This window comes from Pseudomonas sp. (assembly GCF_048265905.1).
In the GTDB taxonomy this organism is placed as follows: Bacteria; Pseudomonadota; Gammaproteobacteria; order Pseudomonadales; family Pseudomonadaceae; genus Aquipseudomonas.
The window spans coordinates 53,919-110,886 of sequence record NZ_JBLXAP010000006.1 but is presented as its reverse complement, the minus strand read 5'-3'; the positions used below and the strand labels follow the sequence as shown (position 1 = coordinate 110,886).

At 55.1% G+C, this 56,968-nt stretch carries 54 protein-coding genes (2 of these 54 only partly in view); 24 read left to right on the top strand and 30 right to left on the bottom strand.

The genetic code is table 11. The features are described from left to right. The 5 genes from leuS to ACN0UH_RS10575 all read left to right on the top strand — a co-directional run. Positions 1-560, top strand: partial view of a leucine--tRNA ligase gene (leuS, locus tag ACN0UH_RS10595; protein ID WP_417662001.1) — the final stretch only. 2,047 nt of this gene lie to the left of the window's left edge; the window shows 560 of its 2,607 coding nt (coding positions 2,048-2,607); its start codon lies beyond the left edge, outside the window; its stop codon occupies positions 558-560. Positions 561-617: 57 nt separating this feature from the next. Next, positions 618-1,226 carry an LPS assembly lipoprotein LptE gene (lptE, locus tag ACN0UH_RS10590; RefSeq protein ID WP_417662000.1) on the top strand — a complete coding sequence of 203 codons (609 nt, stop codon included), beginning with the start codon at positions 618-620 and terminating at the stop codon, positions 1,224-1,226. A 194-nt stretch (positions 1,227-1,420) separates the two neighbouring features. Further along, a complete protein-coding gene (gene holA, locus ACN0UH_RS10585; protein ID WP_417661999.1) occupies positions 1,421-2,458 on the top strand; it encodes a DNA polymerase III subunit delta in 1,038 nt (345 codons plus the stop codon). A 68-nt stretch (positions 2,459-2,526) separates the two neighbouring features. Beyond that, positions 2,527-2,685 (top strand): alternative ribosome rescue factor ArfA, encoded by a 159-nt coding sequence (arfA, locus tag ACN0UH_RS10580; protein ID WP_010487252.1) that lies wholly within the window; start codon positions 2,527-2,529, stop codon positions 2,683-2,685. Positions 2,686-2,760: 75 nt separating this feature from the next. Next, positions 2,761-4,068, top strand: a complete 1,308-nt coding sequence (locus ACN0UH_RS10575; protein ID WP_417661998.1) for a lytic murein transglycosylase — start codon at positions 2,761-2,763, stop codon at positions 4,066-4,068. A 118-nt stretch (positions 4,069-4,186) separates the two neighbouring features. Here the strand turns inward: ACN0UH_RS10575 and lipA are convergent, their stop codons facing one another. The 12 genes from lipA to ACN0UH_RS10515 form a co-directional block, all read right to left on the bottom strand. Then, positions 4,187-5,158 (bottom strand): lipoyl synthase, encoded by a 972-nt coding sequence (lipA, locus tag ACN0UH_RS10570; RefSeq protein WP_339490156.1) that lies wholly within the window; start codon positions 5,156-5,158, stop codon positions 4,187-4,189. Further along, the gene (gene lipB, locus ACN0UH_RS10565) at positions 5,158-5,805 is read right to left on the bottom strand and encodes a lipoyl(octanoyl) transferase LipB (protein ID WP_417661997.1); all 648 of its coding nucleotides are present in this window, start codon (positions 5,803-5,805) and stop codon (positions 5,158-5,160) included. Before lipB ends, lipA begins: the two co-directional genes overlap by 1 nt. Next, positions 5,805-6,086: a DUF493 domain-containing protein gene (locus tag ACN0UH_RS10560; RefSeq protein ID WP_417661996.1), complete on the bottom strand. Its 282-nt coding sequence runs from the start codon at positions 6,084-6,086 to the stop codon at positions 5,805-5,807. The genes lipB and ACN0UH_RS10560 overlap by 1 nt, the downstream gene beginning before the upstream one ends. Before the next feature lie 121 nt (positions 6,087-6,207). Then, a complete protein-coding gene (locus ACN0UH_RS10555; RefSeq protein ID WP_417661995.1) occupies positions 6,208-7,368 on the bottom strand; it encodes a D-alanyl-D-alanine carboxypeptidase family protein in 1,161 nt (386 codons plus the stop codon). Positions 7,369-7,499: 131 nt separating this feature from the next. Next, on the bottom strand, positions 7,500-8,504 hold the full coding sequence (locus tag ACN0UH_RS10550; protein ID WP_417661994.1) for a septal ring lytic transglycosylase RlpA family protein: 1,005 nt from the start codon (positions 8,502-8,504) through the stop codon (positions 7,500-7,502). Then, positions 8,504-9,514 (bottom strand): lytic murein transglycosylase B, encoded by a 1,011-nt coding sequence (gene mltB, locus ACN0UH_RS10545; protein ID WP_417662131.1) that lies wholly within the window; start codon positions 9,512-9,514, stop codon positions 8,504-8,506. The genes ACN0UH_RS10550 and mltB overlap by 1 nt, the downstream gene beginning before the upstream one ends. A gap of 17 nt (positions 9,515-9,531) precedes the next feature. After that, on the bottom strand, positions 9,532-10,635 hold the full coding sequence (rodA, locus tag ACN0UH_RS10540) for a rod shape-determining protein RodA (RefSeq protein WP_417662130.1): 1,104 nt from the start codon (positions 10,633-10,635) through the stop codon (positions 9,532-9,534). 38 nt (positions 10,636-10,673) lie between these two features. Next, the gene (mrdA, locus tag ACN0UH_RS10535) at positions 10,674-12,563 is read right to left on the bottom strand and encodes a penicillin-binding protein 2 (protein ID WP_417661993.1); all 1,890 of its coding nucleotides are present in this window, start codon (positions 12,561-12,563) and stop codon (positions 10,674-10,676) included. 12 nt (positions 12,564-12,575) lie between these two features. Beyond that, positions 12,576-13,043 (bottom strand): 23S rRNA (pseudouridine(1915)-N(3))-methyltransferase RlmH, encoded by a 468-nt coding sequence (gene rlmH / locus ACN0UH_RS10530; RefSeq protein WP_087515608.1) that lies wholly within the window; start codon positions 13,041-13,043, stop codon positions 12,576-12,578. 12 nt (positions 13,044-13,055) lie between these two features. Then, on the bottom strand, positions 13,056-13,427 hold the full coding sequence (gene rsfS / locus ACN0UH_RS10525) for a ribosome silencing factor (RefSeq protein ID WP_417662129.1): 372 nt from the start codon (positions 13,425-13,427) through the stop codon (positions 13,056-13,058). 183 nt (positions 13,428-13,610) lie between these two features. Next, entirely contained in the window at positions 13,611-14,255 is a 645-nt protein-coding gene (nadD, locus tag ACN0UH_RS10520; protein WP_417661992.1) for a nicotinate-nucleotide adenylyltransferase, read from the bottom strand. Further along, entirely contained in the window at positions 14,248-15,516 is a 1,269-nt protein-coding gene (locus tag ACN0UH_RS10515; protein WP_417661991.1) for a glutamate-5-semialdehyde dehydrogenase, read from the bottom strand. The genes nadD and ACN0UH_RS10515 overlap by 8 nt, the downstream gene beginning before the upstream one ends. Positions 15,517-15,848: 332 nt before the next feature. Between ACN0UH_RS10515 and ACN0UH_RS10510 the strand changes: the two genes are divergently transcribed. Continuing rightward, complete coding sequence (locus tag ACN0UH_RS10510) at positions 15,849-17,144, top strand: alpha/beta fold hydrolase (RefSeq protein ID WP_417661990.1); 1,296 nt, start codon at positions 15,849-15,851, stop codon at positions 17,142-17,144. Here ACN0UH_RS10510 and ACN0UH_RS10505 read toward each other — a convergent pair. Then, positions 17,077-17,925, bottom strand: a complete 849-nt coding sequence (locus ACN0UH_RS10505; protein ID WP_417661989.1) for a class I SAM-dependent methyltransferase — start codon at positions 17,923-17,925, stop codon at positions 17,077-17,079. The two genes, ACN0UH_RS10510 and ACN0UH_RS10505, sit on opposite strands and share 68 nt — an antisense overlap. Positions 17,926-17,989: 64 nt before the next feature. On the opposite strand from ACN0UH_RS10505, the gene ACN0UH_RS10500 reads away from it, so the two are divergent. Continuing rightward, positions 17,990-18,706 (top strand): DNA-3-methyladenine glycosylase, encoded by a 717-nt coding sequence (locus ACN0UH_RS10500; RefSeq protein WP_417661988.1) that lies wholly within the window; start codon positions 17,990-17,992, stop codon positions 18,704-18,706. Continuing rightward, on the top strand, positions 18,703-20,019 hold the full coding sequence (locus tag ACN0UH_RS10495) for a bifunctional DedA family/phosphatase PAP2 family protein (RefSeq protein ID WP_417661987.1): 1,317 nt from the start codon (positions 18,703-18,705) through the stop codon (positions 20,017-20,019). The genes ACN0UH_RS10500 and ACN0UH_RS10495 overlap by 4 nt, the downstream gene beginning before the upstream one ends. Positions 20,020-20,072: 53 nt before the next feature. Here ACN0UH_RS10495 and ACN0UH_RS10490 read toward each other — a convergent pair whose 3' ends face one another. The 3 genes from ACN0UH_RS10490 to ACN0UH_RS10480 are packed head-to-tail and all read right to left on the bottom strand — an operon-like array spanning position 20,073 to position 21,749. Beyond that, the gene (locus ACN0UH_RS10490; protein WP_417661986.1) at positions 20,073-20,663 is read right to left on the bottom strand and encodes an LON peptidase substrate-binding domain-containing protein; all 591 of its coding nucleotides are present in this window, start codon (positions 20,661-20,663) and stop codon (positions 20,073-20,075) included. Between the two features lie 10 nt (positions 20,664-20,673). Further along, positions 20,674-21,390, bottom strand: a complete 717-nt coding sequence (locus tag ACN0UH_RS10485) for an LrgB family protein (RefSeq protein ID WP_417661985.1) — start codon at positions 21,388-21,390, stop codon at positions 20,674-20,676. Next, complete coding sequence (locus ACN0UH_RS10480) at positions 21,387-21,749, bottom strand: CidA/LrgA family protein (protein ID WP_417661984.1); 363 nt, start codon at positions 21,747-21,749, stop codon at positions 21,387-21,389. Before ACN0UH_RS10480 ends, ACN0UH_RS10485 begins: the two co-directional genes overlap by 4 nt. Before the next feature lie 230 nt (positions 21,750-21,979). On the opposite strand from ACN0UH_RS10480, the gene ACN0UH_RS10475 reads away from it, so the two are divergent. The 6 genes from ACN0UH_RS10475 to ACN0UH_RS10450 all read left to right on the top strand — a co-directional run bounded on the left by ACN0UH_RS10475 (position 21,980) and on the right by ACN0UH_RS10450 (position 26,378). Then, positions 21,980-22,435: a MaoC family dehydratase gene (locus ACN0UH_RS10475; protein ID WP_417661983.1), complete on the top strand. Its 456-nt coding sequence runs from the start codon at positions 21,980-21,982 to the stop codon at positions 22,433-22,435. Positions 22,436-22,569: 134 nt separating this feature from the next. After that, positions 22,570-24,276: a C13 family peptidase gene (locus ACN0UH_RS10470; RefSeq protein ID WP_417661982.1), complete on the top strand. Its 1,707-nt coding sequence runs from the start codon at positions 22,570-22,572 to the stop codon at positions 24,274-24,276. Positions 24,277-24,392: 116 nt separating this feature from the next. Further along, a complete protein-coding gene (locus ACN0UH_RS10465; protein ID WP_417661981.1) occupies positions 24,393-25,034 on the top strand; it encodes an oxidoreductase in 642 nt (213 codons plus the stop codon). Between the two features lie 17 nt (positions 25,035-25,051). Further along, positions 25,052-25,402 (top strand): DUF5629 family protein, encoded by a 351-nt coding sequence (locus tag ACN0UH_RS10460; protein WP_417661980.1) that lies wholly within the window; start codon positions 25,052-25,054, stop codon positions 25,400-25,402. Positions 25,403-25,421: 19 nt separating this feature from the next. Beyond that, positions 25,422-26,033: a class I SAM-dependent methyltransferase gene (locus ACN0UH_RS10455; protein ID WP_417661979.1), complete on the top strand. Its 612-nt coding sequence runs from the start codon at positions 25,422-25,424 to the stop codon at positions 26,031-26,033. A gap of 75 nt (positions 26,034-26,108) precedes the next feature. Beyond that, positions 26,109-26,378 (top strand): peptide methionine sulfoxide reductase, encoded by a 270-nt coding sequence (locus ACN0UH_RS10450; RefSeq protein ID WP_417661978.1) that lies wholly within the window; start codon positions 26,109-26,111, stop codon positions 26,376-26,378. On the opposite strand, the gene ACN0UH_RS10445 is transcribed toward ACN0UH_RS10450, so the two are convergent. Genes ACN0UH_RS10445 through mpl form a run of 3 tightly spaced genes read right to left on the bottom strand, consistent with a single transcriptional unit; the run spans position 26,375 to position 28,654 of the window. After that, the gene (locus ACN0UH_RS10445) at positions 26,375-26,674 is read right to left on the bottom strand and encodes a YceK/YidQ family lipoprotein (RefSeq protein ID WP_417661977.1); all 300 of its coding nucleotides are present in this window, start codon (positions 26,672-26,674) and stop codon (positions 26,375-26,377) included. The genes ACN0UH_RS10450 and ACN0UH_RS10445 overlap by 4 nt on opposite strands. Further along, the gene (gene ubiX / locus ACN0UH_RS10440; protein WP_417661976.1) at positions 26,667-27,299 is read right to left on the bottom strand and encodes a flavin prenyltransferase UbiX; all 633 of its coding nucleotides are present in this window, start codon (positions 27,297-27,299) and stop codon (positions 26,667-26,669) included. The genes ACN0UH_RS10445 and ubiX overlap by 8 nt, the downstream gene beginning before the upstream one ends. A gap of 2 nt (positions 27,300-27,301) precedes the next feature. Next, positions 27,302-28,654: a UDP-N-acetylmuramate:L-alanyl-gamma-D-glutamyl-meso-diaminopimelate ligase gene (gene mpl / locus ACN0UH_RS10435; protein ID WP_417661975.1), complete on the bottom strand. Its 1,353-nt coding sequence runs from the start codon at positions 28,652-28,654 to the stop codon at positions 27,302-27,304. 366 nt (positions 28,655-29,020) lie between these two features. Here mpl and ACN0UH_RS10430 point away from each other — a divergent pair, with 366 nt between their 5' ends. After that, positions 29,021-30,541 (top strand): aldehyde dehydrogenase family protein, encoded by a 1,521-nt coding sequence (locus ACN0UH_RS10430; protein WP_417661974.1) that lies wholly within the window; start codon positions 29,021-29,023, stop codon positions 30,539-30,541. Positions 30,542-30,787: 246 nt separating this feature from the next. Continuing rightward, a complete protein-coding gene (locus tag ACN0UH_RS10425) occupies positions 30,788-31,243 on the top strand; it encodes a GNAT family N-acetyltransferase (RefSeq protein ID WP_417661973.1) in 456 nt (151 codons plus the stop codon). A 64-nt stretch (positions 31,244-31,307) separates the two neighbouring features. Here ACN0UH_RS10425 and ACN0UH_RS10420 read toward each other — a convergent pair whose 3' ends face one another. Further along, entirely contained in the window at positions 31,308-32,906 is a 1,599-nt protein-coding gene (locus tag ACN0UH_RS10420) for a protein kinase (protein ID WP_417661972.1), read from the bottom strand. A 324-nt stretch (positions 32,907-33,230) separates the two neighbouring features. Between ACN0UH_RS10420 and ppa the strand changes: the two genes are divergently transcribed. Further along, on the top strand, positions 33,231-33,758 hold the full coding sequence (ppa, locus tag ACN0UH_RS10415) for an inorganic diphosphatase (RefSeq protein ID WP_087515588.1): 528 nt from the start codon (positions 33,231-33,233) through the stop codon (positions 33,756-33,758). Between the two features lie 87 nt (positions 33,759-33,845). On the opposite strand, the gene ACN0UH_RS10410 is transcribed toward ppa, so the two are convergent. Together ACN0UH_RS10410 and ACN0UH_RS10405 are read right to left on the bottom strand one after the other, a co-directional pair. Next, positions 33,846-36,179, bottom strand: a complete 2,334-nt coding sequence (locus ACN0UH_RS10410; protein ID WP_417661971.1) for a CHASE2 domain-containing protein — start codon at positions 36,177-36,179, stop codon at positions 33,846-33,848. 41 nt (positions 36,180-36,220) lie between these two features. Continuing rightward, the gene (locus ACN0UH_RS10405; protein WP_417661970.1) at positions 36,221-37,141 is read right to left on the bottom strand and encodes a FecR family protein; all 921 of its coding nucleotides are present in this window, start codon (positions 37,139-37,141) and stop codon (positions 36,221-36,223) included. Between the two features lie 1,403 nt (positions 37,142-38,544). Here ACN0UH_RS10405 and ACN0UH_RS10400 point away from each other — a divergent pair. Further along, positions 38,545-39,258: a response regulator transcription factor gene (locus ACN0UH_RS10400; protein WP_417661969.1), complete on the top strand. Its 714-nt coding sequence runs from the start codon at positions 38,545-38,547 to the stop codon at positions 39,256-39,258. Between the two features lie 243 nt (positions 39,259-39,501). Here ACN0UH_RS10400 and ACN0UH_RS10395 read toward each other — a convergent pair whose 3' ends face one another. Both ACN0UH_RS10395 and ACN0UH_RS10390 read right to left on the bottom strand, forming a co-directional pair. Further along, on the bottom strand, positions 39,502-40,290 hold the full coding sequence (locus ACN0UH_RS10395) for an aldolase (RefSeq protein WP_417661968.1): 789 nt from the start codon (positions 40,288-40,290) through the stop codon (positions 39,502-39,504). Continuing rightward, positions 40,287-41,012: a haloacid dehalogenase type II gene (locus ACN0UH_RS10390; protein WP_417661967.1), complete on the bottom strand. Its 726-nt coding sequence runs from the start codon at positions 41,010-41,012 to the stop codon at positions 40,287-40,289. The genes ACN0UH_RS10395 and ACN0UH_RS10390 overlap by 4 nt, the downstream gene beginning before the upstream one ends. A gap of 253 nt (positions 41,013-41,265) precedes the next feature. Here ACN0UH_RS10390 and ACN0UH_RS10385 point away from each other — a divergent pair, with 253 nt between their 5' ends. Beyond that, on the top strand, positions 41,266-42,120 hold the full coding sequence (locus tag ACN0UH_RS10385; protein WP_417661966.1) for a LysR substrate-binding domain-containing protein: 855 nt from the start codon (positions 41,266-41,268) through the stop codon (positions 42,118-42,120). Between the two features lie 49 nt (positions 42,121-42,169). Here ACN0UH_RS10385 and ACN0UH_RS10380 read toward each other — a convergent pair whose 3' ends face one another. Genes ACN0UH_RS10380 through kdpF form a run of 6 tightly spaced genes read right to left on the bottom strand, consistent with a single transcriptional unit; the run spans position 42,170 to position 50,004 of the window. After that, positions 42,170-42,862 (bottom strand): response regulator, encoded by a 693-nt coding sequence (locus tag ACN0UH_RS10380; RefSeq protein WP_417661965.1) that lies wholly within the window; start codon positions 42,860-42,862, stop codon positions 42,170-42,172. Then, entirely contained in the window at positions 42,859-45,513 is a 2,655-nt protein-coding gene (locus ACN0UH_RS10375) for a DUF4118 domain-containing protein (RefSeq protein WP_417661964.1), read from the bottom strand. Before ACN0UH_RS10375 ends, ACN0UH_RS10380 begins: the two co-directional genes overlap by 4 nt. Before the next feature lie 4 nt (positions 45,514-45,517). After that, the gene (gene kdpC / locus ACN0UH_RS10370; RefSeq protein ID WP_417661963.1) at positions 45,518-46,084 is read right to left on the bottom strand and encodes a potassium-transporting ATPase subunit KdpC; all 567 of its coding nucleotides are present in this window, start codon (positions 46,082-46,084) and stop codon (positions 45,518-45,520) included. A gap of 48 nt (positions 46,085-46,132) precedes the next feature. Next, positions 46,133-48,193 (bottom strand): potassium-transporting ATPase subunit KdpB, encoded by a 2,061-nt coding sequence (gene kdpB / locus ACN0UH_RS10365; RefSeq protein WP_417661962.1) that lies wholly within the window; start codon positions 48,191-48,193, stop codon positions 46,133-46,135. 12 nt (positions 48,194-48,205) lie between these two features. Beyond that, on the bottom strand, positions 48,206-49,906 hold the full coding sequence (kdpA, locus tag ACN0UH_RS10360; protein WP_417661961.1) for a potassium-transporting ATPase subunit KdpA: 1,701 nt from the start codon (positions 49,904-49,906) through the stop codon (positions 48,206-48,208). A gap of 8 nt (positions 49,907-49,914) precedes the next feature. Next, positions 49,915-50,004: a K(+)-transporting ATPase subunit F gene (kdpF, locus tag ACN0UH_RS10355; protein WP_138943099.1), complete on the bottom strand. Its 90-nt coding sequence runs from the start codon at positions 50,002-50,004 to the stop codon at positions 49,915-49,917. Positions 50,005-50,212: 208 nt separating this feature from the next. Here kdpF and ACN0UH_RS10350 point away from each other — a divergent pair, with 208 nt between their 5' ends. The 5 genes from ACN0UH_RS10350 to dxs form a co-directional block, all read left to right on the top strand. Next, on the top strand, positions 50,213-50,983 hold the full coding sequence (locus tag ACN0UH_RS10350; RefSeq protein ID WP_089360564.1) for a sulfite exporter TauE/SafE family protein: 771 nt from the start codon (positions 50,213-50,215) through the stop codon (positions 50,981-50,983). Positions 50,984-51,071: 88 nt separating this feature from the next. Continuing rightward, complete coding sequence (locus ACN0UH_RS10345; protein ID WP_087515576.1) at positions 51,072-51,314, top strand: exodeoxyribonuclease VII small subunit; 243 nt, start codon at positions 51,072-51,074, stop codon at positions 51,312-51,314. Further along, positions 51,311-52,198 (top strand): (2E,6E)-farnesyl diphosphate synthase, encoded by an 888-nt coding sequence (ispA, locus tag ACN0UH_RS10340; protein ID WP_417661960.1) that lies wholly within the window; start codon positions 51,311-51,313, stop codon positions 52,196-52,198. The genes ACN0UH_RS10345 and ispA overlap by 4 nt, the downstream gene beginning before the upstream one ends. 162 nt (positions 52,199-52,360) lie before the next feature. Beyond that, a complete protein-coding gene (locus ACN0UH_RS10335) occupies positions 52,361-55,645 on the top strand; it encodes a carboxyl transferase domain-containing protein (protein WP_417661959.1) in 3,285 nt (1,094 codons plus the stop codon). A gap of 137 nt (positions 55,646-55,782) precedes the next feature. Further along, positions 55,783-56,968 carry the 5' portion of a 1-deoxy-D-xylulose-5-phosphate synthase gene (gene dxs, locus ACN0UH_RS10330; protein ID WP_417661958.1) on the top strand. It continues 719 nt past the right edge of the window, so the window shows 1,186 of its 1,905 coding nt (coding positions 1-1,186); its start codon is at positions 55,783-55,785; the stop codon falls past the right edge of the window.

Here is a 56,968-nt window from a genome sequence, read left to right as displayed (position 1 = left end):
GCCTGGCTCAGGCACACGTCAATGCTGGCTTGCCAAGCGCCAAGCTACAGACTGAACTGAACGACGCACAGAAAGAAGTGCGCCGGGCTATTCACTTGGCAATCAAGCAAGCAAGCCAGGATATTGGCCAGCATCACAAGTTCAACACAGCAATTGCTGCCGTGATGACCTTGATGAACGTGCTTGAGAAAGCCGCACAAAGCACAGACCAGGATCGCGCGCTGCTGCAGGAAGGCTTGGAAACAGTGGTGCTGCTGCTGGCACCGATCACACCGCACATCAGCCACGAAATCTGGCAGCAACTGGGCCATGACGTCGCGGCGATCGACGCCAGTTGGCCACAGCTGGATGAGTCGGCACTGGTCCAGGACAACTTGACGCTGGTGATTCAGGTCAACGGCAAGCTGCGCGGACAAATTGAAATGCCTGCCAGCGCCAGCCGTGAAGATGTTGAAGCGGCTGCGCGGGTGAACGAAAACGTGCTGCGCTTCACCGAAGGCATGACCATCCGCAAAGTGATCGTAGTACCGGGTAAACTGGTCAACATCGTCGCTAACTGATTAGAACCCGGCGCCGTGCAATACACCGCGCCGGGACGCTCGCCAAGGGGATACAAGATGATTAAACGGAATCTGCTACTAATCGGCCTGGCCGCTCTACTCAGTGCCTGCGGTTTTCAGCTACGCGGCACTGGCGACGTGCAGTTCACCTTGACTGAACTCAACGTGATCGCACGCAACGCCTACGGTGAAACAGTCAAACAAGTGACCGAGACCTTAGAAAACAACAAGGTCAAGGTTCATGCGGGCGCTCCTTACACATTGGCCTTGGTCAATGAGCAAGAGACCCAACGCACAGCCAGCTACACCAGCTCTGCGCAAACCGCGGAAAACGAGCTGACCACCCGCCTCGACTACGAGATCCGCGGTGGTAGCAAGAACCTGCTGTTGCTGAAAAACCAACTTGAAGTGCGCAGCGTTCAAACCCGTGACGGCAACAACATCGTGGGTTCTGACGAAGAAATGGCTCAACTGCGCCAAGAAATGCGCCGCGACCTGATCAACCAGCTGATGCTACGCCTGCAGCTGATCTCCCCGGCACAGCTTGATGCATTGCTGCAAACCGCAGAAGCCAAGGCGCAGGCCGAAGCCGAAGCAGAAGAAGCCGCTCGCCAACGTCAGGAAGCTCAACCGCAGCAGTCGCCGATGGAAATACCGGCGCAGTAACGCGTGGGGTGGACGTCGCTTTTTCGTCCACCATCTGACCCAGTTAATGGTGCGACGTGAACATTTCACGTTCACCATTTGCGCCACAAACACGCAATAAACTGCTGCACTTTGGTGGACAGGCTTCGCCTTGTCACACCCTACGCCCGGCGGATCTGGCTTAATCCGCCACTTTCTAGAGGCTTCCGGCGCACATGAAACTCAACCCCGCACAACTTGGCAAACACCTTCAGGGCACTCTCGCAGCCGTTTACGTGGTGAGCGGTGATGAGCCACTGCTGTGCCAGGAAGCGTGCGATGCAATACGTGCCGCCACACGTGCTCAAGGTTTCAGTGAACGCCAAGTGTTTAATGCCGAGGCCAACTTCGACTGGGGCAGCCTGCTTCAGGCCAGCGCCAGCCTGTCGCTCTTTGCCGACAAGCGCCTGCTTGAGCTACGTATACCCGGCGGCAAACTAAGCGACAAAGGCGCCGCCCTGCTTGAATACCTGGCGCGCCCTGCTGAAGATACGGTCTTGCTGATAAGCCTGCCCAAGCTCGACGGCAGCACGCAAAAGAGCAAATGGGCCAAGGCCCTGATCGAAGGCCCCAACACTCAGTTTTTACAAATCTGGCCGGTTGACACCAATCAGCTTGGCCAATGGATTCGCCAGCGCATGGCTCAGTCCGGACTAACTGCAAGCCAGGAAGCCGTGGAAATGATTGCGGTGCGAGTCGAGGGCAACTTGCTCGCCGCTGCGCAAGAGATCGAAAAGCTCAAACTACTGGCCAAAGACAATCAGGTTGATGTCGACACGGTGCAGGCGGCTGTCGCCGACAGTGCCCGCTTTGATGTCTTTGGTCTGATTGATGCCGCGCTCAATGGTGAAGCCGCGCACGCGCTGCGCATGCTTGAAGGTCTGCGCGGGGAAGGTGTTGAGCCTCCGGTGATTCTCTGGGCTCTGGCCCGAGAGGTTCGCATGCTGGCAACCATCGCTCAGCAATACAGCCAAGGTATGCCGCTTGATAAAGCGTTCAGCTCTGCTCGACCACCGGTCTGGGATAAGCGCAGACCTCTGGTCAGCAAAGCGTTACAACGCCACTCAGCGCAGCGTTGGGGCAAGTTGCTTGAAGATGCACAAGCCATCGATGCACAAATTAAAGGCCAAGCGCCGGGCGATGCCTGGAGCAGTTTAAATATGCTGACCCTGAGCATGTGCGGCAAACGCCTTAGCATCAGCAACGCGGTATAATACTGCGCGAGGCCTCGCCTCTTTGATGCAGCTACAGCGCTGCATATCGAATCAAACGGGAGAACCACATGAGCAAATCCGGCCAAAAACGGCCCAATAAAGCTAAATCAATCGTTGCCCAACCGCTCTTTCGCAGCCAGCAACAAAAACCGCAAAAGGGTAAAGGTAGTTACCGCCGCCAAGCCTCCCAGCAAAACTGGGAGGCTTGTTCGTTTATGGCAGCATGAAAGCCCGGGGCCAGCAGTCTGCATAAAGGCTCATTCATGTTATGGTAGAGCCCTGCGAAACGTGCTGAGACCACCATGCCAAACCTGCTTTTCCGTGGCCTGAGCCACACCTCAATTACCCTCTCGCTTGTACTTCTAAGTGCCTGTTCCGAGGCACCTGCACAGTCAATGAGCGGGGCGCCTACAACAGCACCAACTACATCGCCATCTGTTACCGCCGTAGCCGCATCAGACTCTGCGCAAACACCACAGCCAGCGCTGAGCTTCGCCGAATGGCGTACGCTACTGCGCAGCGACGCAATTGCCGCCGGCATCAGTGACACCTTATTCGACCGTGCCTTCGCTGGCGTCACCCCCAACCCTGACGTTATACGTCTGGACGGCAGCCAGCCCGAATTTACCCGCCCTGTCTGGGAATACCTCGACGGCGCAGTTTCGCCTGCCCGCGTAACCCAAGGCAGACGTTTGATGGCACAAGAGCGGGCGGCGCTGGACCGGATTGAACAGCACTATGCGGTCAACCGTGAAACCTTGGTTGCTATCTGGGGCATGGAAAGCAACTTCGGCGGCAACATCGGCAGCTATAACGTCGTGCGTTCGCTGGCGACACTCGCTTATGAAGGCCGCCGCCAAGCCTTTTGGCGCAGCCAGCTATTGGCTGTGCTACAAATACTGCAGCACGGTGATACCGACCCCGAACACCTGGTCGGCTCATGGGCTGGCGCCATGGGGCAAACCCAGTTTATGCCAACCACCTACAACGACCACGCCGTGGACTTCGACGGCGATGGTCGCCGTGATGTCTGGCGCTCTTCCACCGATGCCCTTGCCTCTGCTGCACAGTACTTAAACGCATCGGGCTGGCAGATGGATCAGCCTTGGGGATTTGAAGTACGCCTGCCAGGCAGCTTCGACTACGCACTGGCCGACCCAGAAAACCGTCGCACGCTGAGCCAATGGCAAGAGCTAGGGCTTAAACCGGTCAATAGCACCGCCGCGCAGCTACCTGGCGATTCGCTGGCGACATTACTGCTGCCAGCTGGCCACAAAGGTCCGGCGTTTTTGCTGATGAATAACTTTCGCAGTATTTTGCGCTACAACAACTCCACCTCTTACGCCCTGGCCATCGGCCTGCTGAGCGACAGCCTACGTGGCGATGCAGGCGTTCAGGGCAAGTGGCCGGTTGGCGAGCGCCAGCTGGGCCGCCAAGAGCGGATAGAGTTGCAGCAATTACTGACGCAAAAGGGCTTCGAGCCCGGCAAGGCCGACGGCATCATTGGCGCCAATACACGCAAAGCCGTTCGCGCATTTCAGCAGCAACAACAGCAACCTGCGGACGGCTATCCGAGCGTTGAGTTACTGCAAGAATTACGCAGGTTCTGATAGTACCGAGCAAATCATAGTGAAAAAAAAGGCGACCTAAGGGTCGCCTTTTTCTTGCATGCAGCAATAGCTGTTTCAGCTGAGCGGCCAGATAGCCGCCCTGACGCTCCAAACCGTCTTAGGCCTTGGCAGCGTGCGCTTGTTGATCCGCATGGTAAGAAGAGCGCACCAGCGGGCCAGAGGCGACGTTTTTGAAGCCCATCTTCAGGCCTTCTTCGGCAAACCAGGCAAATACGTCTGGATGCACGAAACGCTGCACCGCCAAGTGGTTACGCGATGGCTGCAAGTATTGGCCCAGGGTCAACATGTCGACATCGTGCTCGCGCATGCGCTTCATCACTTCGATGACTTCTTCATCGGTCTCACCCAAACCCAGCATCAAGCCCGACTTGGTTGGCACGCCAGGTACCAGCTCCTTGAACTTTTGCAGCAGGTCCAATGACCACTCAAAGTCGGAGCCCGGACGAGCAGCCTTGTACAGACGCGGCACAGTCTCAAGGTTATGGTTGAATACGTCAGGCGGCTCATTGGCAGTAATCGCCAAGGCAACATCCATGCGTCCACGGTAATCAGGCACCAGTGTTTCCAACTGAACATTGGGCGACAGCTTGCGAATTTCACGCAGGCAATCAACAAAGTGCTGAGCCCCGCCGTCGCGCAGGTCATCCCGGTCAACCGAGGTGATCACCACGTACTTCAATTTCAAGTCCGCGATAGCCACGGCCAAATTGGTTGGTTCATCAGTATCCAGAGGCTTCGGACGACCATGACCAACGTCGCAGAACGGGCAGCGACGGGTGCAGATGTCACCCATGATCATAAAGGTTGCTGTACCACCGGAGAAACATTCACCCAGGTTTGGGCATGACGCCTCTTCACACACGCTGTGCAGCTTGTGCTTGCGTAGCAGTTGCTTGATGCGATCAACTTCAGGTGAAATCGGAATTCGGACACGAATCCAGTCAGGTTTTTTTGGCAGCTCATCAGTCGGGATAATCTTTACCGGGATGCGCGCCATTTTCTCTGCGCCACGCAGCTTAACGCCTACTTCAACCTTGGCCGGTTTGCCGGCTGTTTCCACAGTGCTCATCAGTCAATTCCGCCCGCAAGGGTCTTCTGTTCAGCGTAGTCGAGGTGTTTGACGAGCTGGTCACGCAGCCGGGCACTAACCTCGGAAAATTCTATTGGCGTATCAACTAGATCAGCCAGTTGAGTCATTGCCATTCCCGCATAGCCACATGGGTTAATGCGCTGGAAGGGTGACAAATCCATGTCGGTATTCAGGGCCAGCCCATGGAACGAGCGACCATTACGGATACGCAGGCCGAGCGAAGCAATTTTCGCATCCCCCACATACACGCCTGGGGCATCGCTCTTGGTGTACGCCGCAACGCCATAGCTGGCCAGCAAGGCCAACAGGCTTTGCTCAATGCGCGTGACTAAATCACGTACACCGAGTTTGGAGCGACGTACATCAAGCATGAGATACGCAATTAACTGGCCGGGGCCGTGGTAGGTCACCTGACCACCTCGATCCACCTGTACCACCGGGATATCCCCCGGAAATAGTACGTGTTCCGCTTTACCCGCCTGTCCTTGAGTAAACACCGGTGGGTGTTCCAGCAGCCAGATTTCGTCAGGGGTTTCAGGACCGCGACTGTCGGTAAATCGCTGCATGGCATGCCAGGTTGGCTCGTAAGCAACTCGGCCTAACTCGCGAAAGCCAATCAGGCTCATCACAGCACCATGTGGACGCGGCCAGTTGCTCGCAAATCAACATGGATGGCTTGCAACTGCTCGACACCGGTTGCGGTAATCAGCACTTGCACAGAAAGATAACGCCCATTGCTACTGTCACGGGTGACCAGAGTTCCAGCATCCAACTCAGGCGCATGGCGCTGAATAACCTCAATCACCAGATCAGCAAAGCCTTCGCCCGCATCGCCAATCACTTTGATTGGGTAGCGTTCGCAAGGAAACTCAATCTTTGGCGCTTTTACATCATCAGTATCAGTCATGGCATTAGCAGGCTTTTGGCCCGTCCATAAGTATTACGCCCCGGATAGGGGGCGTATTAGACTCCTCTAAATACCTAAATTGCAAACTAGGCAACGCCATTTAGAGGCGCCAAGCAAGTTATCAGTTAAACAAGCCGTAGAAGAACAGGCGAATGCTATCCCACACACGGCGGAAGAAACCACCCTCTTCAACCGGTTCAAGTGCAATCAGGTCGGCAGTGTGAACCACTTTATCGTCCAGTTTGACTTCAACTTTACCGACGACGTCACCTTGCTTGATCGGTGCAATCAACTGCGGCGCCATGGTCATGCTGGCTTGCAACTTGTCGACCTGGCCTCTTGGCAAGGTCAAGGTCAGGTCATCTGCCAAACCGGCTTTGACCTGATGATCAGCACCTTTCCACACGGCAGTTTGTGCAAGCTCCGCACCTTTCTTGTAGAAGGTGCGAGTTTCAAAGAAGCGGAAACCGTAAGTCAGCAGCTTTTGCGTTTCAGCAGCGCGGGCCTGCTCGCTATTGGTACCAAAAACAACGGCAATCAAACGCATACCGTCACGTACGGCCGATGCTACCAGGCAATAACCAGCCTCTTCGGTATGACCGGTTTTCAGGCCATCAACGGTCTTGTCGCGCCACAACAGTAGGTTACGGTTTGGCTGTTTGATATTGTTCCAGAGAAATTCTTTCTGCGAATAAATGGCGTAGTGAGCCGGGTCGACATAAATGATGTCACGAGCCAGCTTGGCCATGTCGTGCGCTGACGAGTAGTGGTCCGGGTTAGGCAGCCCAGTCGCATTCATGAAATGGCTGTTAGTCAGACCCAGCTCTTTCGCGGTGTTGTTCATCATGTCGGCAAATGCATCTTCGCTACCGGCGATGTGCTCGGCAACAGCGACGCTGGCGTCATTGCCTGACTGAATGATGATGCCGTGCAGCAGATCACTCAGCGATACCTGAGTATTGACCTGGACGAACATCCGCGAACCACCGGTGCGCCAGGCGTGCTCGCTGATGGTGACCATATCGTCTTCACTCACCTGGCCTTTCTTGATCTCCAGGGTGGCGATGTAGGCAGTCATCAGCTTGGTCAAACTTGCTGGGGGCAGACGCTGATCACCTTCATTCTCAACCAACACCTGGCCAGTCGCTGCATCCATCAAAACATAGGATTTAGCCGCCAACTGAGGTGGCGCAGGTGTAGCCATTTGCTGGGCCCATGCGGCTGGCGCAGCGAGTAGCAAAAGTGACAATGAAACGCGTTGCGCAAAGCTGGTGATATTCATCCGTCTCTCGAAGTAGCTGATGGTGGAACATGCCCGAATGGGCAAATTATGAATAGCTGTCGCAACTCAGAGCGGTTGCGACAACATGCTGCTTAGCTAATGGGCTGATTAAGTGACTGCGTTTAGCCAATTCAGTTCGCCCGGACCATTGTGGGCTTGCCTAAATTGGCCAGGCGAACACTTTCTTGCATTTGCTCAGCCTCGCCCTGATTGCTGATCGGACCGACTCGAACGCGGTGCAGAGTTCGTTGATTCTGCACCACTGAGCTGATGAACACCGGGGCAGTGACTGTCCCGCTCAACTTGTCCTTGAGAAGCTCCGCAGCGTCCGGATTGGCGAAGGCTCCCACTTGGAGATACAGGCCAGAGGCTGCGAGTGAAGCGTTTTTTTTTGAGTCAACTTGCACCGGCAATACGGGGGCGGCGTGCTGGCTCGCAGGCGGCACGTACTGCTCAACCGGCTCAGCCATGGCCTGCATCTGCGTTTTGGCGGGCGTCGCCGTCTTGGGTTGAGCTAGCACCATTGGCGCAGTCTTGCCCTGCTTTGCCCACCACTGTTGAGGGTCAATGCCTTCAACTTTGACACGCGCAGTACCTTTCTCGGCATAGCCAAGCTTTTTAGCGGCAGCAAATGACAGATCGATAATTCGATCGGAGTAGAACGGGCCACGGTCATTGACCCGCAAAATTGCGGTTTTGCCGTTTTCCAGATTGGTTACTTTGACATAACTCGGCAGCGGCAAGGTTTTATGCGCGGCGGTCATGCCATAAAGATCATAGGTTTCACCGTTGGCAGTCGCCTGGCCATGAAACTTGGTGCCATACCAAGACGCCAAGCCCGTAGCACGGTAGCTACTACCATCGGAGATAGGAAAATACTTAGTGCCCAGTACGGTGTACGGGCTGGCTTTGTAAGCACCGGTGTGAGGCGTCGGTACTGCATCGCGAATCAGCGAGACATCGACATCCCACCATGGCGCGCCATCACGATGCGGGCGAGCAAAGTCACTGGGACCGCTAATGCCGGCAGGCTGGGAAGCAACAGGTTTAACCACAGGCTGTTTATTAGACGAGCAGCTTGCCAACGCCAAGGTAATGGCGCCAAGCGTAACGAGTCTGAGTGGCAAGCTCGACATCAATGGGTTCCCCGCGCTTCGACTATCAATTCAGCCAGTTGTGTGACCGCCATCGCATACATGCTGCTGCGATTGTAACGTGTAATCACGTAAAAGTTGGGCAAGCCTAACCAATACTCGTCGCCATCAACACCCTTAAAACGAAAAGCCGTCACCGGCATTTCGCCATCGAGCTTATCGGTGATGCTCCAGCCTAGCTCATTTAACTGGTTAATATTTTTTACTGGCTCGAGACCTTCAGTCAAACCTTGATCAACTTTATCCCCAGAAACGCTAGCGCGGCTGACAACCGGCTCACCTGCCAACCAACCATGACGCTTGAAATAGCTAGCCACACTGCCGATGGCATCATCTGGATTGCTCCAGATATTGATGTGGCCATCTCCGTCGAAGTCCACCGCATAAGCACGGAAGCTGCTCGGCATAAATTGCGGCAGCCCCATAGCGCCAGCGTAAGAGCCCTTAAGGGTAATTGGATCAACCTGCTCCTCACGAGACAGCATCAGGAACTCACGCAATTCCTTGCGGAAAAATGGCGCACGTGGCGGGTAATCAAATGCCAGAGTCGACAATGCATCAAGCACTCGATAGCTGCCGGTATTGCCGCCGTAAAAGGTCTCAACGCCGATAATTGCGACAATATACTGAGCCGGAACACCGTATTCTTTTTCCGCACGCGCCAAAGCGGCTTCATGCTGACGCCAAAAATCCACGCCGCGAGCGATACGCGAGTCGGTAATAAAAATTGGACGGTAGTCTTTCCACTGCTTAACCCGCTCTGCCGGACGCGAAATAGCATCGATAATCGACTGTTTGCGCTCAACCTCACCAAACAAGTCGACTAACTGCTCATCGGCAAACCCGTAATCACGGGTCATTTCAGTGATAAACGAGGCAACTTCAGGTGATTCAGAATAATCACCTGCGCTGGCTTGCTGAACCCATCCGAGCGCAGTGGCAAGTCCTAACCAATGTGCTTGTCTTACGGCCCAGCCACGCAGATTTTGCATTGAATTCATAACCCCAATTAAACCTGAGCGATCCACTTACGGTGTGTGTGGATCGACATCAAAACTCCAAACCCTGACAACAACGTGATCAGCGAAGTTCCGCCATAGCTAATGAATGGCAAAGGAACCCCAACGACAGGCAGCAAACCGCTAACCATGCCGATATTGACGAACACGTAAACGAAAAACGTCATCGTTATTGACCCGGCCAAGAGCTTACCGAACAGCGTCTGCGCTTGCACGGTTATCACTAACCCACGACTGATCAACAACAAATAGACGAACAGCAATATACATACGCCAACCAAACCGAACTCTTCAGCCAGAACCGCGATGATAAAGTCCGTGTGGCTTTCCGGCAAAAAGTCCAAGTGCGACTGCGTGCCCAACAACCAGCCCTTACCCAACACGCCCCCAGAACCAATCGCTGCTTTCGACTGGATAATATTCCAGCCACTGCCGAGCGGATCTGTCTCAGGGCTAAGAAAGGTCAATACCCGTTGTTTTTGGTACTGATGCATGACAAAAAACCACATGCCAACTGCAACAGGAACCAATGCAGCCACAGCACCAATGATCCAGCGCCACTGCAAACCCGCCATAAACAGCACAAACGCACCAGAAGTGACCACCAACAACGATGTGCCCAAATCTGGCTGTATAAGGATAAGGCTCACGGGCACGCCAATCAGCGCCAGACTCACCACAATATGTTTCAGACGCGGCGGCAAGGCGCGTTTCGACAGATACCAGGCAATAGTCGCGGGCATGATGATCTTCATGAACTCCGACGGCTGAAAGCGAATGACCCCTGGAATATTGATCCAGCGTGTTGCGCCCATTGCGTTGTGACCCATGACATCGACCACCACCAACAGACCGACGCCAGCGACGTAGGCAAGTGGCACCCAGCGCGCCATAAAACGCGGCTCAAACTGGGCAATGATGATCATGCCGACCAGGCCAATACCAAATGAGCTGGCCTGTTTCATCAGAAGATCGACATCTTTGCCACTGGCTGAGTACAAGATAAACAAGCTGCCAGCAGCCAGGGTTAGCAGCAGCAACAACAAGATACCGTCAATATGCAAACGCTGGAGCAGGCTTGCCCTGCGGCGCAGCACATCTTCGCTGGACAGGGTACGGTCAAAGCTATTGCTCATTGGTCCTGCACCTGTTCTTTAACGGGAGGAGCGTACTCAGCCTTGAGCACGCCATTGTCATCGAGCAACCAAGCATCCATTACAGCTTTAAGCACTGGCGCCGCAACCCCGGAGCCCGACTCACCGTTCTCGACCATCACCGAGACTGCAATTTCAGGATCTTCAGCCGGAGCAAAACCTACGAACAAGGCGTGGTCACGGTGTCGTTCACGAATCTTGCTGCGGTCGTAACGCTCGCCTTGCTTGATTGCAACAACCTGCGCAGTACCACTCTTACCGGCAATTCGGTAGGCGGCCGCGTTACCAACTTTACGTGCAGTACCGCGCGCGCCATGCATAACCATTTCCATGCCGTGACGCGCATAATCCCAGTATTTAGGGTCTTTAAGCACAATATTGGGGATAGGGTTTTCGTCTACTGGCGCCACTCCACCCACGGTTTTAGCCAAATGCGGACGAATCCATTTTCCGCGACTGGCCACTAACGTAGTCGCTTGCGCCAGCTGCAGCGGGGTGGTTTGCATGTAGCCCTGACCGATACCGAGAATTAGCGTTTCACCCGGATACCAGGATTGACGATAGCGCCCACGCTTCCATTCACGTGAAGGCATCAGCCCTGCGGTTTCCTCGAACATATCCAGCGAAACACGCCGCCCCAGCCCAAACCTGGACATGTAATCGTGCATACGGTCAATGCCCAGCTTATGCGCCAGGTCGTAGAAATAGGTGTCATTCGAGCGCATCAGAGCGGTGTCGAGGTTTACCGAACCATCACCATAACGGTTCCAGTTGCGATATTTATGAGTGTTGTTAGGCAATTGGTAAAAGCCTGGGTCATACACTTTTGAAGTCGGAGTAACAACACCGGCATCAAGACCTGCAATTGCCATCATCGGCTTAACCGTCGAGCCCGGCGGATACAACCCTCGCAGCACACGGTTAAACAACGGCTGATCAATCGAGTCCCGCAATTCACCGTAGGCCTTGAAGCTAATGCCAGTCACAAACGGATTTGGATCGAAGCTCGGCTGGCTAACCATCGCCAGCACCTCACCAGTCTTCACCTGAATGGCCACAATTGCTCCGCGACGTCCACCCAGCGCCTTTTCAGCCGCCTCTTGGAGCTTGGTGTCGATGGTCAGAACCAAGTCTTTGCCAGGTTGCGGGTCGGTGCGGTTAAGCACTCGCAGCACACGGCCACGAGCATTGGTTTCAACTTCTTCATAACCAACCTTGCCATGTAGATCGGACTCGTAGAAACGCTCGATACCCGTTTTACCGATATGGTGCGAGCCACTGTACTCAACGGGATCGAGCTTTTTCAGCTCAGCCTCGTTGATTCGCCCCACATAGCCCACCGAATGAGCAAAGTGCTCGCGCAGCGGGTAATGACGAACCAATTGCGCAGTCACTTCAACGCCGGGCAAACGGAATTGGTTAATCGCAATCTTGGCGATTTGCTCTTCGGTCAGCTCAAACAGCACCGGCACCGGCTCGAACGGCCTGCGCCCTTGACGCACGCGCTTCTCAAAGAGCTGACGATCTTCTTCGGGAAGCTCAAGCACTTCAACGATAACATCCAACACTTTCTCCCAATCATCCGCGCGCTCACGGGTCAGGGTCAGGCTGAAGCTTGGCCGGTTATCGGCGATGATCTCGCCATTTCGATCGTAAATAAGCCCACGGTTTGGAGGGATCGGCTGAACATGCACACGGTTGTTTTCAGACAGAGTCGAGTGATACTCGTACTGCACCACCTGCAGGTAGTAAAGACGACTCACCAGCACGCCGATCAACAAAAAAACCACAATGGCACCGACGATCGCACGCCCACGAATCAGGCGCGCGTCTTTCTCGTGGTCTTTTAGGCGGATCGGCTGCGGCATCGGTTACTGTGGCTACTTATGGTATGGATGGCCGGACAATACAGTCCAGGCGCGGTAAACCTGCTCGCCGATGAGGATACGTACCAGCGGATGTGGCAAAGTCAGCGGCGACAGCGACCAGCGCTGCTCACTACGCGCCTGAACTTCAGGCGCAAGCCCCTCAGGGCCACCGACCATCAAATTGACTGTACGCGAATCAAGCCGCCACTTATCCAGCTCAAGGGCGAGTTGCTCGGTGCTCCATGGTCGTCCTTCGACTTCCAAGGTGACGATCCGTTCACCGGGCTGAACTTTAGCCAGCATGGCTTCGCCTTCTTGGCGAATCATACGGGTTACGTCGGCATTTTTACTTCGCGTGGTCAGCGGGATCTCAATCAACTCAAGCGCCAGCTCAGAAGGCATACGCTTGGCATATTCCTGCCAACCATCCTCGACCCAGCGCGGCATTTTGGACCCGACCGCAATCAATTTGATACGCACAGCTAGACGCCCTTACTCAGCTTCCGGGCCTTGCTCTGGCGCGTGCTGTGCACGGCTCTGCTCTGCACCCTGCCACAGTCGTTCAAGGTCGTAAAACTGGCGGGTAGTCGGCAACATTACATGAACCACGATATCGCCAAGGTCAAGCAGTGCCCACTCACCGGTGTCGAGCCCCTCACTACCGATTGGACGTACGCCCTGCTCTTTTACTTTTTCCAGCACATTGTCGACCAGCGACTTAACGTGACGACTGGAAGTACCACTTGCAATCACCATGAAGTCAGTGATGCTGGTCTTTTCACGCACATCAATAGTGATGATGTCTTGAGCTTTGATGTCTTCCAGAGCGGCGATGGCCAATTTGACCAGGTCTTCGCTCGGCATGATTTGATTCTTCATAGGTAACTCGTTTGCCTCATGTGTCAGAGTTTGCAAACTACTGCTGCTAAAACTCGCCATTAATCGCGATATTCATCAAACGCCCCGCTAAGCATATTCAGCTGATGATTACCCATCTGGCTGGTTCAATGATGCATAGCGTAGCGCAGTAATTTATCTACATACTCTTCAGTTCGCTGCACGGTACAGCCCGTGCGCTTGGATATATGTCAGTACCGTGTCTGGTACCAAATAACGTACCGATTTTCCGCTATGCAAGAGCCCGCGGATTTGTGTTGCAGACACCGCCATCGGCGTTTGCCACACAAAGGAAATCTGCCCACATGCACCGGCCATCGCATGTGGATCACTGACACTGCGCGCAGCTAACAAATCGCGCAGCGCCTCTGGCGCTTCACTGTCAGCATCGGGACGCTGCAGCACCAAAATATGGCAATGCAGCAATAACTCATCCCAACGGTGCCAGCTTGGCAGCCCGCAAAAGGCATCCCAGCCCAGTAACAAATACAACTGATCATCCGCTGCCAATTCTGCCCGCAGCGATTCTAAAGTATCGATGCTATAGGACGGCTTATTGCGCTTAAGTTCGCGGTCATCAACCACTAACGGCGCAACGCCTGCTACTGCACGCTCAACCATCGCCAAACGGTCCTGGGCAGAAACATGCGGCGTATCTCTGTGTGGCGGCCGCGCACTCGGTATCAGACGCAGCTCATCAAGAACCATAAACTCGGCAACTTCTACCGCGCCGCGTAAATGGCCAATGTGCACCGGATCAAAGGTGCCGCCAAATAGGCCAATGCGTTTAGGCATTCTGTCCGCGCAACTGACCATCGCCGACCACTACATACTTCTCGCAAGTCAGGCCTTCAAGGCCGACTGGTCCGCGCGCATGTAGCTTATCAGTGGAAATACCAATCTCCGCGCCGAGGCCATACTCGAAGCCATCCGCGAAACAGGTTGGGGTATTGAGCATCACTGAGCTGGAGTCAACTTCGGCCATAAAGCGCCGGGCGTTACCCTGATGTTCAGTCACGATCGAATCGGTATGGTGCGAGCCATAATGATTAATGTGCTCAATTGCCTGATCGAGATCATCAACGATACGGATCGACAGGATCGCAGCCAAATATTCGGTTGCCCAGTCCTCATCCGTCGCAGGATTAATCGCGATCAGCTCACGCGTACGTTCACAGCCACGTAACTCCACACCTTTCTCAACGAACAGGGCAGCCATTGCCGGCAGGAAATCAGCCGCAACCGATTGGTGGACCAACAAGGTCTCCATCGCGCCGCAGATGCCATAACGGTAGGTTTTGGCATTGAGGGCAATTTTCTGCGCCTTTGGTAGCTCGGCCAAGGCATCAACGTACACGTGACAAACACCATCAAGGTGCTTGATCACCGGTACGCGCGCATCACGGCTAACCCGCTCGATAAGCCCTTTTCCACCACGCGGCACAATCACATCAACAAACTCGGGCATGGTAATCAGCGCGCCAACCGCAGCACGGTCAGTGGTTTCGACCACTTGCACCACCGCGGCAGGCAAGTCTGCCGCAGCCAGACCACGCTGGATACATGCAGCGACGGCCCGATTGGAGTGAATCGCTTCGGAGCCACCGCGCAAAATAGTCGCGTTGCCGGATTTAAGACACAGGCTCGCTGCATCAATGGTCACATTGGGCCGAGACTCATAAATGATACCGACCACCCCAAGTGGCACACGCATCTTGCCGACCTGAATACCCGACGGACGGTAGCTCATATCGCGAATAGCGCCGACTGGATCGGCCAATGTTGCGACCTGACGCAAACCTTCAATCATTGCGTCGATACGTGCCGGCGTCAGCGCCAAACGGTCCAGCATCGCCGGTTCAAGACCATTTGCACGGCCTGCGGCGAGGTCTTTGTCGTTCGCCTCGGTCAATTCAGTACGCGCAGCATCCAGCGCAGACGCGGCTGCCAGCAAGGCGCAGTTCTTCTGTGCAGTGCTGGCACGCGCTATCACGCGCGAAGCCTCACGGGCAGCACGGCCCAGGCGGGTCATATAGTCGAGCACGGACTCAGTCATGGTCTCGGTAGCCAGGCAACAAGGAAAGCGGCTGATTATAGCGAGCAGAAGGCTTCACGCACAGCGGTGCCGGGCGGAAGGCGACCCGGTTGCTACGTTTTTTTCACAGTAACAGCTGCGACAGGCGTTATTTACCCTTGCCACGGCCAACGCAGGCCGCTGCCCGATAGACAGTTCTAAGGATAGGTAACCAAAAGAAAGGCATCTGTTTATGTTCAAAACAGCCTACATAGAAAAGCCCTTGCTTCTTAAAGCTCATAAAACGCTCAGACATATTCGTCTGACAAGGCAAGGGCTGAAGAGAGACGGATTACCGTCGGAGCCATTGATCTATGCGCTATCAAACCGACTACAACCCGACGCAACTGAATAACAGTCATGAGACGCTGATGATCGGCCCTTGGCGCCTGCATTACTTGGCTTACTCAACCTACAGTGATGACCCACGCCAACCTGTCTTATTAATTGGCGGGGCATTTCAGAGTTTCCGCTCGTTCAGTCACGAAGTCAGCGAACTGCTAGTCGATCATCCCGTTATCCTGCTCGACTTGCCCAGCCAAGGGGGTAACTTGCAGCCAGCCGGCGAGCTGAACCTGGAAGATTTGGCTGATCTGATCGCAAGTTTTATCTGCGAACTGAATTTACCTGCCGTCATGCCGATAGGCCTTTCTTATGGCTCAGCGCTCGCCGCATTATTTGCCTGCCGCCACCCAACCAAGTGTTACCGCTTACTCCTTTCCGGCGTCGCGGCATTCGGCAGGCCTGGCGCACGACTATTGCTTGAGGAAAGTCTATATGCCCTGGAGCAAGGCAATATTAGTGTCTTTGCACAAGGCGTTATCAGCGGCTTAATAAACCCCTTACGCATCCAACAAACCGGAATATCCCCAATCTTTCAAAAGGCCATGCTGCGTCAGCTACAACGGTTATCAAACTCAGAAATTCAGCGCTACCAACAAAACAGCCAGCGCTTGCTCGACTTCAAAGGTTTTGATTCGCACCCTCAATGCCCAACATTGATTCTCGCCGGCGAGTACGACCATTTCACCCAGCCCTGGGAGCATGCTCACTTTGCTGCAGCCTGCGCGGACGCAGAGTTCGCAATCATTCGCAAAGCAGACCACCTTGCACAGATAGAGCGCCGCCCAAGTTGCAGCCAGCTTTACATACCCTTTCTACACGGCATGCCGCTACCTACGCAGTGCGCAGGCGTCATGCGCGTCAAGAGACATGCACTTTTACAGTTAGAGCGTCGCCAGGAAGCACGCAAAGCGCCTTCGCACCCTCAAGCTCGCCTGCAAAATATTGATGGCAGCGAATGCCGAGCGGAGATTATTGAGCTGGGATTTTTTGGCGGCGTGCTGCACACCGAGAATATTCAGAACTTGCCCGTTCGTGGCTGGCAGCTGTCAATCCAAGAGCTTGAACCACTGGACGTTCTATTTATTCACCAATCGGCTGAGAGCAGCGCATTTATTTTCACTCACGGCGATGCATCTGCCAGCCAAGCACTCGCCATCTACCTTCGGCGAGCTCATGTACACCAGGCCCAGCGCTCCCTCACATATGCGCATGAACGACTCGCACCAAGCCTGGCATACTCGGTATTGGCAAACCCAAATTTGTAGCCCTCAAACTGGGGTCAACCACCTCAACATCAGTAAAACCACAGGTTTTAAAACCTGCATCAATGGCGTCCGCATTGGCGTAATGTAGGTAATACTCGCCACGGGTCAGCCTTCCAACCAAATCGACACCCCAGCGGATTTGCCGGTAACGCGGGTGAGCTTCCAGTTCCGGGTATAAATCAGTGATATAGCTTGCGGCGGGGAAGGGTTTTAGCTGGATGGCCAAACGAGTCCAAAATAACTCTATCTGTTTACGTGGGAAGTAATTGACCAACCCCTCAGTTATCACCAAAACCGGCTCATTATGGTTCAGTTGGGCAAATGCACTGGCAAGACTGTTGGGGCCGCTCTCTGCAAACACATCGATCGAGACGACCTGATGCTGATCACTGAGCCAACCATTGTCCGCCAGTAACTGACGCTTACGCTCAGCCATGGCCGGCAAGTCTGCTTCTATATAGCGAAGCTGTGGATAACGTTGAGTGAAGCGGCGCCCCCGTGGCGAAAGCCCGCAGGCGATTTCCACCACCTGACGTACCCCAGAAGACTCAATAGCACGGTGTAAACCTGCATCAATTTGTAAATGGCGCAGCAACAGCATGCTTTCAAGATCGAGATCAAATAACTGTCTGCTTGCCCACATAACAGGTCGTAAAACAACATGCGAAAACTGCCCGAATGTGCTGATAAATGCGGCATCCGACAATCCGCGCCGATACCAGACATACGCGGTAAAATGCGCGCTAGGGCTTATGTGGCTATGAAGAACTCGTTCAGACATGCTTAAGGCTCGTCTTGTTATTATCCAAGCCAGCCTATGCCCTACTACCAAACAGCGACAGCCCATGCATGACAAACCCGCCTTTAGTACTGCAAGTTTGCCACCTAAGATGCTGAGCGATGATTTTTTCAATCGCGACGCTCGAGTACTGGCCCGCGACCTGCTTGGCAAAGTTATCCGCCATCGCCAAGGCGACCTCTGGCTGTCTGCGCGTATTATTGAAACTGAAGCCTATTACTGCGCTGAAAAAGGCAGTCACGCCTCCCTTGGCTATACCGAGAAACGTCGCGCATTGTTTCTCGATGGCGGGCACATCTACATGTATTACGCACGCGGTGGAGACTCTTTGAACTTCAGCGCCCAGGGACCCGGAAATGCTGTTTTGATTAAATCTGGTTTCCCTTGGCTGGATAAGATGTCTGGAGAGCCAAGCCTACAGCGCATGCAGCGCAATAACCCAGATAACCAAGGACTGCCGCGCGCGCTTGGGAAGCTCTGTGCAGGGCAAACTCTGCTCTGTAAAGCGCTCGGCCTGAAAGTCCCTGACTGGGATGCACAACGCTTTGACCCGCTGCGATTATTTGTCGAGGATATTGGCGACTACCCACAGCAGATTATTCAAACAACCCGTCTTGGCATTCCTCATGGCCGGGATGAACAGTTGCCTTATCGCTTTGTAGACGCGGCCCATACACAGTACTGCACGCGCAATCCTCTGCGCCGCGGGCAGCTAGAAGGCCGTGATTTTTATCGACTTGATCGCCTGGATGCACACCGATGAGCCAATGGATTGAACCCTTTACCAACTGGTTATCCAGCAATCCGCAGTGGTTGGCCGCGGCCGTACTGTTGATAGCGTTGACCGAATGCTTGGCGATTGTTGGATTGATCGTCCCTGGAACGTTTTTACTGTTCGCAGTATCAGCGCTAGCGGGCAGTTCGTCCTTGAGTCTCGGCGAGACTTTGTTACTGGCCTACTGTGGTGGCCTACTTGGTGATGCATTGTCATATGCACTTGGCCGTTTTTTCCATGAAGATATCCGCCGCCTGCCCGGTTTGCGACAGAAAGCGCATTGGCTTACCCACGCAGAGAATTACTTTCAACGTTACGGCATAGCCAGTTTGCTGGTGGGTCGCTTCATCGGGCCGCTGCGACCAATGCTGCCCATGATTGCCGGAATGCTGAACATGCCACTGCCACGCTTTATTGTGGTCAGTCTGGTCGCGGCGGCTGGCTGGGCGGTCGCCTATATACTGCCCGGCTGGGCCACAGGTGCGGCGCTGCGCCTGCCTTTACCCTCTGGCTTCTGGTCGGAGGCGGCAATTGTTGCATCAGCCATTGCTCTATTTCTACTGGTTGCGGCGCAAAGCAACTTACGCGACCAACGCCACGCAAGCCTTTACACCGCAGGCGTCGGGCTCATTGCATTAATCGCCATGTTCATTGGCTGGCCACATTTGACTGAACTGGATCAAGGCTTAATGGCGCTGATTCAAGAACAGCGCAGCAGCCATGCGGACCTCTTTGCCCAGAGCGTCACCCATTTAGGTGACTTCACCACCCAGCTAGCGGTCGGCGCACTGCTATGTTTGTTATTGATAGCAGCCAAGCAATGGCGCTCAGCATTATTCAGCGCGATGACACTGCTCGGCACCGCCTTTAGCAATCATGCACTGAAGCTGATGTTTGCCCGTCAGCGGCCTGATGTGCTGGCCGAGCCTCTTAGCAGTTTTAGTTTTCCAAGTGGTCACAGCTCCGCCGCCTTTGCATTCTTTTTAGTCCTCGGTGTCCTCGCCGGACGCGGACAACCGGCACGACTGCGTTTGACCTGGCTAATCATGGCCTGCATACCGGCGCTCATGATCGCCTGCTCACGGGTATATCTCGGCGTACATTGGCCAACCGATATCATTGGAGGCGCGTTATTGGCGAGCACACTCTGCGCCGCAAGCCTGGCAGCGACTCAAAGTAAACGGCCACTGGCAGCCATGTCACTGAAAGCCTGGTGGTTGATTCTGCCGGCCTGTACTGCCTTGTTGGCGGGCATTTCAATATGGCAGTTTTCAAGCAATGTCCTGCAGTACCGTTACTAAAACGTCCATACCTTATGCGTGACACAGCTGTTGAGAGTCGTCAAAAGCGGTATTTAGCCGTTGAGTTCATCTTGCAGTTGATCAAGCACTTCTTGTAACAACGCGAGTCGCTCCAGTGGCTGATCGATTCCCAACAGTTGAATTTTCTGCTCTGCCTCAAGCGGCAATAAATAAGCCAACTGATTGGCCAGATCAGCCTGACCATTTGCCTGGCCTTCCATGCCCAATGCCTCGACCATGGGGTGCACCGCCAGCGCATGCAACAAGGCATTGAGGTCGGCGTGCTCTTCCAGCAATGGCTGTTCAGGCGCCTCATCCAACCATGTGATGTCGGCCATGGTCAGTTGATCGGCCAGTCGCAGCGCACGCTCAACACGGAAACGACGCCCGCCTTGAACACGAATACCGAGTAAACCGTTCGGTTGCTGTTGGAAATCGCGAACTAGGGCCTCACAGCCTATGGCCGAAAACTGCCCGGCCGCTTCGCCGGTTTCATGACCTTCAATGATGCACACCACACCAAAGCCTTCGCCCTGCTTCATGCAGCGGCTGATCATATCGAGATAGCGCGCTTCAAAAATTTGTAAATCCAACAAACAGCCAGGGAACAACACCGTATTTAACGGAAACAATGGCAGGTGCACAGCAGCCTCCTCACCTCAGTAACACAATAGCCAACGGCAGTAGCACCGCCGTCAACATGCCCATCAAACTCATCGCCAATGCAGCAAACGCGCCACACTCTTCGCTTTCTTGCATTGCTCGCGATGTACCGACCGCATGCGCGGTGATGCCCAATGCCAGTCCAACCGCAGCCTGGTGGCGCACGCCAAACAAGCGCAATAGTGATGGCCCAAGAATGGCGCCCACCACACCTGTCAGCATTACAAATACTGCCGCCAACGCAGCAATACCGCCAATTTGATCGGCCACCAGCATAGCAATCGGCGATGTTACCGATTTTGGCGCGATACTCATCAACATCAACGGCTCAGCCCCAAACAACCACGCAATGCCAATCCCTAAACAAGTGGCAACCAAACCACCCAACAACAAAGTCACCACCGTTGGCCAAAATAACTGGCGGATTCGGCGCAAATTCAAAAACAACGGCACCGCCAGGGCAACAGTGGTTGGACCGAGGAATAAAGTCATTGATTCAACACTAAGCTTGTACTCGGCATAGCTCAGACCACAAACAAGCAGTACGGCGATGACGATAACCATCGACACCAATACCGGCTGCAAGAAGACCAAGCGGGTTTTCTCATAACCAACCATCGCCAACTGATAAGCGCCTAGCGTGATGCCTATGCCAAACAGCGGATGATGGGTGACTGCTTGCCATGCCGCTAACCAGTCCAGCGTCATACATCACCCTGCTTGCGCATTTGACGGTTGATCAATTTCTGCATCAACCAACCTGCGAAGATCAGCGAAAGCACCAACGACAGTACCAAGGCACCCACCACTGCCCAGAAATCCGCAGCAATATCAGTGGCGTACGCCATTACCCCCACAGCGGGCGGTACGAGAATCAGTGGGAGATATTTAAGCAAGCTGCTCGCGGCTTCGCGCAACGGCGCATCAACCTCGCCACGAAACAGTAAAAAGATAAACAGCAACATCATGCCAATAATCGGCCCCGGCAAAATCGGGAAAAATAGAACGTTCAGTGCTGTACCCAATAGTTGGCACAGCACCAGCCAGGAAAGGCCGCGCAGCAGCATTGTGAATCTCCACAAGAATAGTGAGCGTGACGACGCATTGAACAATCCGCGCACGCATCAGGTATTAGAGGTGCGAATCACACCTCGGTAGATAAGGCCATTATAGGCTGCCTATGGGCTGGGCTATAACCCACTATTCAAAAAGCAACATCGTCCTTGACCCTGCCAGCGGGTCATGGTGATCTAAGCCACACATAAAAAAACAAAACCGGTCTCCCCAAGGAGGGAATATGCCGCAGGTGAAAATTGAAGAGCTAAAGAGCTTCATCGGTAAAGAACTTGGTCGGTCGCAATGGTTGACCATTGATCAGCAGCGTATCAATGAGTTCGCAAACTGCACGGGTGACCATCAATTTATCCACGTAGACCCAGAGAAAGCCAAGCACACTCCATTTGGCTCAACCATCGCCCATGGATTCCTGTCTCTATCGCTGATCCCGATGTTGATGGAAGACATCATGATTGTTCCTGAAGGCCTGAAAATGGCCATCAACTATGGCTTCGACAGCGTACGCTTTATCCAGCCGGTTAAAGTCGATTCCAAGGTTCGTTTGGTTGCCAAACTACTTGATGCCACTGAGAAGAACCCAGGCCAGTGGCTGCTCAAAGTCAGTGCCGTTCTTGAAATCGAAGGCTCTGACAAACCTGCATATGTCTCCGAAATACTGACGCTGTGCTTCGTATAACCTGAGCGTTGATGGCGGCAGGTTGCGTGCTCCTGTCGCCATCGTTCCAGCCCTGACGCCCCCAGCAAAACCTGCCCCTCCTGACACCTTGCTTTGTTGCATACTTCAACTCTGTATTTATGGGGATGTTTCATATGCGCTGTTTCGTCAAGGTGGCAACTATAGCGCTCGGACTGGCCTTGACCGCCTGCGGTGAGGGAGAGTCGCTGCTACCTGCAAATGCTACCTTGCCTGACGGTTCACAATACCGCGGCCAGGTTATCGACGGCTTGCTGCAAGGAGACGGACGTCTCGATTTTGTCGGCGGCGGCTGGTATCAAGGCAATTTTAAAGACGGGCAGATGAGCGGTGCAGGTGAACTGCGCAGGAATAACGGCGAGCACTACGTCGGGGAGTTCAAGCGCGGCCTTTATCATGGACGGGGCAAACTGACTCATTCAGACGGCAGCCAGTATGAAGGCGGCTTTGACGAAGGTTTGTACGCGGGCGAAGGCATCCTGAAAAACACCGCAACAGTGTACCGTGGCCAGTTCAAACAAGGACAGTTCAGCGGCTTAGGCGCGCTCGAGAACACGGACAAGAGCAGCTACAACGGCCAGTTTCGCGCCGGCCAAGCAAATGGCCAAGGTGTGTACACCGATGCGTACGGCAACCAATTCAGCGGTGTCTTCAACAATGGCTTGCTCAATGGCCCCGGCAGCTTTAAAAGCAGCGAAGGTGACCTCTATACCGGCGATTTCATTGACGATCAGTTTACGGGCAACGGCCGTTATCAAAACGCTGCGGGCGATGTCTGGAGCGGCGAATTCCAAGACGGTGCATTGAGTGGCGACGGAGAGTTCAAAGGGGCCGACGGCAGCCATTATCTTGGGCAGTTCAGTGATTGGTCATACAACGGCCAGGGCCGTTTAAGCCAAGCCGACGGCAGCACATACGAAGGGCGCTTCATCTACGGCGAATACACTGGCCAAGGCACCTTCACTCAAGCTGACGGCAGCAAAACATCGGGCATCTGGCTAAACAGCCAATTGATTCGCGATGATCAAGGCCAAGCCCTGCCGGACCCGCTTGAAGTTGGCTTGCTTGAGCAAGGGCATCTGCTGCAAAGCGCAATTGACGCGCTACCTGAATCAACCCCTTCCCAGGAAATTTACGCGCTGACGGTCGCGGGGGACGGCAAACAAAGCGTATTTATGCGTGAGGCAGACTTCGTCAACAACCTGCTGCAACAACGCTATTCCGCACGCGGCACCATAAAGCTGATCAACCATCGTGATCACCTTGATGACCGTCCAATGGCGACGCGCGAAAGCATCCGCCGCGCCGTCGAAGGCATTGCTCAGCGCACAGGGCCAGAAGACGTGGTGTTCATCTACTTGACCAGCCATGGCTCGCGCAATCACGAACTGAATCTGGATGTACCACGAATCCAGTTCGCTGACTTACCGGCCAGCGAGCTGGCCTCACTACTCAAACCCTTGGCCGCGCGCGACAAAATCATCGTCATTTCGGCCTGCTACTCCGGCGGCTTCATCCCTGAACTGAAAAACCAGCAAACCATGCTGATGACGGCGTCACGCGCCGATCGCGTATCTTTTGGTTGCTCCGACGACAACGACTTCACCTACTTTGGCCGTGCATTGTTTGCCAATGCACTGAGCCAGACAGATGACCTTGAACGAGCATTCAAACAAGCCAGAACAGAAGTCAGTCAACGCGAAAAGGAACAAGGCTTTGCCCCATCAGAGCCGCAAATCTGGGCTCCCGAACACGTTATCAAACACTGGCGAGCGCTGCGTGCTGAGCAGGCAAAACGCGCTTTGATGATAAAAGGCAGCTAAGTCACTTGCATATGATCCACCGACAAAATAATAACTAGATGCAGATTTTTTGCGTATCCCGCATTAGTTCGCCACGGCCTGATAAGCTGATATGTATCAGCGGAGAAACAACGACTATGTATTTGACCCCTCAACACATCTTGCTTGCCGGCGCGACGGGCCTTACTGGCGAACATTTACTCGACAGACTGCTCAATGAGCCAACCGTCAAAAGGCTTCTCGCTCCAACCCGCCGGGCACTGGCAGAACACGCTCACTTAGAAAACCCAGTTGGCGAGTTACTGGATGTATTGCCGCAACTCAGCGGCCAGGTCGATACCGCCTTTTGCTGCCTGGGCACAACGATCAAGCAGGCAGGCTCGAAAGAAGCTTTCCGCGCGGTAGATCACGATTTAGTTTTAGCATTCGCCCAGCGCGCACGTGACCTGGGGGCGCGCCACTTGCTGGTGGTCAGTGCGCTCGGCGCAGATGCAAACTCATCAGTGTTTTACAATCAAGTCAAAGGCCAGGCCGAAGAGGCGCTGAAGCAACAAGGTTGGCCGCAACTGACCATCGCCCGCCCTTCTCTGCTGATTGGCCCACGTGCCGAGTTCCGCCTAGGTGAGCGTTTGATGACCCCGCTGTCACGCTTACTCCCGGGTAAATATCACGGTATTGAAGCCACCGTTCTGGCGCGCGCCTTATGGCGACTGGCGCTTGAGGAAGATGATGGCACTCGTATTATCGAGTCGGACCAACTGCGCCGATTAGGCCGCTAACCCGAGGTAAGCTGATTATGAGCACTACTCACAACAGTCTGATTGAGGCCTTGGTTGATGCCGACATGCTTGAAATCGACGGCCTTTATGCTTGGCAATTCAGCCTCGACAAAGAACTGCTTGCGCAAGTCAGCGCTGGTTCGGCTGGCAACGACAGCCAAGCCAAGCCGCTGCTAAGCATGGAGTGCATCGACGGCCGTGACCGCCGCCATTGGCAGTTCACTTTGGGCCAAATAAGCGCCGCCAGCTACGACAGCAGCAACGAATGCTGGACTCTCGCCGGGCCTGAACAATCCCATAGCCTGAAATGCTTTGCCGCCATCAGTGGCAACAACGATGAGAGCGACGAGCCAGAAGACCAGGCCTGACCGGTCACGAGGCGCACCGATGAACCTGTATGAACGCGTTGTATTGCCTCGTTTAATCGATTTTGCCTGCGGCATGGGCGAAGTCATGAAGGCCCGCTCGAAAATTGTCCCGCAAGCCTGTGGCAGAGTGCTTGAAATCGGCATCGGCACGGGCCTTAACCTCGAGTTTTATGACCCGAACAAGGTCAGCGCAGTGATTGGCGTTGACCCTTCGGCACAGATGCAAAAACTCGCGCGCGAACGCGCCGCGAAGACCAGTATTGCAGTAGAAATGATCGCCCTCGAACTCGGCCAGATCAAAGCCGAGGACGCCAGCTTCGACAGCATCGTTTGCACCTTCACCTTATGCACGATTGTCGATGCCGTTGCCGCTTTAAAAGAGATGCGCCGGGTACTCAAACCTCAGGGACGACTGCTGTTTTGCGAACATGGCCTCGCGCCTGACGCAGCGGTGGTACGCTGGCAGAACAGGCTGACACCCATTTGGAAGCCACTGGCTGGCGGCTGCCATCTGAATCGCGACATACCAGCACTGATTCAAGCCGGAGGCTTTACCGTTCGCGAACTGGACACGGGTTATTTGCAGGGCCCCAAAGCCATGACTTACGTCTATTCTGGCTGGGCTGACTAACACCCCGAAAGAACAACTGCAACAGTTCAGCCAGTAAATTGTTGCAACCTAAAATCAAAGTACTGGAAGCCATTCATGGAAGATCAACGCAGCAAGCTGATCAATAAAATCCCACTGGGCACCAGCAAAGCCAAAGCATTCGGTCGCACTTACAGTATTAGCCGCAGCGACTTCAATTCAGGTAAAAGCATCAAGGTCTATGCCGAAGAGCTCGGTGGTACGGACTTTATCAGCTTCAACTACTACATCACGGATAACACAGCGCTGCTCAAACCTTGCGAGATGCCGCAGGATAAAGTGATGAGCTTCTTGCGCGAATTTGAATTGATTACGCCGGGTAGCTAAAGACCGCCGCTGACATTAAGCGTCCCACCCAACGCAGTAATTAACGACAACGGCAACAACAGCGTATCCAGCAGCGCACTGAATGGCAGGTCGAGCCCCGGCAGATCCGGAGCCTCAGCGCCATAGCGGTCGATCGGACAGCAACCACCGTTAAGGACATACCAATCAAGCCGTGTTCCGGCATACACCACTGGGGCATCGGCTTTGGCCGCATCAAGGGTACGCACACTTGCACAGCCGCTGGTTACAGACAGCAATGCAAGCCATATCAGCATGCCCGCACAAGATTTAGTCATCGCGACTGACGTGATGATGCTCGCCCCAGCGCGGCAACATGTCTTGCGGAATGCCAAGACAGTTGAGGATTCGTGCGACGACAAAGTCGATCAAATCATCAATGGTCTGCGGCTGGTGATAAAAACCGGGCGCCGCTGGCAGAATGATTGCCCCCAAGTTCGATAGCTTCAGCATGTTTTCCAGATGAATGCTTGAAAACGGAGCCTCACGCGGCACCAAAATCAGCTGCCTGCGTTCCTTGAGGGTGACGTCTGCCGCACGCTCAATCAGGTTGTTACAGGCACCGGTGGCAATCGCAGAAAGCGTGCCGGTGGAACAGGGTACAACCACCATTGCGCTCGGCGAACCAGAGCCTGAAGCCACAGGCGACATCCAGTCTTCCTTGCCGTAAACCCGGATCTGATCAGGCGCAGCCCCGGTGTATTCGCTCAGAAAAGCCTGCATCGCTTGTGGCTTTGCGGGCAAGGTGACATCCGTTTCGGTGGCCATGACCAACTGCGCGGCCTTGGAGATCAGAAAGTGCACTTCACGTTCTTCCTGCACCAGGCAATCAAGCAGGCGCAGGCCATATTGGGCGCCAGAAGCGCCTGTCATCGCCAAGGTAATTCGTTCCGGGCCCTGCATACTTATGCCTCCAGCGCCTTAGCTAATTTACCGTGTAGGCCGCCGAAGCCACCATTGCTCATCACCACAATTTGCGTACCGGGCTCAGCCTGCGCTTTAACCCCTGCAATGATTGCCTCGAGCGAATCACACACGGTAGTTGGCACTGTGGATGAAGCTACAACTGCAGCCAAATCCCAACCAAGGTTGGCAGGCGCATACCAATACACCTGATCCGCCTGATGCACAGAACCCGGCAAGCCATCGCGGTGAGCTCCCAGCTTCATCGAGTTGGAACGCGGCTCAATCACTGCAATCAGCTTGGCCGAACCAATTTGCTTGCGCAAACCGTCAAGTGTTGTGGCAATCGCAGTGGGGTGATGGGCGAAGTCATCATAGATGGTCACGCCGTTGACTTCGGCGACCTTCTCCATGCGTCGCTTGGCATTTTTGAACAGACACAGCGCTTCAATTCCCAGCGCAGGCACAACGCCGACATGCCGCGCAGCCGCGAGCACGGCTAATGCATTGGCGACGTTGTGCTGCCCGGTCAATGCCCAGTCAACAACGCCCTCGGCCCGACCTTCAAACAGCACCTCAAAACGCGCACCATCATCACTCAGTAATCGTGCTTGCCACTGACCGTCGACGCCAGTGGTTTGCACCGGTGTCCAGCACCCCATCTCGACGACGCGTTTAAGCGCAGTCTCGGCGGCCGGATGAATTATCAGACCTTGACTTGGAATGGTACGGACCAAGTGATGGAACTGGCGCTCGATCGCTGCCAGATCAGGGAAGATATCCGCATGGTCGAACTCAAGGTTATTCAGAATCGCGGTGCGTGGACGGTAATGCACAAACTTCGAGCGTTTGTCGAAGAAGGCACTGTCATATTCATCCGCCTCAATGACGAAGAACGGGGTGTCGCCCAAACGTGCTGAAATACCAAAGTTCTGCGGCACACCGCCAATCAAAAAGCCTGGGCTCATGCCTGCATGCTCAAGCACCCAGGCCAACATACTGCTGCTGGTGGTTTTGCCGTGAGTACCGGCAACGGCCAGCACCCAGCGGTTTTGCAGCACATGGTCGGCCAGCCATTGTGGGCCGCTAACGTACGGCAGCCCTTTATTGAGCACGTATTCAACCGCCGGATTACCACGCGACATGGCATTGCCAATCACCACCAGATCAGGGGCAGGATCAAACTGCTCGGGGTCGTAACCCTGCGTCAGCTCAATGCCCTGAGCTTCAAGCTGAGTGCTCATTGGCGGATAGACATTGGCATCGGAGCCGGTGACATGGTGACCCAGCTCCTTGGCCAGAACCGCCATTGAGCCCATGAATGTGCCGCAAATACCGAGAATGTGGATATGCATGAAAAACCTAAACCTCAAAAAACGGACCGCATCAGCCCGACAAAATCTCGTCGCAGATTAGCACAGCCGTGCCCTGCTCGGCCGCAATAGACGCGGCAGTCCCGAGCATACAAACACAGCGCCAGCCTGCAGTGAAACCTCAGGGCTCGGCTGGACTCCAATCCGCTACAGGATCGTAAACCCGCGCAGGGCGATAAGCGCCAGAGCGACTAATCTCTATCTAACCAGCGCGCAGAAACGAACAGTGCGCCGTGCCTAGCCCAATGTCTTCGGCTAGCCCGCATACCTAGATTGATCATGTGATGCACATGAGCTGCCACCGCTGTCCTTAATGTGCACCACCTCAACACAAGAGAGGCCCGCATCATGATTTACGCCAAACCCGGAACTCCAGGCTCAGTCGTTTCATTCAAGACGCGTTACGGCAACTTTATTGGGGGCGAGTTTGTTGCCCCAGTTGATGGCGAATACTTCACCAACACCAGCCCAATTGACGCATCGGTCATTGCTGAGTTTCCGCGCTCACGCGCAGCGGACATTGACCGTGCATTGGATGCAGCCCACGGCGCTGCCGATGCCTGGGGCAAAACTTCAGCACAAGCACGCGCCTTGATACTGCTGAAAATTGCTGATCGCATCGAAGAAAATCTTGAGCTACTGGCTGTCACAGAAACCTGGGACAACGGCAAAGCCGTACGTGAAACGCTAAACGCCGACGTACCGCTGGCGGCCGACCATTTTCGTTATTTTGCCGGCTGCATCCGTGCGCAAGAAGGCAGCGCCGCAGAAATTGACGAACACACCGCGGCCTATCATTTCCATGAACCATTAGGTGTCGTCGGCCAAATCATTCCCTGGAATTTCCCACTGTTAATGGCAGCCTGGAAGCTTGCCCCCGCGTTAGCGGCTGGTAACTGTGTAATCCTCAAACCGGCAGAGCAAACACCGCTATCGATCACCGTATTTGCCGAACTGGTGGGTGATTTATTACCCGCTGGTGTACTCAACATTGTTCAGGGCTATGGCCGTGAAGCAGGAGAAGCTCTGGCTACAAGCAAACGAATCGCCAAAATTGCCTTCACCGGCTCAACCCCTGTCGGTTCGCACATTCTCAAGTGCGCTGCCGAAAACATTATTCCGTCGACCGTGGAATTAGGCGGGAAATCACCCAACATATTCTTCGAAGACATCATGCAGGCCGAGCCTGAGTTCATCGAAAAAGCTGCCGAAGGTTTGGTGCTGGCATTTTTCAACCAGGGAGAAGTCTGCACCTGCCCATCACGGGCATTGGTGCAGGAGTCAATCTACGAGTCATTCATGCTCGAAGTGATGAAGAAGATCAAACAGATAAAACGGGGCAACCCGCTGGACACCGAGACAATGGTCGGCGCACAAGCCTCGGAGCAGCAGTACGATAAAATACTTAGCTACCTCGAAATCGCCCAGCAAGAAGGTGCCCAGTTGCTGACCGGAGGTGCAAGAGAAACGCTTGAGGGCGATCTGGCGAACGGTTATTACATCCAACCGACGCTGCTTAAAGGCAGCAACAAAATGCGCGTATTCCAGGAGGAAATCTTTGGCCCAGTGGTTGGCGTGACAACATTCAGAGATGAGGCAGAGGCATTAGCCATCGCCAACGATACCGAGTTTGGTTTAGGTGCTGGCCTTTGGACCCGTGACATTAACCGTGCCTACCGCATGGGACGGGCGATCAAGGCCGGTCGCGTCTGGACCAACTGCTACCACCTTTACCCAGCGCATGCTGCATTTGGCGGCTATAAAAAGTCCGGCGTTGGCCGTGAGACACACAAAATGATGCTTGATCATTATCAACAGACCAAAAACCTGCTGATCAGTTACGACATCAACCCTCTCGGCTTCTTCTAAGGAAGCCTAACCCGCGTACAGGCAGGCCACATGCAATCTGTGGCCTGCTTCCTAATAACTCTAAGTCGCAGTGACCTGCCAAGAGCAAATCAAACGCTCGCTTGGATTGCGCTTTCAAATTTTTTTAGGCAGCATCAAATCAATTAATGGCATAACTCATGCTTCATTACTCTGACCACATCACTGGTACTGGCTGCTGTTTGAGCGACTTTACGCCTGCTCAACAACCGATATCGAGGGCCCGCAATGCGTATTGTTCAAGCCACATTGGAACACTTGGATTTGTTGACTCCCTTGTTCGTTAAGTACCGTGAATTCTACGGCGAACTGTCCTTCCCGGACTCATCGCGAGCCTTTCTGGAAAAGCGCCTGCGCCGTAAGGAGTCGGTGATTTACCTGTCACTGGCCGATGATGAAGACAAACTTCTCGGTTTTTGCCAGCTTTACCCAAGCTACTCCTCGCTGGCACTCAAACGAGTATGGATTCTCAACGATATTTACGTTGCCGAAGACGCACGCCGCCAACTGGTTGCCGACCGCCTCATCCAAACCGCAAAGAAAATGGCCAAAGACACCAACGCCGTGCGCATGCGCGTGTCGACCAGCAGCGATAACGAAGTGGCGCAAAAAGTTTACGAATCAATCGGTTTCGTCGTTGATGAGCAATTCAAAAACTACGTATTGCCAATCAACTCGGACTAATCATTGCTGTTACCGTGACCTGCACAGTTCCCCCCAGCAGGGACGGCTCGGCCATTTCAGCGCCTCAATGGGCAAGGCTTACCAACAAGCCGATGCCCAGCTGCAACAGTAAAATAGCGACCACCCATACGCGCCATCTGGCGACTTTATTGTCGGGCCTAATGCTGCCGAAGCTGTGCTGGAGCGGTTGCTCCAAGGCCTGTTGAAACTCTGAAAGCGCATCAAATCGGGCCGCGGCGTGTGGTGCCAAGGCCTTTGCCAGTACGCCATCCCAACCATTAAATAGGTGCCGATTAAAATTCTCCAATGGCACATAGCGACTATTTGGACTGGCCTCAGGTCGTGCGACCTCAGGCCACTGTCCGCACAACAGCCAGTAAGCTAATGCAGCCAACGCAAACTGATCGGCGCGACCGTCCACACACCCTTCAGCCGTTCGCAACTCTGGAGCCAATGGAACAGCATCGGCAGGCAAGACCTGCCGCCGCGCCCCTGGAATCAGCACAGCCTGTTCTGCGAATAGCAACACCCGCCCAGACTCACCAATCAAAATATTACGCGGGCTTAACAGCAACCCTTGCATACCGCGGCGCTGCAGAGCGCGCACCGCACCTATTGCCTGTTTGATTATCGACATGACCGTTTGCAACGCTAACGGGGCGCGCGCCGCAGCCCAATCAGCCAGGCTACGCATATCCATCGACGGGTATTCAAACAACGAAAAGGCATGCCCACGAGGCGTGTAGGCTGACAGGACTTGAGGCAAGCCCGACACCCGACAGCAACGCACGGCCCACTCTCGCTGCCAGAAAACATCATCTGCTGGCTGTTCAGACAACCATAAAAGCGCACAACGGCCGGCGGCATCAAGCGCTCTGAATACTCGCCCTGACGGCCCAAATGAACAGTTGCTGATTAGTGTCCAGCCATCTATTTCCATGCCTGCGACAGCATTCTTCACCACCGGCCATGACTGGATGCTGGGGTGGCTGTTGAGCGCATTCGAATCTCCTAGCAAAAGCAGAGCCCCCGCACTTGGCGCATGCAAAAGTGGCTCAAGCAACGCCTGTAACTCGGTTGCGCACTGGGTTTGACGAGCGTGGCGGTATGCATTTAGATCAGCAACACCCAATAACGGCTGTGGCGCCATTAGCAGAAGTTCACCGGTATTTAGCGGCAAACTGTGCTGAACCAGCGCCAACTCGGCTCGCTCACCAACCTGCATACCCTCACGGCCAACCAAGGTATGGATAGTATCGTTCTGGTAACGCAGCAGACCTATCGAACCCGCCTGCAGGAACTGCAGGTCACCCTCTTGGAGCAATAACAGGCCGACATTGAGTTCTGCTATTTGACGCCCAGTTTGTTTGCGCCGGAATAACTGTTGATTCAATGCCGCCAAAACCTGCCGCGCCGCTTGCGCCTCGCTCCAACTTTGCGGAGTGCAGCGGTAGTCGGCAAACAACGCATCAAGATAATGCTCAATGGTTTGCACCACGTCAGCGCACTCGCGCGCCCAAAGTAATGCCACCATCAAAACGGGTGGACGCCCTTTACGCCCGGCCATCCACATCGCTCTGGCCCGCGCAGCTTGGTGCGGCAAGTCTATTCCATGGCCAAATACCACTGTGGCTGCGGGATGCTCCATGCGTACTGTGGGCATTTCAAACCCTCCCTCGCGAACGATGAATTGCTTACCCGAAATGCCTGTGCAGTCTTTGTGCCGTTTTGCCCCTGGCTTAACGCCCATAAACCCGTAGGATTACAGCTATCGTCAGTGAATAAGCATTGCTTGCATCGTTCTACCGACAGCACCCGCTGAAATACCTACAAAGACTAAAAACTCAGGCGCACTATCGCCAACACCCTTTAAACACAGAGGACTAAAGGTTAAGCGACCAATGGCTAGCTACGCTGACGTAGCATGCGTACTGGAATACGCCTATAATCTCGCCACTTTTTTGGTCTACTTTCAGGGAGCTCCCCCATGAGCTACAGCAAGATTCCGGCAGGCAAAGACCTGCCGAATGACATCTACGTCGCTATCGAGATTCCGGCCAACCACGCGCCGATCAAATACGAGATCGATCACGACAGCGATTGCCTGTTCGTCGACCGTTTCATGGCTACGCCAATGTTCTACCCAGCCAACTATGGCTACATCCCGAACACCTTGGCTGACGACGGTGACCCACTCGACGTACTGGTTGTAACACCTTACCCAGTTGCACCAGGCGCGGTGATCCGTGCTCGCCCAGTTGGCGTGCTGCACATGACCGACGAAGCCGGTGGCGACGCCAAGCTGATCGCCGTACCGCATGACAAACTGAGCCAGCTGTACGTCGACATCAAAGAATACACCGACCTGCCAGCGCTACTGCTTGAGCAAATCAAACACTTCTTCGAGAACTACAAAGATCTCGAAAAAGGCAAGTGGGTCAAAGTTGAAGGCTGGGGCAATGCTGACGCAGCCCGCGCTGAAATCACCAAGGCTGTTGCCGCTTACAAAAAATAAGCATGGGCAATCGCTAATCAAAAAAACCAGCCTAGTGCTGGTTTTTTTGTGCCCGAAAGCCATTAAGCCTCGATTGAACCACCCACCTCAAACCAGCGGCTCATCAAGCAGCGGTAGCTTTAGCCTAAACACGCTGCCCGTACCGACCTTACTGTGACATTCAATAACCCCGCCATGATGTTCGACCACCGCTTTAACCATTGCCAAACCCAGACCAACACCGCCAATCGATGGGTCTTTTGAAAAGCGTTGGTAGCTCTGGAACAGTTGCGCAATATTTTCAGAAGTAATGCCTTCACCTTGATCCGCAATAGCACACACCGCCCAGCCCTGATCTACCGATAGGGTTACGTTGACCTGCGTATTATCCGGGCTGTATTTGATCGCGTTCTCAAGCAAATTAAACAGCGCGCGACACAACAACCCCGGATCAGCCAATACCACTGCTTCCTCATCATGCAGATGCATCTTGATAGCAATAGACTTGCTTTTCGCCAGCGCCCAGACCTCATCCACTGCGTCTTGCACAATGCTGTCGAGCAACACAGGTTCAAGACTGTATTCAGATGATTCGGCTTTGGTTAGCTGCAAGAAGTCATCGGTGAGCCGCAGCGCCCGACGTACCTGTTGTTCAATACTGACAAACAGAGTCGCGGCCCCTCCCTCCTTGTCCTCCTGAGCTTGATGCATCGAAAGCAGTGAGAGAATCGCCGAGTGAGGCGCGCGCAGATCATGGGAAAGGAAGCGCAACATACTTGCGCGCTGCTCTTCGGCTTCACGTTCGCTGGTCAGATCGACCAAGCTAATCAACCAGCCAGCGATTGCTCCGTGCTCGGCTGTCATCATAGGCGCGACTTCGGTGCGCAGACTTAATCCTTGCGGGGTGCGAAACTCGACATCACAGAGCGTTTTGAACTGATCTGACTCACTGAAACCAGGAGCAGTTACATCCGGATGCCCTAAATGCTGCAGGTATACACTCAAGCGACTGTGTGCGCTGTAGTCTCTGACCAGTGCCCGCGCACATCGGTTGGCAAATAATACGTCCCCGTTTTTACGGCACATCAAACTCGCTACAGGTAAATGCTCCAAACCATCGGTCATGAACCTTCGCGTATTTCGCACCTGATCAACCGCGCGTTCAAGTGCGACGATGCGTTGCTGGATGATGTCTCCGGCAATACGCCCCTCCTCAAATGTACGCTCAGGCAAGACTTGCGGCTCTTGGTCAAGTCGCGCCAACTCCCAGCCGAGGTAACCTAAGGCGGCACTTGAGCGCCGCCAGTTCCACACTGAATAAGCCAATAAAACACCTAGCAAACTGGCCGTCGGCGGCCACCACCAGCCAGCTTGAAGTAACACCAGGCAAGCAAGCAAAGTCAGCGCCACCACGCTCAAACTCGACAGCAGCGCAAAGCGCAGGCCAGATAACCACATAATCATCAGCAGCAACATGACGGGGACAACCGCGAAGAACGCGCACAACCAATCAGAAAACTCAGCAACACTGCGCCCCTGCAATAGTCCATTGAGAATACTGGCCTGAATTTCAATGCCCGCAGTCCCACCAGCGCTACCCGATATCGGTGTTACGTAGCGATCCCCCAAACCTGGCGCTGTTGCCCCGATCAAAATAATACGATCGCGCAGCATTGAGTCCGGCACTTCGCCGCGCAGGATGCTTGAGTACGACACGCTGGAAAATGCTTGGGTACTTCGTAGATAAGGAATACGAATAAAGTGATCAACAACCCAACCTTGCGCACTACCTTGTGAAGCTTGGCCAGGCAGGTCTTTTGTTCGGGCAGCTGGATTAATCAATAAATTTCCGACCCACGCCATCTGTAACCGTGGGTTATCGACTAAGCCTTCACGCAAGTGAACACTACGCACAACTCCATCACTATCTGCCTGCACATTAATATGGCCAATACCCCATGCACATGCGCGCAGCGGCTCAATTGGAGGAAACTCGGTCGACACACCATCCGACTGCTCTATGCCTCTGCGTATAGACGGCAACACCACGACACCCGACCGACATAATGCTTCGGCAAAGCGCTGATCGATATCAGGACTTAATCCCGGCTCACTGAAAATCACATCAAACAGAACAGCAGCGGGCTCGGCCTTCGTCAGTTGATCAATCAGCTTCGCATGGACATCACGTGACCACGGCCAGCGGCCAATCTCGACCAGGCTGCGGTTGTCGATATTGACCAGGAGAATCCGCGGATCCGCGTTCAGTCGATTCATAGACAGCAGACGGTCATAGATTAGCGCGTCAAGTCCAAGTGTGTGTGTTAGTGAGAACCCCGCCGTAACAGGGATCAAAATTAAGGTCACGACTATCCACTCGCGCGCAATGCGATTGAATAGCTGGCGAGACATTGAAAAGGAATTTCGGCGCTCTACCTTCATCTCAGACCCAATTTTACTGTTTGTCACACCCGCGACGAACCTCAGTACTGAGTTGCAACAGGCAAGAAGTGCATCACATGATAGATTGAGGTAAGACCTTCAAGGCCCAGCTCATCAAATGCAGATATGCGCACGTAATACAACGGCAGATCCAATCCAAAGAAACTGACTTCGGTTGAGTTTGAAAACTGTTCACGTTTGATCCGCATAAACCTCGGATCACTAGCAACTTGCACTCGGTATCGCTTGGCGCCCGGGAGCGGTTTGATCAAAATGGTCCAGCCTTTCTGTGCTGCAGCACTACCCTGCTGGCCGAGCAGTTGCGGCCCAGGCAATAAATCAACTGCATTCAAATCGCCATCTGGCACGATGCGCATGCCTTGCTTGGCGTTAATCATACTCGGGACTTCGTACCGCTCTTCACGTTCTGCGGCAACGCTACCACTCAGGACCTCGGTTAAGACAGTGTCCTCACCTTCGACTTGCCGCGCTCGAAAATGAGTACCGCGCACACCCAGAACCCCAACGGGCGTGAGTATCTGGAAGTGCTCGACCTGAGGCTCACGCTTGCTCACGTAAGACTCGACCTGCCCTTGCAATAATTTGACTTGCATGACCTTTTTTTCAGACAGCAGCACGACACTGCTTTGTGCAGGCAGGACGATACGCGAGTCATCGCCAAGTAGCAGTGCGACATAGGCATTGCTACCGGTACGAATACCTTGCTCTCTCTTGACTTCCATACCTTCAACCAGCGGTGTTTCAGTACCACGCTTATCGATCAGCCAAGCCTCACCCTCAAGCGCCTCGACCTTGGCAGGTAAAGGTTCCGGGATATCTTCAAATGCAATATTTTCATTACTATCGGGGAGCGGCTTTTCAGCATAAAGAGCCGTGCTGCCAAGTATGGCAGTCAAGCCCAGCATCAAGGCCAACGTAATATTGCGTTGCACGCTCTTCATGAACTAACCAGCGCATGCATTGAAAATCCACGAATTATTGAATAACTCAACTAATCACTCCCTGTGCATCAGAACTCGTCACCACGAATTACATATCAAGAGCGTAGCTGGCCCAGTGCGACCAAATACACTCATATCCTCGTTCATTCTATGCCTGAGCATAAACGCTAAGCTGGTACTGCGCGGGAACAGTTGCTAAAGCCCATAAACAAAAACAAGGATAACCATGCATGGCTATCCTTGTTGCGCAAAAACCTGAAAATTGGAAGTCCAATTTTAAACCAATCGTACGATAAATGATTACAGTTGAGACTGCTCTTATAAGGCCATGAGCACTTCAATCAGAAAGGCCTTAGCTAGAGAGTAGTCTGCTGGAGAAGGTTCAGCATATTCATTGGCAACAAAGCCACAGCTCTCAAGAACGAGTCAAATACGTCGCACCTGTACTGGCTAAAACTGTATTAGCACTCATGCCTGCTTTCTTAGGTGCATGCCCAATAATCACGCGAACAAAAGCGTTCGCCTGAAAAATAATGATAGATGTTCAATCCGATCAAAATACTCAATAAGGGGAGCACATCCTTGTGCCATTTACCAAGCGTGACTGTGATGTCCGATTCGATCGGGCACCAACTCTTGCCGGCCAAAATGCAGCCGTCACACGCTCTACATCATCCCTGAGGCATCCTTGCCCTGTAGCGTCCAAGCTACAGCTCACGACTAACCGAACATGCCCGGCAGCCAGTGAGAATCCTGCCTCTGACTGGTTCCATCCAGCCACAACACTCTCCTGAGGGAGCCTGCACACGAGTCGCAGAGCTTCCTGATACCGATGATAACCACGCATCTAAATCACAATCAGCCAACATGATCCGTTATTAGCTAATTGCAAAAGCCGTTACTTAACCAACCCTTTCGAGCGATAGTTAATCAGGCCCGATTCACGGTTATCATCCGCAGCTTCCATGCTGCGCACTTCAATCTATTGCACAATCCTTGAGCAATAGGCTGAACACTTTTATTGCCTGATTTCTCAGAGCAATTAATGGCAAATACTCAGCGTGGACTCCTTCACGCTGAGACATCTAAACAACTGCATAAGCACATTTGATCTTGGCGTTCACTGTTCACTCCCTCTGCCACTCGTCTGCTTCAGTGGATGAGCAGTCAATATTTTTTAGGGTTATGGCAAAGCTGACCACTACTATGTATTCCTTGCTACCTTGCCTTGAACAATCAAAAATGCTTGTATGCGATTTTTAAGTGGCGTAAATCTAACAAGTCACAATGCTGTTTTTAGAGAAATCTCACATTTGTTCAGATTCCGAAGCAACTGATGCATGAGAGAAATAGCCTTACTCATTTCAACCCACTCATTAAGTGGAAACGGATAACTCCAAGCTATGCGTGTAGCCATACTGGATGACGAACAAGCTGAGCTCGACCGGATAACTCACACCCTGCAAAGCATTGCAAAGCGCAGTGAGGTGCCTTGGAGCCTGCACGGTTTCAATCGCGGCGAGGAATTACTCAAACAGTTGAGACGCGAAACATTCGACCTGCTGATTCTCGACTGGCAACTGCCTGACGTGAGTGGACTGGCGATCTTGCGCTGGAGCAGAAAACATCTTGAACAGCAGCCTCCGGTCATAATGCTGACCAGCCGGAATCGAGAACAAGATGTTGTACTGGCGCTGAATGAAGGCGCTGATGATTACATCAACAAACCCTTCCGCAGCCAGGAGCTACAAGCCCGAGTGCTTGCAGTCTTGCGCCGCCAAGGCAACATCGCTCAAATCAAAAGCCCTTCGCTCAAGGTCTACGACCTGCTGTTTGATGACACCGAACAGCAAGTTAAGCGCAATGACACGCAAGTCAACCTGACCGAGCGTGAATACAGCTTGGCAAAGTGCTTGATCAGCAACATAGACCGCCCGCTCTCACGCGAATACCTCTATGAGCGTTTCTGGCCCCGTGAGGAAGTCCATTCATCACGCCCGCTAGACACACACATTTACCGCTTGCGCAGCAAACTCGGGCTCACCCCTGAAAACGGTTGGCGCCTTGCAACCATCTATGGTTATGGCTATCGCTTGGAGCGAATTGCCAGCGAGTGACTCAGCGCCAAACTAAAGTTCTGCAGCTAATACTGGCAGCCTGCCCAGCATCTTGTTAAAGTCGCGGCCCGCTTGACTCTGCAACAGAGTACTTGCACAGATTTTAGGCGGTTACGACCTACCAAAAATAAGTCGCGACCGCCCCCTAAAGCCGGCCACAAGCCGGCTTTTTAATGCCTTTCAAAAGCGCCTGATCCATTTACAGACACACAGATCTTGCTCGTTCAATGGCGACCAACTGGATTAATGCTGACTGAAGCTGGGCTGCTGCAGGTTTAACTGGCGTATGACACTGTCGAGGTGCGCCCGTGCGCTGTGCGCCTCGCCGATACGCATTTGCGCGGCTGTCTTTGCAGCAATTTCGGGCGTCACCGGCTGTAGAGGCACGCCCGTGCTCATGGCACGAATCTGTACCTCGGCTGCGCGTTCTAGATAGTAAAGGTCGTCCCACGCCAGAGACAGGTCAGCGCCCGTGACCATAACGCCGTGGTTCTTCATGAACAGCACCTGCGCATTGCCCATCGCAGCAGCAATGCGCTGCCCTTCACGCGCATCCAGCGCCAAGCCATTGAACCCATCATCCACCGCGACCCGACCATAGAACTTGAGCGCTGTTTGTCCCGCCCAGCGCAAGGGATCACCCTCAAGCATGGCCAATGCAGTGGCGTTGGGCATATGCGTATGCAATACCGCCACCGCCTTTGGTTGCAAGCGATGGACTTGCGCGTGGATAAAGAAAGCAGTGGTTTCCGGTACACCGCTGCCGCACACCACTTGGCCGTTGAAGTCACAAATCAACAAGCTCGAAGGCGTGACTTCAGTGAAGGCCAGGCCAAAGGGATTGACCATAAACAAATCGTCATGGCCCGGCACCAGCACCGAAAAGTGATTGCAAATACCTTCAGCCAGTCCCAAATGTGCAGCCATGCGCAAACAGGCGGCGAGATCGACACGCACCGCACGAATTTGCGGGGTATCGAAGTCACTGGGTTGCCAGACGTGGGCAGTGGTTATATTCGATTGCTGGGTCATTGTTTTGCTCCTTGGTCATAGCTCCAGCCGAGGCTCGCGAAGAGCTGGCGCAGTTCATCAAGCGTTGCCAGCACCGCATCCGGTTGGTAGTCGGCTGGCGCCACGCGTCCGGTGCCGCGGTCAATCCAAATACAATGAAAGCCCATGTCTCGCGCGGCCACCAGATCAAGGTGTGGGCTGGCGCAGATATGCAGCACCTGCGAGCGCTCCACACCAAGGCTGGCATGGGCGAAGTCGAACAAACGCGGATCAGGCTTATAGGCCTGGGCTTGTTGCGCCGTGATTACCCGGTCAATATGGCCTGCCAACTGTGCCACGTTGCCAGCAATGATGTCGTCGTCAGTATTGGACACGATACACAGCTTGAAGCCCTGCCGTTTCAGCCAGCCCAATGTTTCGACCACTTCAGGAAACGGCGGCATGCGCCCGATACGGGCAACAAAGGCTTCACCATCCTCCGGCTCATAACTGACGCCCAAGTCAGTCAATGTGCGACGCAGCGCTTGTTCTGAAACCTGGCGGAAACTCAGGTAGGCCGACTGCTGCTCAAGGCCGTGTTCATAGTTATCGTAGACACGAATGAAGTCTGCTTCACGGTGAGCAATCCCCTTGTGCCTGAGCAATTGGCGAACGTATTCAAGCAAACCTTCATCCCACTGGATCAGCGTGCCATAGCAATCAAAAGTGAGCCATTGCGGTTTTGCGAAATCTTGAAGTGACATGACAAGCAACCTCTAAGGAACCTCTGAAAAACTACTGCGCTCGATATTACTGCGTTAAAAAACTGCTCAAAATGCTCATTTCCAACACGTAAACTCCGCTTTTTCGCAATTTTTTGCCTTGTCCTATCGTCGCTCGCTACCTTTTTCAGAGGTTCCCTTAAGCAAGTAGGAAGAAGCCAATCGTCGCGCCGACAGACTAAATTTGAAAATTAAATTATTATCAAAAAATAATTCACTAATCGAATTTACAACCATGCTTGATCTTGAGCTCCTGAAAACCTTCGTGACTGTTGTCGATTCCGGTGGTTTCACCCGCGCAGGTGACCGCGTAAACCGCACGCAATCAACCATCAGCCAGCAAATCAAAAAACTCGAAGAGCAGCTCGGCCGCCCGCTGCTGATCAGACACCGGGCCAGCAAGTCAATCCAGCTAACCGAGGATGGCGAACGCCTGCTCAGCTACGCACGGCGCTTGGTCAGCCTGGCCATGGAAGCCAGCGACATGCTCAGTTCTCAAGATATGCGCGGTGTGGTCAGCCTTGGCGTGCCCGAGGATTTTCCCCTAGATCGGCTGATCGAACTGCTGACAGGTTTTAACCAGCGCTTCCCGGACATCCGCCTGGACACACGCAACGGACTTAGCTGCGAGCTCAATGAACAACTGCAGCGCCGCGAACTGGATCTGGCACTGATCAAGCGCAATATTGACCAGTCAGCGGCTATCGCGACTTGGTCGGAGCAGTTGGAGTGGGTTGCAGGAGCGCAGTGGCAATTGCAACAACAGAGCATTGCCTTGGTGGTTTATGAGCAAGGTTGCCTGTATCGCGAGCGTGCCATCGCTGCTCTTGAAGCCGCTGGCCAGCGCTGGCATATCGCATTCTGCTCGCAAAGCCTGGCGAGCATTCAGGCAGCAATCAGCGCAAACATCGGCCTGAGTCTGTTGCCGCACAGCGCGGTAAGGCCCGAGCACCGCCTAGTCACAGATCAACTTGGCCTTGGCGCACCGCCACCGACGGAGTTGGCGCTGATAGCTTCATCCAGAATTCTCAGCAATATCCAGCAGTGTCTCGCCGATTATCTGGTTGAACGTATGGATGACAATATTTGAGCCTTGGCTTTCAACCGACCCTAGATTTTTGCAAGCGCGACGATCGGCCTCAATGCTCCAGCAGTCGGTAACCCACGCCGGCCTCGGTGATGATAAAGCGCGGGGCGGCGGGGTCATCCCCGAGCTTTTGCCGCAGATGACCAATGACCACCCGCAAGTAATGGCTGTCATCGGCATGGCTTGCGCCCCATACATCTTTAAGCAGATGCTGCTGGGTCACGACACGCCCAAGATATCGGGCAAGAACAGCTAGCACGGCGTATTCCTTGCGGGTCAGCGCGATCTCCGATCCATCAAGCGTCACCCGGCGATAAGCAAAGTCGACACTCAATGCACCGCTGTTTATCACAGCCGCGGCCTGTTCGCCGCTACCCGCCTGGCGTAGCAACACACGCACCCGCGCCAAAAACTCCTGAATGCCAAACGGCTTGGTCATATAGTCGTTGGCGCCTGCATCCAGCGCTGTCACTTTATCGCCCTCACCGGCGCGCACCGACAGCACCAGCACCGGAACCTGTGACCATTCCCGTAACTCGCGCAGCACCTGTTGACCGTCCATATCGGGCAGGCCGAGATCGAGCACAACCATATCCGGTTTGCCCAGCGCAGCCTGAGCCAGACCGTCGCCGCCATCAGCACTTTCGATCACCTTGTAGCCTTTTGCTACAAGGCTGATGCGCAAGAACTTGCGGATCTGCGCTTCATCATCGATGACTAAAACAGTCGGCTGATTACTGCTCATACAGACTCATCTTCCATAATCGGTTGCGGCGACAGCGGTATGTGCAGCGTCAGGGTTGCGCCACGTCCATCAAGCCCTTCACTTACGCTCACTCGCCCGCCGTGAGCCCCCAGCATACCTTGGCAAATTGCCAAACCTAAGCCTGTGCCTTGGCCGCCGCGATCGCCACGGGCAGCGGTGTAGAACATGTCGAAAATTTTATCGCGCTCATGTTCAGGAATACCCGGCCCTTGATCACTGACGGCTATGCGTAACTCCTGGCCATACGCTTGCACCACAAGACGCAAGCGGCCGTTAACTGGCGAAAAGCGCGCAGCATTTTCCAGCGCATTGATCAACGCCTGTTCGATCAGCGCGGCATGCACATAAAGCAGCGGCAGGTCATCGTTCATCGACAGTTCGACCTTTAGCGGAGCGAGCACCAGACGCAAGCGCTGCAAGGCGCTGGAGACGATATCGCATGGCGCCACCCAGTCGCGAGCCAGTTTAAGCGCACCATGGCCGAGGCGGGTCATATCGAGCAGGTTCTGGATGTAGCGATCAAGGCGCTCGGCCTCATCACGGGTGCCTTCCAGTAGTTCATACCGGTCCGCAGCGGGAATTTGTTCACCCAGAGTCAGCAAGCTGTCAATTGAGCCACGCATTGCGGTCAGTGGCGTACGCAAATCGTGAGACACCGAGGCCAGCAAGGCACTGCGTAACTCTTCAGTCTGGCCATGCAGGCGCGCCGCCTCCAAATCTTGCGCAAGCTGTGCACGGCTCAATGCCTGTGCCAAAGGCTGGCCGAGCGCGGCAATCAAGCGGCGCTGAGCACTGGCCAGGGGTGCGCCATTTTTGGGACTGATTCCGAGCAAGGCCAAAGGGCCGTCTTCACCTTCCAGCGGCCACCACCACCAACGCCCGCCCGGCAAAGTATCGGTGCCCAGCCCGGCTGGCTGGCTGTGCTGCCAAGCCCAATCGGCGGCGGCTCGCTCTTGATCTGTGAGCAGGCGCTGGCTACCGGCCTCGACCTTCCACACATCATCTTTACCCCGCTCCAGCAGGCTTACATCCAACTCTTGCCACAGTGAAAACTGCTGCACGGCAGCGCTGAGCACCGCCTGACGATCAGTAGCAGCCGTCAGTTTGCTGGATAACTCAAGCAGTGCCGTGGTCTGCGCCTGGGTATCGCGCAGGGCCACCACTTGCTGGCGCTGACGACTGGCAAGGTTGCCAGTCAATGCAGCCATCAGCAGGAAAAACAGTAAGGTCAAGACGTCTTCTTGCCGGTCGATACTCAAGGTCAGCGTCGGCGGGATAAATAAAAAGTTATACGCCAGGAACGAACAACCGGCACAGGCTAGCGCAGGTCCCAAACTACTGCGCACAGCCACCACCAATACGGCCGCCAGGAACAGCAGCGAGATATTTGGCAGTTCGAGCACCTGTGATACCCCCAACGCCACAAGTGCTGCCAGAACGGCGGCAACCACTGCTTGCAGATAGTTTTGCCAGACCAGCGGCAGGCTGACCCTGCGCAACCGCACGGACCTTTCCGGCGCGCAATCCAATGCAGAAATTTCCAGTCCCTGGCCTTTGAGCATCAAGCGCTCGGCAAGCCCGCGCCCAAACCAGCGGCGCCAAAACCCTGCACGGCTGCGACCGACCAGAATCAGGCTGGCGCGGCGCTCGCGAGCATGTTCAAGCAGGGTTTTCGCACATTCGCCGCCACGCAAACCGACAACTTCCCCACCCAAACGCTCGGCCAACTGCTGCGCAGCCTGCAACAAGGCCAAACGCTGCTCATTACGAGGCTTGCCGGTATCGACATGCACCACCGACCAAGGCAAATGTCGCCGTTCGGCGACCCTGCAGGCATGGCGTACCAGGCGTTCAGCTTGAGCATCACCGTCAATCGCCACCAATAACCGCCCGCGTAACGCCGGTGCATCAAGGCCTTGCAGCCGGTAACGCCGAGTCAACTCGGCATCAACCCGTGCCGCTGCTGTTTGCATCGCCAATTCGCGCAAGGCGGTCAGGTTGGTCTGGCTGAAAAAAGCATCAATGGCGGCGCGTGCTTGCTCTGGCACATAGACCTTACCCTCGCGCAAGCGCTCAAGCAGCTCGCGAGTGGGCAGATCGATCAGCAGAATTTCATCGGCTTCCTGTAGCACCCAATCCGGCAAGGTTTCACGCACCTGGATACCGGTAATATCGCGCACGCGATCATTGAGCGATTCCAGGTGCTGCACATTGACCGTGGTGTATACATCAATGCCCGCATCGAGCAATTCCTGAACGTCCTGCCAGCGTTTGCTGTGGCGACTACCGGGGGCATTGCTATGGGCCAACTCATCAACCAATACCAGTTTGGGCGGCTGCGCGAGAATGGCGTCCAGATCCATCTCGCGCATCATGACTCCACGATATTCCAACTTGCGCTGGGCTTGTTGCGGCAAGCCAACCAGCATCGCCTCGGTTTCAGCACGACCATGAGTTTCGGCAACCGCCACACGCACATCAGTGCCCATACGCTGCTGGGCCTGCGCAGCCTGGAGCATGGCATAGGTCTTACCGACGCCCGGTGCGGCGCCTAAAAACACCTTGAGCCGACCGCGCGTGCCTTTGGGTAAGTCAGCCAGCAGGGCGTCAGCTTGGGTTGCATCACTCATACAGTTACTCAGCGCGAGACAGTCCCTGATTTTCTGCCAGCGCCATGTTCAGCGCCAGTACATTAACCACTTCCGGGCCAATTAAAGGCGCTTCAAGCTGCGCATCAATCAGACGATCAAGACTGGCTCGGGGCATGTTGCGTGCAGCGGCAATGCGCGCCACCTGATAACGCGCGGCTGCGGGGGACAAGTGCGGGTCAAGGCCACTGCCTGAAGTTGTCACCAACTGCATGGGAACAGCGCCCTGCCCGGCGACCTGCAAGCGCTTGGCGGCTTCAGCCACACGTGTGGCCAATGCCGGATTACTCGGAGCAAGGTTGCTCGCAGCGCTGGCCACAGTGGCGTAATCCCCCGCCGAGGGCCTTGGTTGAAACCACTGCGCCCCGGCAAAGCCCTGCGCCAGTAAGTGACTGCCGCGCACCTCGCCCTGCGCATCCCGCACCAGGCTGCCATTGGCTTGCACCGGGAATGCGAGCTGAGCGATAGCGGTTACGGTCAAGGGGTAAACCGCGCCGGTGAGCAGCGTCATAAAAGCCAGAACGCTCAATGCTGGACGGATTTGCTTAAACATAATCGACTCTCCGAATACGATGCGGCGCCGGCAAAGGCGCCAGGAAGATCAAACCAGGCCAACAGCCACCAGCAGCATGTCGATCAACTTGATGCCCACAAAAGGCGCCAGCAAGCCGCCCACGCCATAAATCAGCAGATTGCGCCGCAGCAGGCTTGCAGCATCTGTTGCCTGCACTCGAACGCCACGCAGGGCCAGCGGAATCAGGGCCACGATAATCAGTGCGTTAAACACGATCGCCGAGAGAATCGCGCTCTGCGGACTGTGCAGTTGCATCAGGTTAAGTGCGCCGAGCTGTGGATAAACGCCGATAAACAGCGCAGGCAAAATGGCGAAGTATTTGGCGACATCATTGGCTACCGAGAAGGTGGTCAGCGCCCCGCGGGTGACCAGCAACTCTTTACCGACTTGCACCACGTCAAGCAGCTTGGTCGGATCGGAGTCCAGATCAACCAGGTTGGCGGCCTCACGCGCGGCTTGTGTGCCGTCATTCATTGCCAAACCAACGTCCGCCTGAGCCAGCGCCGGGGCATCATTGGCGCCGTCACCGCACATCGCAACCATCTTGCCTTCGGCCTGTTCGCTGCGAATGCGTTGCAGTTTTTTCTCAGGCGTGGCTTCGGCGATGACATCATCAACACCCGCCTCGGCGGCGATGGCAGCGGCGGTCAAGGGGTTATCGCCAGTGACCATCACGGTACGAATGCCCATGGCGCGCAACTCGGCGAAGCGTTCGCGGATGCCGGGCTTGACCACATCTTTAAGGTGGATCGCACCGAGCAAACGCGCATCACCGGCCACCAATAGCGGCGTGCCACCGCTTTGCGCAATTTTGTCGACGGTACGCGCCAACGCAGCAGGCATATCCGCACGGCTCATATTGAGGTAGTCGAGCACAGCATCCACCGCACCTTTACGATAACGCTGACTGCCGTGATCGGCGCCTGACAAGCGTGTTTCAGCGCTGAAGGCGATGACCTTCACTGCCGAGCGCTCCGGCGCCTGCACCGGGCCAAGGTTGTGAATGTATTCGACTATGGATTTACCTTCGGCGGTGTCATCGCCCAGTGACGACAGCAACGCCGCCTCGGTTAGATCCTGCTCGGCAATACCGGGCGCTGCGATCAAGGCGCTGCAACGACGATTACCAAAGGTGATGGTGCCGGTCTTGTCGAGCAGCAGCACATGCACATCGCCAGCGGCCTCGACTGCCCGCCCCGACTTGGCGATGACATTGAGCCTGACCAAACGATCCATACCGGCAATACCAATGGCCGAAAGCAAGCCGCCGATAGTAGTTGGAATCAGCGTTACCAACAGCGCCACCAAATACACCAGCGGCAAGTCACCTCCCGCATAGCGGGCGAATGGCTGCAATGTAGCGACCACCACCAGAAACACCAGGCTCAGGCCGATCAACAGCATATCCAGCGCTATTTCGTTCGGCGTTTTCTGGCGGCGCGCACCCTCGACCAGAGCGATCATCCGGTCAAGCGTCGACTCGCCGGGGTTAGCGGTAATCTTCACCAACAACCAGTCCGACACCAGATTGGTATTGCCGGTGACAGCTGAGCGGTCGCCGCCTGACTCACGAATAACCGGGGCTGATTCACCGGTAATAGCCGCCTCATTGACCGCAGCGATGCCTTCAATAACTTCGCCGTCACCGGGAATCTGCTCACCGGCCTCAACCCGGACGATATCGCCACGCCGCAATTCACTCGCAGCGACTGACTCATAAACGCCCGGCTGAGTTTGTCTGCGCGCCTTGAGCCCTTGGCTTCCGGCCTTGAGACTGTCGGCCCGGGCCTTACCGCGCCCTTCGGCCAGCGCTTCAGCGAAATTTGCGAACAAAACGGTGAACCACAACCAGAGTGCGATCTGCACCGCCAGCCCGGTACTCACCGCCGGGTTGGGCATAAAACACAGCACCGTGGTGACAATCGCGGTCAGCTCAACCACCAGCATCACCGGCGCGCGGTGCAACTGGCGTGGGTCAAGCTTTATAAAGGCCTTACCCAGCGCAGCCTGCCAGAGGCTAGAAGCTCCGGTTTTTATCTGGGCCGCAGTCTTTGGCTGCGGGTCTTGCGTCTGAATACGGGCATTCATCATGGCTCTCCCTTAGAAGCCCTGCAGCAGGGTCAGGTGTTCAGCGATGGGGCCAAGCGCCAGCGCTGGAAGAAAGGTCAGACCGCCGACTAACAAAATCACCATTGTCAGTAGCGTCACAAACAGCGGGCCGTGGGTGGGAAAGCTATTGCCATCTTGCGGGGCAGATTTTTTTGCAGCCAGGCTGCCTGCAATCGCAAGGATTGGCAGAATGAAACCGAAGCGTCCCAGCAACATGACCAGGGCGATCATCACATCGTGGTACGGGGTGTTGGCGCCAAAGCCCGCAAATGCAGAGCCATTGTTGGCGGTGCCTGATGTGTAGGCATACAGGACCTGGCTAAAGCCATGTGCACCGGGGTTGCTAATCGACATCGCCGGGCCCGGCAAGCTCACACCCAAGGCACCAAAGACCAACACACCAACCGGCATGACCAGAAGCGTCATGACTAACAGGCGCACTTCACGCGCCTCAAGCTTTTTGCCCAGGTATTCGGGTGTGCGACCTATCATCAATCCGGCAAGAAATACCGTAATCAGGACAAACAACAACATGCCGTACAGGCCTGCGCCGACGCCGCCGAATATGACTTCGCCAAGCATCATGTTGAACATCGGAATCATCCCGCCGAGCGCACTGAAACTGTCGTGCATGGCGTTGACCGAGCCATTGGATGCGGCGGTAGTCGCCACCGCCCACAGAGCCGAGGCAGCGATGCCCAGCCGGCTTTCCTTGCCCTCGAACGCGCCAGACTGCTCAATGGGCAAGGCCGCTAGCGCAGGGTTAGGCTGCAGCTCGGCGTACAAGATCACCGCAAAGCCAGCCACAAACAGAATCAGCATGCTGGCCAACAACGCACGACTTTGCCGCAGATCCTTGACGTAGTGACCGAAGGTGAACAGCAGCGCCGCCGGGGTCAGAATGATCGAAGCCATCTCAAACAGATTGCTCCACGCCGTCGGATTCTCGAACGGATGTGCCGAGTTGACGCCGAAGAATCCACCGCCATTGGTGCCCAACTGCTTGATTGCGATTTGGCTGGCCGCCGGCCCCAGAGGAATGCTCTGATCAGCACCCAACAAGGTCTTGGCATGCACATAAGCCATAAAGCTTTGTGGCACGCCCTGCCAGACCAAAAACAGCGCCAGCAACAGGCAAAACGGCAGCAGCACATAGAGCACGCCACGCGTCATATCGACCCAGAAATTGCCAATGCTGTTACTTGAGCGGCGAGCAATACCGCGACAAAAGACGACCAACACCGCAAGGCCCACCGCCGGGCTAACAAAATTTTGCACGCCAAGCCCAAGCATCTGACTGAAATAGCTCAGTGATGCCTCGCCGCTGTAGGCCTGCCAGTTGGTATTGGTGACGAAGCTCACCGCCGTATTGAGCGCCAGCGGCCAATCCATACCGGCAATATGCTCTGGATTGAGCCCCAATCGGCCTTGCAACATCAGGATTGCAAACAGCCCGATCAGGCACGCCAGGGTGAACATCAATAGAGCAGTGCTGTAGCCTTTCCAGTCCTGCTCGGCTTGGCTATCAACCCCTGCAAGGCGGTAGCAAAAACGCTCTATGGGCAACAGCACCGGGCTGAGCAGGGTCTTGTGCCCTTCCATTACCCGGAAGATATAGCGCCCCAGAAAAGGGGCAGGCACCAGCACCAATACAAAGAAGGCCAGAATCAGCCAATAATCTTGGATGTGCATAAGGCCTCCTAACCACGCTCGGCGCGCATCAGCGCAAGCAGCAGATAAAAGAACAGGCCAAGGGCCAAACACAGCGACAATCCGTCGAGAACACTCATAGTCATTGCTCCGAAAACGCCCCAACGGCGCATGAGTCATTCTCGGATTTCAGGCGTAAAGGTTCGATTGGGCTAAGGCGCGGGCGGCGTAAAGAAAGTATAAAAATTCAGTCTTGGCCAAATCAGGCAGCACCTGCCGAGCAACATCCTGCTTGGCGAACAACCGACGATTGATTAGGCTGCGCCTTTTTACTGCAAAGACGCTCCAATGCCCTGGCTTGATATAGCGATTTTGATTGCCGCAGGATTCGCCGCAGGCGCAATGAATGCCCTGGCCGGGGGCGGTACGTTTTTCTCGTTCCCCGCGTTACTTGCCACAGGCCTGGCGCCCGTCACCGCCAATGCAACCAACGCCGTTGCGCTCTGGCCAGCGAGCGTTGCGGCAGCCTGGGCTGGGCGCAAGACACTGCAACCGCTCGGCAGCTACCTGGTTCCCTTGCTATTGGCAGGACTTGGCGGCGGCTTGCTTGGAGGTATCTTGCTACTGCTTGGTGGCGATGAAATTTTTCGCGGTTTAATCCCTTGGCTCCTGCTCGGCGCCACACTTTTATTTGCCGCCAGCCCACAACTAAGTCGTGCCCTGGCCGCGCGCCGTTCAGCAAATACACAACCGCCGCACACGACATGGTCATTGGCGGCGCATGCGACGGTTTCGGTGTACGGCGGCTACTTCGGTGCGGGCATGGGCATTTTACAACTCGCCGCCTTCTCGATCGAAGGCCATGCCCTGGCACGCAGCAATGCGCTTAAAAACCTGATTTCGGCGGTGATCTACAGCGTCGCAACCGGCACCTTTATCATCGCCGGGCGGGTTAGTTGGTACGAGCTGGTCATACTCCTGGGCGGCGCAACCATTGGCGGTTATGCCGGCGGAGCGCTCGGCCAGCGCCTGCCCGCCAAGTTCCTGCGCCTGCTGGTCATTGCCGTTGGCAGCAGCATGACGCTGTATTATTTCTGGGCGACTTACCTGCGCAGTTGAAAGCGGCCCATGATTTGCCCGAAAGCCTCGTCTCTGCTAGTGTCGCGAGCGATATTCGTCCGTTGATTTCCCGCCGAGAACACCCGCCATGGCCCGCAAGAAAGCCGCTGTTGATTTTGAGCAATCCCTGACAGAGCTACAAAGCTTGGTCGAACGCCTAGAAAACGGCGAAATGTCGCTCGAAGACTCACTGACTGCCTTCGAACAAGGCATCCGCCTGACTCGTGACTGCCAAGCCGCACTGACGCAGGCCGAGCAAAAGGTCAGCCTGTTGCTGGAACGCAATGGCGAGTTGGAGGAAGCGCCTTTCGACGCGGATAAACAAGCATGATCGAAGCCTATCAGGCTCAGTGCCAGCAGCGTGTGGACGCGGCCCTTGAACGTTTGTTTATTGCGCCACAATCAAACCTGCAACGCCTCTACCAAGCCATGCGCTACAGCGTCACTAATGGCGGAAAACGCGTACGCCCACTGCTTGCGTATGCAGCTTGCGAGGCACTCGGCGGACATGCCGAACACGCCAATGGTGCAGCCTGCGCGGTAGAACTGATTCACGCCTACTCCTTGGTCCATGACGACTTACCCGCCATGGATGACGATGACCTGCGCCGTGGCAAACCGACCACGCACAAAGCCTTCGATGAGGCCGCCGCGATTCTTGCTGGCGATGGCTTGCAAACTCTGGCCTTTGAAGTACTCAGCAGCGCCGAGTTGAATCCGCATAGTGCCGAGTTGCGACTGGCAATGATCGCCACCCTCGCCCGCGCCTCAGGCCCAGCAGGCATGGTCGGCGGGCAAGCAATAGACCTCGGTTCAGTCGGCAAGGCGCTCGGCCAAGCAGACTTGGAGAATATGCACCGACACAAGACTGGCGCCCTGATCGAGGCTAGCGTGGAGCTTGGCGCACTGGCCAGCGGCAATGCCGACCCAGCCACTCTGCAAGCCTTGCAGCGTTATGCACAGGCAATCGGCCTGGCCTTTCAGGTGCAGGATGACATCCTCGATATTGAGAGCGACACCAGCACCTTGGGCAAGACCCAAGGCAAAGACCAAGCGAATGACAAGCCAACTTACCCGGCGCTACTGGGTTTGCAGAATGCTAAACGCTATGCATTCGAGTTGCGCGACCAGGCCCTTGAAGCGCTGGAAGACCTCGGCACCCCGGCTGACCCGCTACGCGTGCTGGCCCGCTACATCGTTGAGCGGCGCAACTGATCAAACAACTATAAGTACGACGATCTGAGCGATTCAGGCGCCGTCAGTTTTACGCACAATCACTCAAACAAATACCTTGTCGATCAGCAGGCAAGGCTTTGTTTACCTGCGCCGCATAGTGCATAAGATGGTCACCAGAATAAGAATTCCGGAGCCGTCGCTATGCCCTTTTCAGCTTTGCTGATCGCTAACCGTGGTGAAATTGCCATTCGCATCGCCCGCGCCGCTGCCGATATGAATCTGCGCAGCGTTGCTATCTATGCAGAGGATGACGCAACGTCCCTGCATGTACGCACAGCGGATCACGCAGTTGCCCTCAAGGGCCGTGGGGTTGCAGCGTATCTGGACATCAGCCAACTCATTGCTATCGCGCTGGAACAAGGCTGCGACGCCATCCATCCCGGTTATGGCTTTCTTGCAGAAAACCCCGAACTTGCCCGCCAATGTGCAGCGGCAGGCATTAGCTTTATCGGCCCAAGCCCTGAAGTCCTTCAATTGTTTGGCGATAAGGCTCAAGCCCGTGCGCTGGCTGAGCGCTGTGATGTGCCGCTGGTACGTGGCGTTAATCAACCAATAGACCTGCAACAAGCGCAGGACTTTATGCACAGCCTAGGCGGCACTTCGGCAGTGATGCTCAAGGCGCTGGCCGGTGGTGGCGGACGCGGCATGCGGGCGGTATTCAAGCCTGCGGATTTGCCTGAGGCATTCAAGCGCTGCCAGAGCGAAGCTCAAAGCGCCTTTGGCAACGGCGCGCTGTACATCGAGCAGTTGGTGAGTAACGCCCGGCACATCGAAATCCAATTGCTCGGGGATGGCAGCGGCGCGGTCAGCCATCTGTGGGAGCGCGATTGCAGCCTGCAGCGACGCCAGCAAAAAATCATCGAGATAGCGCCAAGCCCAGACCTGCCGCCAGCCACTCGCCAACACATGATTGATGCTGCGCTAAAGCTTGCCAGCAGCGTCAACTATCAGGGCATTGGCACCTTCGAGTTCCTGCTCGATAACGACCATCCTCAACAGTTTTACTTTATGGAGGCCAACCCACGGATTCAGGTCGAACACACCATAACCGAGCAAATCACCGGGGTTGACCTGCTGCAAAGCCAAATCAAACTGGCCATGGGTTACTCGCTGGCGGACCTCAATCTGCTCCAGCCACCGCCAATTAATGGCTGCGCCGTGCAACTGCGAATCAACCTGGAAACCATCGACAGCGATGGCGTCACCCAACCGGCCACAGGCACATTAAGCGTCTATCAACCACCCAGCGGCCCTGGCTTGCGAGTGGATGGCTACGGTTATTCCGGCTACAGCGCCAGCCCCAGTTACGACTCCTTGCTTGCCAAGCTGATTGTGCATGCACCTGATTACCCTAGTGCTCTGCGTAAAGCCTATCGCGCACTGTGCGAGTTCAATATCGAAGGCGTGAGCAACTCGATTAGCTTGCTGCAAGCCTTAGTAAAGCTGCCAGAAGTTGTGCACAATCAAGTCAACACGCGTTTTGTGGAAAGCCAACTGGGCACACTGCTCAATGCGCAGACCACCCCGCATCCGCACCTGTATTTCAATCACAGCACCCGCTCATCAGACCATCCGGCTGTCGCCACGCAAGCCCCAGCCGGTTGCGAGACGCTTAGTGCGCCGAGCAGCGGAGTGATTATCAGCCTCGAAGTCAGCGCAGGCGCGAGCATTGCAAAGGGCCAAACCATCGCCGTGCTGGAGGCCATGAAGATGGAGCTTGAGGTTAAGGCCGAGCACAGTGGCATTGTGCATAGCTTCGCGGTAGAAGCCGGCAGCATCGTCAACCAAGGCGCAGCACTGTTGTATGTCGAACCTGCGGACGTTGCCAGTGAGCAATTGCTCAACGAAGAACTTATTGATCTGGACAGTATCCGCGCCGACCTCAGCGAGGTACTTGAGCGCCATGCGATCACCCGCGATGAAAGACGCCCGCAAGCAGTGGCCAAACGACGCAAGACCGAACAACGCACCACCCGCGAAAATCTTGCAGACCTGCTTGATGAAGGCAGCTTTAGCGAATACGGCGCGCTGGCGATTGCTGCACAGCGGCGCCGACGCTCGCTCGATGAACTGATTTCACAAAGCCCGGCCGACGGCTTGGTTGCAGGCACTGGCACCATCAACGCTGAGCAGTTTGGCAAGAAAGCCGCGCGTTGCATGGCCATCGCCTACGACTACACCGTATTTGCCGGCACCCAAGGCGTAATGAATCACAAAAAGACTGACCGTATGCTGCAATTGGCTGAGCAATGGCGCTTGCCCTTGGTGCTGTTTGCCGAAGGCGGTGGCGGTCGGCCCGGCGATACAGACTTCGTCGGTGTCGCCGGTCTCGACTGTCACACCTTTGTCGGCATGGCCAAGCTGTCTGGCTTGGTACCGCTGGTTGGTGTGGTGTCTGGGCGTTGCTTTGCGGGTAACGCCGCGCTACTGGGTTGCTGTGATGTGATTATCGCCACCAGCAACGCCAGCATCGGCATGGCTGGCCCGGCAATGATTGAGGGCGGCGGGCTGGGCAGCTATAGCGCGGATCAAGTCGGTCCAACCTGCGTACAAAGCCCGAACGGGGTGATTGATATATTGGTCGAAGATGAAGCCGAGGCGGTCAGAGTCGCCAAGCAATACCTTGGTTATTTCCAAGGCGCGCTAACCACTTGGCAATGTGCTGACCAACGCCTGCTGCGTCATTTGATTCCTGAAAACCGGCTGCGGGTATACGGCATCCGCCAAGTGATCGAAACCTTGGCAGATCAAGACTCGGTACTGGAGCTGCGCCGCGAATTCGCGCCGGGCATGATCACCGCCTTTATTCGTATCGAAGGACAGCCATTTGGCTTGCTTGCCAACAACCCGGCGCACCTCGGTGGCGCCATTGACGCAGCCTGTGGCGATAAGGCCGCGCGCTTTATGCAGCTGTGCAATGCGTTTGATATCCCACTGATATCGCTGTGTGACACGCCCGGATTCATGGTCGGCCCGCAAGCAGAGCAACAAGCCACTGTGCGCCATGTATCGCGCATGTTTGTTGCCGCCGCCAATCTGAACGTGCCGTTCTTCACCATCGTTCTGCGCAAAGGTTACGGCCTGGGCGCACAAGCGATGGCCGCTGGAAGCTTCCACTCACCGATGTTTACGGTCGCTTGGCCCAGCGCTGAGTTCGGCGCCATGGGCCTCGAAGGGGCCGTTCGGTTAGGTTTCGCCAAAGAGCTGGCGGCGGCTGAGTCCGATCAAGCGCGCCAGCAACTGTTCGACAAATTGGTGGCCAAGGCATATGAGAATGGCAAAGCGATCAATATGGCCAGCTTCCTTGAAATCGACGCGGTGATTGACCCCATACAAACTCGCGAATGGTTGACCCGCGGGCTAAACGCAACCCCTGCCACAGAGAATGAAAAGACTCAAAAGCGTGGCTTTATCGATACATGGTGAAGCCGAGCGCGGGCTGATCAGCAAAGAAAATGCCTGCATATGCAAGGTGAACAAGGGGTAATTGGCCACTTCTTGTTTGGGTCGGCCCGAGGCTTCGGGTAAACTGGCGCATCTTTATATTTATAACGATTCGCCTGATGCCGACGACTTTCCACGAGATTCCCCGCGAACGACCGCTGACGCCCTTGCTTGACCGTGCGAACACGCCGACCGAGCTGCGCCGTTTGGGCGAAGCCGAGCTGGAAACCCTGGCCGACGAATTGCGCCAATACCTGCTGTACACCGTTGGCCAGACCGGCGGTCACTTCGGCGCGGGCCTGGGTGTAGTCGAGCTGACAATTGCCTTGCATTACGTGTTTGATACCCCGGACGACCGCTTGGTCTGGGATGTTGGCCATCAAGCGTACCCACACAAGATTCTTACCGGTCGCCGCGAACGCATGGGCACACTGCGGCAAAAGGAAGGCATAGCTGCATTCCCGAGACGCAGTGAAAGCGAGTACGACACCTTCGGCGTAGGCCACTCAAGCACCTCCATCAGCGCTGCGCTAGGCATGGCGGTAGCCGCGAAGTTGCAGAACAGCGACCGTAAAAGTGTTGCGGTCATCGGCGATGGCGCACTGACCGCAGGCATGGCTTTCGAGGCGCTGAACCACGCCTCCGATCTTCAAGCCAACATGCTGGTGGTGCTCAACGACAATGACATGTCGATCTCGCGCAATGTGGGCGGGCTGTCGAATTATCTGGCGAAAATTCTTTCCAGCCGCACCTATGCGAGCATGCGCGAAGGCAGCAAGAAAGTCCTTTCGCGTCTTCCCGGTGCTTGGGAAATCGCCCGCAAAACTGAAGAGCATGCCAAAGGCATGCTGGTTCCGGGCACGCTGTTTGAAGAGCTGGGCTGGAACTACATCGGCCCGATTGATGGCCATGACTTGCCAACAATGCTGGCCACGCTGCGTAACATGCGCGACCTTGAAGGCCCGCAGTTCCTGCATGTGATTACCAAAAAGGGTAAAGGCTTCGCCCCGGCAGAGGCTGACCCGATTGGCTACCATGCCATTACCAAGCTTGAACCGGTCAATCAGTCTGCCACGCCAACCGCAGCCAAAAAATCATCAGGGCCCAAATACTCCAGCGTATTTGGCCAGTGGTTGTGCGACATGGCAGCGCAGGACTCACGCCTGCTTGGCATCACTCCGGCAATGAAAGAAGGCTCTGATCTGGTCGCCTTTAGCGAGCAATATCCTGATCGCTACTTCGATACTGCAATTGCCGAACAACACGCAGTCACACTCGCGGCAGGCATGGCTTGTGAGGGCAGCA

What these genes read in the sequence shown, in the direction of transcription:
- lptE (WP_417662000.1), top strand. Translation starts at nt 618, where the DNA reads ATGATTAAACGGAATCTGCTACTAATCGGCCTGGCCGCTCTACTCAGT.
- holA (WP_417661999.1), top strand. Translation starts at nt 1,421, where the DNA reads ATGAAACTCAACCCCGCACAACTTGGCAAACACCTTCAGGGCACTCTC.
- arfA (WP_010487252.1), top strand. Translation starts at nt 2,527, where the DNA reads ATGAGCAAATCCGGCCAAAAACGGCCCAATAAAGCTAAATCAATCGTT.
- ACN0UH_RS10575 (WP_417661998.1), top strand. Translation starts at nt 2,761, where the DNA reads ATGCCAAACCTGCTTTTCCGTGGCCTGAGCCACACCTCAATTACCCTC.
- lipA (WP_339490156.1), bottom strand. Translation starts at nt 5,158, where the DNA reads ATGAGCACTGTGGAAACAGCCGGCAAACCGGCCAAGGTTGAAGTAGGC.
- lipB (WP_417661997.1), bottom strand. Translation starts at nt 5,805, where the DNA reads ATGAGCCTGATTGGCTTTCGCGAGTTAGGCCGAGTTGCTTACGAGCCA.
- ACN0UH_RS10560 (WP_417661996.1), bottom strand. Translation starts at nt 6,086, where the DNA reads ATGACTGATACTGATGATGTAAAAGCGCCAAAGATTGAGTTTCCTTGC.
- ACN0UH_RS10555 (WP_417661995.1), bottom strand. Translation starts at nt 7,368, where the DNA reads ATGAATATCACCAGCTTTGCGCAACGCGTTTCATTGTCACTTTTGCTA.
- ACN0UH_RS10550 (WP_417661994.1), bottom strand. Translation starts at nt 8,504, where the DNA reads ATGTCGAGCTTGCCACTCAGACTCGTTACGCTTGGCGCCATTACCTTG.
- mltB (WP_417662131.1), bottom strand. Translation starts at nt 9,514, where the DNA reads ATGCAAAATCTGCGTGGCTGGGCCGTAAGACAAGCACATTGGTTAGGA.
- mrdA (WP_417661993.1), bottom strand. Translation starts at nt 12,563, where the DNA reads ATGCCGCAGCCGATCCGCCTAAAAGACCACGAGAAAGACGCGCGCCTG.
- rsfS (WP_417662129.1), bottom strand. Translation starts at nt 13,427, where the DNA reads ATGCCGAGCGAAGACCTGGTCAAATTGGCCATCGCCGCTCTGGAAGAC.
- nadD (WP_417661992.1), bottom strand. Translation starts at nt 14,255, where the DNA reads ATGCCTAAACGCATTGGCCTATTTGGCGGCACCTTTGATCCGGTGCAC.
- ACN0UH_RS10515 (WP_417661991.1), bottom strand. Translation starts at nt 15,516, where the DNA reads ATGACTGAGTCCGTGCTCGACTATATGACCCGCCTGGGCCGTGCTGCC.
- ACN0UH_RS10510 (WP_417661990.1), top strand. Translation starts at nt 15,849, where the DNA reads ATGCGCTATCAAACCGACTACAACCCGACGCAACTGAATAACAGTCAT.
- ACN0UH_RS10505 (WP_417661989.1), bottom strand. Translation starts at nt 17,925, where the DNA reads ATGTCTGAACGAGTTCTTCATAGCCACATAAGCCCTAGCGCGCATTTT.
- ACN0UH_RS10500 (WP_417661988.1), top strand. Translation starts at nt 17,990, where the DNA reads ATGCATGACAAACCCGCCTTTAGTACTGCAAGTTTGCCACCTAAGATG.
- ACN0UH_RS10495 (WP_417661987.1), top strand. Translation starts at nt 18,703, where the DNA reads ATGAGCCAATGGATTGAACCCTTTACCAACTGGTTATCCAGCAATCCG.
- ACN0UH_RS10485 (WP_417661985.1), bottom strand. Translation starts at nt 21,390, where the DNA reads ATGACGCTGGACTGGTTAGCGGCATGGCAAGCAGTCACCCATCATCCG.
- ACN0UH_RS10480 (WP_417661984.1), bottom strand. Translation starts at nt 21,749, where the DNA reads ATGCTGCTGCGCGGCCTTTCCTGGCTGGTGCTGTGCCAACTATTGGGT.
- ACN0UH_RS10475 (WP_417661983.1), top strand. Translation starts at nt 21,980, where the DNA reads ATGCCGCAGGTGAAAATTGAAGAGCTAAAGAGCTTCATCGGTAAAGAA.
- ACN0UH_RS10470 (WP_417661982.1), top strand. Translation starts at nt 22,570, where the DNA reads ATGCGCTGTTTCGTCAAGGTGGCAACTATAGCGCTCGGACTGGCCTTG.
- ACN0UH_RS10465 (WP_417661981.1), top strand. Translation starts at nt 24,393, where the DNA reads ATGTATTTGACCCCTCAACACATCTTGCTTGCCGGCGCGACGGGCCTT.
- ACN0UH_RS10460 (WP_417661980.1), top strand. Translation starts at nt 25,052, where the DNA reads ATGAGCACTACTCACAACAGTCTGATTGAGGCCTTGGTTGATGCCGAC.
- ACN0UH_RS10455 (WP_417661979.1), top strand. Translation starts at nt 25,422, where the DNA reads ATGAACCTGTATGAACGCGTTGTATTGCCTCGTTTAATCGATTTTGCC.
- ACN0UH_RS10450 (WP_417661978.1), top strand. Translation starts at nt 26,109, where the DNA reads ATGGAAGATCAACGCAGCAAGCTGATCAATAAAATCCCACTGGGCACC.
- ACN0UH_RS10445 (WP_417661977.1), bottom strand. Translation starts at nt 26,674, where the DNA reads ATGACTAAATCTTGTGCGGGCATGCTGATATGGCTTGCATTGCTGTCT.
- ubiX (WP_417661976.1), bottom strand. Translation starts at nt 27,299, where the DNA reads ATGCAGGGCCCGGAACGAATTACCTTGGCGATGACAGGCGCTTCTGGC.
- mpl (WP_417661975.1), bottom strand. Translation starts at nt 28,654, where the DNA reads ATGCATATCCACATTCTCGGTATTTGCGGCACATTCATGGGCTCAATG.
- ACN0UH_RS10430 (WP_417661974.1), top strand. Translation starts at nt 29,021, where the DNA reads ATGATTTACGCCAAACCCGGAACTCCAGGCTCAGTCGTTTCATTCAAG.
- ACN0UH_RS10425 (WP_417661973.1), top strand. Translation starts at nt 30,788, where the DNA reads ATGCGTATTGTTCAAGCCACATTGGAACACTTGGATTTGTTGACTCCC.
- ACN0UH_RS10420 (WP_417661972.1), bottom strand. Translation starts at nt 32,906, where the DNA reads ATGCCCACAGTACGCATGGAGCATCCCGCAGCCACAGTGGTATTTGGC.
- ppa (WP_087515588.1), top strand. Translation starts at nt 33,231, where the DNA reads ATGAGCTACAGCAAGATTCCGGCAGGCAAAGACCTGCCGAATGACATC.
- ACN0UH_RS10410 (WP_417661971.1), bottom strand. Translation starts at nt 36,179, where the DNA reads ATGAAGGTAGAGCGCCGAAATTCCTTTTCAATGTCTCGCCAGCTATTC.
- ACN0UH_RS10405 (WP_417661970.1), bottom strand. Translation starts at nt 37,141, where the DNA reads ATGAAGAGCGTGCAACGCAATATTACGTTGGCCTTGATGCTGGGCTTG.
- ACN0UH_RS10400 (WP_417661969.1), top strand. Translation starts at nt 38,545, where the DNA reads ATGCGTGTAGCCATACTGGATGACGAACAAGCTGAGCTCGACCGGATA.
- ACN0UH_RS10395 (WP_417661968.1), bottom strand. Translation starts at nt 40,290, where the DNA reads ATGACCCAGCAATCGAATATAACCACTGCCCACGTCTGGCAACCCAGT.
- ACN0UH_RS10390 (WP_417661967.1), bottom strand. Translation starts at nt 41,012, where the DNA reads ATGTCACTTCAAGATTTCGCAAAACCGCAATGGCTCACTTTTGATTGC.
- ACN0UH_RS10385 (WP_417661966.1), top strand. Translation starts at nt 41,266, where the DNA reads ATGCTTGATCTTGAGCTCCTGAAAACCTTCGTGACTGTTGTCGATTCC.
- ACN0UH_RS10380 (WP_417661965.1), bottom strand. Translation starts at nt 42,862, where the DNA reads ATGAGCAGTAATCAGCCGACTGTTTTAGTCATCGATGATGAAGCGCAG.
- ACN0UH_RS10375 (WP_417661964.1), bottom strand. Translation starts at nt 45,513, where the DNA reads ATGAGTGATGCAACCCAAGCTGACGCCCTGCTGGCTGACTTACCCAAA.
- kdpC (WP_417661963.1), bottom strand. Translation starts at nt 46,084, where the DNA reads ATGTTTAAGCAAATCCGTCCAGCATTGAGCGTTCTGGCTTTTATGACG.
- kdpB (WP_417661962.1), bottom strand. Translation starts at nt 48,193, where the DNA reads ATGAATGCCCGTATTCAGACGCAAGACCCGCAGCCAAAGACTGCGGCC.
- kdpA (WP_417661961.1), bottom strand. Translation starts at nt 49,906, where the DNA reads ATGCACATCCAAGATTATTGGCTGATTCTGGCCTTCTTTGTATTGGTG.
- kdpF (WP_138943099.1), bottom strand. Translation starts at nt 50,004, where the DNA reads ATGAGTGTTCTCGACGGATTGTCGCTGTGTTTGGCCCTTGGCCTGTTC.
- ACN0UH_RS10350 (WP_089360564.1), top strand. Translation starts at nt 50,213, where the DNA reads ATGCCCTGGCTTGATATAGCGATTTTGATTGCCGCAGGATTCGCCGCA.
- ACN0UH_RS10345 (WP_087515576.1), top strand. Translation starts at nt 51,072, where the DNA reads ATGGCCCGCAAGAAAGCCGCTGTTGATTTTGAGCAATCCCTGACAGAG.
- ispA (WP_417661960.1), top strand. Translation starts at nt 51,311, where the DNA reads ATGATCGAAGCCTATCAGGCTCAGTGCCAGCAGCGTGTGGACGCGGCC.
- ACN0UH_RS10335 (WP_417661959.1), top strand. Translation starts at nt 52,361, where the DNA reads ATGCCCTTTTCAGCTTTGCTGATCGCTAACCGTGGTGAAATTGCCATT.